The organism is Rathayibacter sp. AY2B7 (genome assembly GCF_002931635.1).
Taxonomy (GTDB): Bacteria; Actinomycetota; Actinomycetes; order Actinomycetales; family Microbacteriaceae; genus Rathayibacter.
On the sequence record NZ_PSUC01000012.1, the window covers coordinates 1 to 51,052 of the forward strand.

Genomic DNA, 51,052 nt, shown 5'->3' on the forward strand with positions numbered 1-51,052 from the left:
ATCACCACGGCGACCACGTTCACCTGGTTCGCCACGGCGAGCACGACCGCCAGGGCGATGGAGACCCCGCGCGACCAGCGCGTCTCGCTGTCGAGCCGGATGAAGCTCCTGATGATCGCCGAGGCGTTCACCGGATTCGTCCTGCTGGCCCTCGTGATCTCGCGGGCCGTCAACATCCTCAGCTGACGACCGGGGCGATCCGCCTCCGGAGGGTCAGACGTGCGCGGGGGCGAGCGCGTCGATCGCGGCGCGGTAGGCGTCGATCGAGCGAGGCTCGCCCGGGGCGGTCATGAACGTGTCCCGGATGACGCCGGCCTTGTCGATGAGGAAGGTCGCGCGGGTCGCGTAGCCCTTCGCCTCGGTGAACACGCCGTACTGCTTGGCGACGTCGCCGTGCGGCCAGAAGTCGGAGAGGAGCGTGAAGTCGTAGCCCTGCTTCTCGCCCCAGGCGCGCAGCGTGTGCTTGGAGTCGACCGAGATTCCGATCAGCTCCACGTCGGCGTGCTCGAAGAGGGAGAGGTTCTCGCGCAGCGCGCAGAACTCGCCCGTGCAGGTGCCGGAGAAGGCGAGGGGGAAGAACACCAGGGCGACGTTGCGCCGCCCGTGGAAGTCGCCCAGCTGGATGCGCTCGCCGTACTGGTTCGCGAGTTCGAAGTCGGGAGCCAGGGTCAGCTTCTCGAGAGCCATCGGTCCGATGTCCTTCCGTGCGCACGAGAGTCGCGCGAGCACGAGGGGCAATGCTAGACCCGCTCCGCGCAGACTCCAAGGAACATCCCGTCTCCCCCGATCACGGGCCGGTCGACGCGTCCCGTCTGGCGCTCTCCTACAGTCGTCGGCGCTCATTCCTCGTGGATCACCACAGTGCGATTCCAGGTTCGGGGCACGGGAATCGCTAGGCTGACGGAGGTGCCCGCGCGCGGCTCGTCATCCGAGCCCCGGATCCGCGGATCCGCACCGCTTCATGAGAGTGATGTCTCGGGCACGATCTGCCCCCAGAGAGAGGTCGAGGGTGACTGTTAACGATCAGGACCCGTATTCCGTCGGTCACGTGGACTCGGACCCCGAGGAAACGTCGGAGTGGAACGAGTCGCTCGATGCGCTCGTCGAGGAGCGGGGCCGGGGTCGCGGGCGCGACGTCATGCTCAGCCTCCTCAAGCGCTCCAAGGAGCTCCACCTCGGCGTGCCGATGGTGCCCACCACGGACTACATCAACACCATCGCGCCCGAGAACGAGCCCGACTTCCCGGGCGACGAGGACGTCGAGCGCCGCTACCGCGCGTGGATCCGCTGGAACGCGGCCATCCTCGTGCACCGCGCGCAGCGTCCCGGCATCGGGGTCGGCGGCCACATCTCGACGTACGCGTCGAGCGCCTCGCTGTACGAGGTCGGCTTCAACCACTTCTTCCGCGGCCAGGACCACCCGGGCGGCGGCGACCAGATCTTCATCCAGGGCCATGCCTCCCCCGGCCCGTACGCGCGCGCCTTCCTCGAGGGACGCCTGAGCGAGCACCAGCTCGACGGATTCCGCCAGGAGAAGTCGCACCGGGGCGGCGGGCTCTCCAGCTACCCGCACCCGCGGCTCATGCCGGAGTTCTGGCAGTTCCCGACCGTGTCGATGGGCCTCGGCCCGATCAACGCCATCTACCAGGCGCAGGCGAACAAGTACCTCACCAACCGCGGCATCAAGGACGCTTCCGACCAGCAGGTCTGGGCGTTCCTCGGCGACGGCGAGATGGACGAGGTCGAGTCGCGCGGTCAGCTCCAGGTCGCCGCGAACGACGGCCTCGACAACCTGAACTTCATCGTCAACTGCAACCTCCAGCGCCTCGACGGACCCGTCCGCGGCAACGGCAAGATCGTGCAGGAGCTCGAGTCGTACTTCCGCGGCGCGGGCTGGAACGTCATCAAGCTCATCTGGGGCCGCGAGTGGGACGACCTGCTCGCCCGCGACACCGAGGGCGCGCTGCTCGACCTGATGAACAAGACGCCCGACGGCGACTTCCAGACCTACAAGACGGAGGACGGCGCCTACGTCCGCGAGAACTTCTTCGGCCGCGACCCGCGCGCCAAGAAGCTCGTCGAGGGCTACTCCGACGAGCAGATCTGGGGCCTGCGCCGCGGCGGCCACGACTACCGCAAGATCTACGCGGCCATGAAGGCCGCGACGGAGCACAAGGGCCAGCCCACCGTCATCCTCGCCCACACCATCAAGGGCTACGGTCTCGGCCGCAGCTTCGAGGGCCGCAACGCGACCCACCAGATGAAGAAGATGACGCTGGACAACCTCAAGTCGTTCCGCGACACCATGCGCATCCCGATCACGGACGCGCAGCTCGAGGAGAACCCCTACCTCCCGCCGTACTACCACCCCGGTCAGAACGACGAGGCGATCGAGTACCTGCAGGAGCGCCGCCGCGCGCTCGGCGGTTATCTCCCCGAGCGCCGCTCGAAGTACACGCAGCTGAACCTCCCCGAGGACTCGGCCTACGCGGTCGGCAAGAAGGGCTCCGGGACGCAGGAGATCGCCACCACCATGGCGTTCGTCCGCATCCTGAAGGACATCCTCCGCTCGAAGGACTTCGGCAACCGCGTCGTCCCGATCATCCCGGACGAGGCGCGCACCTTCGGCATGGACGCGTTCTTCCCGAACGCGAAGATCTACAACCCGCGCGGCCAGCACTACACGTCGGTCGACCGCGAGCTCCTCCTGGCCTACAAGGAGAGCCCGCAGGGCCAGATCCTCCACGTCGGCATCAACGAGGCGGGCGCCCTCGCGGCGTTCACCGCGATCGGCACCTCGTACTCGACGCAGGGCGAGCCGCTCATCCCGGTCTACGTCTTCTACTCGATGTTCGGGTTCCAGCGCACGGGCGACGCGATCTGGGCGGCCGGCGACATGATGTCGCGCGGCTTCATGATCGGCGCCACCGCAGGACGCACCACGCTGACCGGCGAGGGCCTCCAGCACGCGGACGGGCACTCCCCGATCCTCGCGGCGACCAACCCCGCCGTCGTGAGCTACGACCCGGCCTACGGGTACGAGATCGCGCACATCGTGCAGTCCGGTCTCGAGCGCATGTACGGCGGGAAGCACACCGACCCGAACGTCATGTACTACATCACGGTCTACAACGAGCCGATCGTGCAGCCGAAGGAGCCGGAGGACGTCGACGTCGAGGGCATCGTCCGCGGCATCCACCGCATCTCCTGGGGTCAGTGGGACGGGCCGAAGGCCCAGCTCCTCGCCTCGGGCGTCGCGGTGCCGTGGGCGATCGAGGCGCAGAAGCTCCTCGCCGAGGACTGGGGCGTCTCGGCGGACGTCTGGTCGGTCACCTCGTGGAACGAGCTGCGCCGCGACGGCATCAAGGCCGAGCAGCACAACTTCCTCCACCCCGAGGACGCCGAGCAGGTGCCGTACGTGACGCAGAAGCTGGCCGACGCGAAGGGCCCCTTCGTCGCCGTCTCGGACTTCTCGCACCAGGTCCCCGACCAGCTGCGCCAGTTCATCCCGGGCGACTTCGCGACGCTCGGCGCGGACGACTTCGGCTTCTCGGACACCCGTGCGGCGGCGCGGCGCTACTTCCAGATCGACGGCCCCTCGGTCGTCGTGCGGACCCTGCAGCTGCTCGCCAAGCGCGGCGAGGTCGACCCCTCGCTCGCCGTCCAGGCGATCGAGAAGTACCGCCTCCTCGACGTCAACGCCGGCACCACCGGCAACGCGGGCGGCGAGAGCTGACGGACGAGTCCGTGCTCTCGCAGGAACCCGCACCGTCGAGTGCGCGGGGTCCTGCTCCTTCGTGCGGGGAGCGTCCGGCCACCCGGCCGGGCGCTCCCCGCACGAAGGAGCAGACCCTCGCCTGGCTGCGCACCCTCGCCGGTGAGCTCTCGACGCAGACGATCAAGCGCCTCGAGGACACGCTGCCCTGGTACGGCAGCATGCCCCCCGGTCGGCGCTCGGCGGTCGGCCTCGTCGCCCAGGCCGGCATCACCTCGTTCATCTCGTGGTTCGACGACCCGTCGGCCACGCCGTGGATCGCGGCGGACGTGTTCGGAGCCGCTCCCCGCGAGCTGCTGCGCTCCGTCTCGCTGACGCAGACGCTGCAGCTGATCAAGGTGACGGTCGAGGTCGTCGAGGACCGGATCAAGAACGGCGGGGAGGACCTCCGCGAGGCGATCCTCCTCTACTCGCGCGAGATCGCCTTCGCCGCGGCCGACGTCTACGCGCGCGCCGCCGAGGCCCGAGGCCTCTGGGACGCGCGCCTGGAGGCGCTGGTCGTCGACTCGATCCTCACGGGCGAGGCCGACGACGAGCTGCCCAGCCGGATCGCCGCCCTCGGCTGGCACGGCCACGGCGAGGTCGCCGTCCTGGTGGGCACCGCCCCCAAGATGCTCGACGTCGACCAGCTGCGCCGCACGGCGCGGCACATGGACGCCGACGTGCTGATCGGCGTGCAGGGTAGCCGGCTCGTCCTGGTCATCGGCCGCGCCGAGCCGAGCGAGAACGCCACGGAGGAGACCGGCCCGCCGGTCGCGTTCCTCGAGATCGCGGAGGCGCTCGAGCCCGGCTTCGGGACGGGCCACCTCGTCCTCGGCCACGAGGTGCCGACCCTGGTCGAGGCGTCCCGCAGCGCCCGCGCGGCCCTCGCCGGCTTCGCGGTCGCCCGCTCCTGGCGGAACGCGCCGCGACCGGTCAACGCCGACGACCTCCTTCCCGAGCGCGCCCTCGCGGGCGACCCGCTCGCCCGCCAGAGCCTCATCACGCAGATCTACCGGCCCCTGCAGAAGCACTCGACCGAGCTGCTGACCACGCTGTGGGCCTACCTCGACAACGGCCGCTCCCTCGAGGCGACCGCCCGCGAGCTGTTCGTGCACCCGAACACGGTGCGCTACCGCCTCAAGCGGGTCGCCGAGGTGATCGGCTGGGACGCGACGGGCGCCCGCGAGGCGCTCATCCTCCAGTCCGCCCTCATCCTCGGCTCCATGAGCGACCCGGACGGCGCCGTCCGCCGGAAGCCGTCCCGCCGCTGAGGTCCTCCGCTCGCCGACCCCCTCCCGCCCCTGAACACTTGTAGACCCGCGACAAGCTCTTTGTGCTTTGTCAGTGGCTCCACGCGCCGCACGTGCGAGCGCAGATCGGAAGACTGGATACCGTGATCGTCGTCGTCGCCCCGGGTCAGGGCTCCCAGACCCCCGGATTCCTCGCCCCCTGGCTCGAGATCCCCTCCGTGGCCGAGCAGGTCGCCGCGCACTCGGAGGCGGTCGGCATCGACCTCGCCGCGCACGGCACCGTCTCGGACGCGGACACCATCCGCGACACCGCGGTCGCCCAGCCCCTGATCGTCTCCGCGGGACTCGTGAGCCTCGCCGCCCTCCTCGAGGGCGGACGGCGCGAGCGCATCGCGGGCATCGCCGGCCACTCCGTCGGCGAGATCACCGCGGCTGCCGGAGCCGGGGTCCTCACCGAGGCCGACGCGCTGGTGTTCGTCCGCGAGCGCGCCCGTGCCATGGCCGCTGCGGCCGCCGCCGAGCCGACCGCGATGAGCGCGGTCCTCGGCGGCGACGAGCAGGCCCTGATCGCCCGTCTCGACGAGCTCGGCCTCGAGCCGGCCAACTACAACGGCGGCGGTCAGATCGTCGTCGCCGGCGCGGTCGACGCGCTCGAGGCCCTCAAGGCGGAGCCGCTCCGCGGGACACGCGTGATCCCCCTGCAGGTGGCCGGCGCCTTCCACACCCGCTACATGGCGCCCGCCCGCGACTCCCTCGCCGGCGTCGCCGCCGGGCTGACCCCCTCCGACCCGACGCTCCGGCTCTGGACGAACCGCGACGGGTCGGTCGTCGACTCCGGTGCCGCGTTCCTCGAGCTGCTCGTCGGCCAGGTCGCCTCCCCCGTCCGCTGGGACCTCTGCATGGCGGCCTTCGCCGACGCGGGCGTCACCGGGATCATCGAGCTGGCACCCGCCGGCGCGCTGGTCGGCCTCGCCAAGCGCGGCCTCAAGGGCGTGCCGAGCATCGCCATCACGACCCCCGACGACGTGGACGCCGCCCGCGCCTTCCTCGACGAGCACGCCGCCTAGCAGGAGAGACCCCATGACGACCCCTTCCCTCACCCAGTCCAGCGGCAGCGCGTACACCCGGATCCTCGGCATCGGCGCGGCACGCGGCGACCTCGTCGTTCCGAACGACGACCTGATCGAGCCGATCAACTCCTCCGACGAGTGGATCCGCCAGCGCACCGGCATCATCGAGCGCCGCCGGGCCTCCGCCGACATCCACGCGGTCGACCTCGCGACCACCGCCTCCCTCGAGGCGATCGAGAAGGCGGGCATCCGCCCGGACCAGATCGGCGTCGTACTCGTCTCCACGATCAGCAACACCGTGCAGACCCCGTCGCTGGCCGCGCTCCTCGCGGACCGCATCGGCGCGAACCCCGCCCCGGCGTACGACATCTCGGCCGCCTGCGCCGGCTACACCTACGGCATCGCCCAGGCCGATTCCTTCATCCGCTCCGGCCTGGCCGAGTACGTGCTCGTCGTCGGAGCCGAGAAGCTGTCCGAGCTGGTCAAGTCGACCGACCGCAGCATCTCCTTCCTCCTCGGCGACGGCGCGGGCGCCGCGGTCGTCGGCCCCAGCGACACCGCCGGCATCTCGAAGACCGTGTGGGGATCCGACGGCTCCAAGTGGGACACCGTCGGCATGGACAACCCGCTCGCGGCCTACCGCGACGGCACCGCCGAATGGCCCACCCTCCGCCAGGACGGCCCGTCGGTCTTCCGCTGGGCGGTCTGGGAGATGGCCAAGGTCGCCAAGCAGGCGCTCGCGGAGGCGGGCGTCCAGCCCGAGGACCTCGCCGCGTTCATCCCCCACCAGGCGAACATGCGCATCATCGACGAGCTCACGAAGCAGCTGAAGCTGCCCGAGACCGTCGCTATCGGCCGCGACATCGAGACCACCGGCAACACCTCCGCCGCGTCGATCCCGCTCGCCACCCACCGCCTGCTCGAGGAGCACCCGGAGCTGCACGGCGGACTCGCGCTGCAGATCGGCTTCGGCGCCGGACTGGTGTTCGGCGCGCAGGTCGTGGTGCTCCCGTGACCGGCGCGACCCCACCCCTAAACTGACCTACGGTCACTGACGAACACCCGAAGAACCCCCAAGGAGAGAACCATGGCACTGTCCAACGAAGAAGTCCTCGCCGGCCTGGCCGAGCTTGTCAACGACGAGACGGGCATCGCCACCGACTCCGTCGAGATGGACAAGTCGTTCACCGACGACCTCGACATCGACTCCATCTCGATGATGACCATCGTCGTCAACGCCGAGGAGAAGTTCGACGTGAAGATCCCCGACGACGAGGTCAAGAACCTCAAGACGGTCGGCGACGCGGTCCGCTTCATCGTCAAGGCGTCCGAGTAGTCGTCGCCCGCGCACCCCGTCCTCGTGGCGGACACCCCGGCCGGCGACCGTCGGCCGGGGTGAGCCCGGCACCCACCCACACGGAACAGAGAAGCTCGTCATGACCAAGAAGATCGTCGTCACCGGAATCGGTGCCAGCACTCCCCTCGGCGGGACCGCCCGGGAGTCCTGGAACGCACTCCTCGCCGGCGAATCAGGCGTCCGCTCCCTCGAGCAGGACTGGGTCGCTCAGTACGACATCCCGGTCACCTTCGCCGCCCAGGCCAAGGTCCGCCCGGAGGAGGTGCTCTCCCGCCCCGAGGCGAAGCGCCTCGACCCCTCCAGCCAGTTCGCGCTCATCTCGGCCCGCGAGGCCTGGGCCGACTCCGGCATCACCGACGTCGACCCGCTCCGCGTGGGCGTCGACTACTCGACCGGCATCGGCGGCCTCTGGACCCTCGTCGACGCGTGGGACACCCTCCGCGAGCGCGGACCCCGTCGGGTCCTCCCGATGACCATCCCGATGCTCATGCCCAACGCGGCCGCCGCCGCGATCAGCATGGCCATCCCCTCCCGCGCCTACGCCCGCACCGACGTGTCGGCCTGCGCCTCCAGCACCGAGGCCCTCGCGAACGCCTACGAGCACATGCAGCTCGGCCTCGCCGACGTGGTCGTCGCCGGCGGCACGGAGTCGGTCGTCCACCCGCTCCCGATCGCCGCCTTCGCGTCGATGCAGGCCCTCTCGCGCCGCAACGACGACCCGGCGACCGCCTCGCGCCCCTACGACGTCTCCCGCGACGGCTTCGTCCTCGGAGAAGGCGCCGCGACGCTCATCCTCGAGACCGAGGAGCACGCCCTCGCCCGAGGAGCACGCATCTACGCGGAGCTCGCCGGCGGCGCCGTCACCAGCGACTCCTACCACATCACGGCTCCGGACCCCGAGGGCTCCGCCGCCGCCCGCGCCATGATCGGCGCCCTCGAGCAGGCCGGAGCCGCGCTCACCGACGTCACCCACGTCAACGCCCACGCGACGAGCACCCCGGTCGGCGACATCGCCGAGTACCGCGCCCTGCTGCGCGTCTTCGGCGACCACCTCCCGAACATCGCCGTCTCCGCGACCAAGGCGTCCACCGGCCACCTCCTCGGCGGCACCGGCGCGCTCGAGGCCATCTTCACCGTGCTCGCCCTCCACGAGCGCACCGCACCCCCCACCATCAACCTCTTCGAGCAGGACCCCCAGATCCCCCTCGACGTCGTCACCAGCCCCCGCGCCCTCGGCGACGGACCGCTGGTCGCCATCTCGAACTCGTTCGGGTTCGGGGGGCACAATGCTGTTGCCGCTTTCCGGACGGTGTAGCGGGGCGTAGCCCCGCTCCACCGTGCGGAAAGCGGGCTGCGCCGCTCCTTGCGCGGCGCAGGCGCGTCCGCTGGGGAGGGGGGCGGGGTTTCCGAGGGCCGGTGCGGTGCGGCGACGGTGATCCGCTGGAACGCGGATCCCCGGATACGCCTCGTGCCGCGAGGGATCTGCGCCGCCGTCTGGTGCGGGCTGGTGAGCACGCCGTGCTGGTGGGGAGCGCGGGCTTCGCCGCGGCTCGGGTCGGATGATCGGATCAACGAAGCTGTCCGGGTAAGAGCGCGGGCTTCGCCGCGACTCGGGTCGGACGCTCGGATCAGGGCGGCTGCGCTCGTGGGGAGCGTGCGCCACGCCACGCCACGACTCGAGCCGTCGGCGTCGTGCGCGACAGAGGTGCGGGCGGGTCCACGAGTCTTCCGACGCCCTCCGCCGGAACGCGGTGCTCCGCCGACCGTCTGGTCGACGTGCGCAGCGAGCGGCAACCGCGAGGTGACGACGCGACTTCGAGACGGACCTCTGCCGGAGCGGGGGTCCGCTGGCCGCCTGGTTCAGGGTGCGGGAGCGAGCCGTTCCCGCGAGGCGTATCCGCCGATCCGCGTGCCAGCGGATGGGCGTCGCCGGCCGCCGGCCGCTCCACGGAACCCGACCACCTCCCCGAGCCGACTGCGCGACGCCGCGCGAGGAGCGGCGTCGAACGGGCTCAGCCGACCCCGTGCATCCAGACGACGGGGGCGAAGTCGCCGCCGTAGCGGAAGGGCTCGAGCTCGTCCTCCCAGGCCTGGCCGAGGGCGAGGCGCAGCTCGCGGTGCAGCTCGATGGGGTCGGCGCCGGCGAGCTCCATAGCGGAGCGGATGCGGTCCTCGGGCACGACGGTGTTGCCCGCGCTGTCGGTCTGGGCGTAGAAGATGCCGAGCTCGGGCGTGTGCATCCAGCGGCCGCCGTCGACGCCGGGCGAGGGCTCCTCGGTGACCTCGTAGCGGACATCGGCCCAGCCGCGGAGAGCGGAGGCGATGACGGCACCGGTTCCGACCGGGCCCTCCCAGGCGAACTCGGCGCGCAGTGTGCTGCGGAGCACGGGCTGCTCGATCCAGGCGAAGTTCACGGCACGACCAAGAGCGCGACCTGTCCCCCACTCGAGGTGGGGGCAGAGCGCGCGGGGGGCGGAGTGCACGAAGAGCACACCCCGAGTCTGCTGCGCCACCATGGTGTCCTCCGTTCGTCCCGGTGCGTCTTCCCCAACGACCCGGACCACGGAACACTCTGCGGTGCGCCTTCTTCGATTATGACGGTGGACGTGCCACCACGCCCGATCATGCAGGAGCGGCGGACCTCCGTCAAGGCGGCTCGCCGCGCCTGCTCGACCGGCCGTGGGCGGCTCCTGCCTATACTCGGGTCGTCCGCGCCGCCGGACGCCGCACACCGCCAGACGCCCGCCGGGAGGAGCACCGTGTCCGTCCGCGACGGCCTGCTCGCCCTGCTCACGCTCGGCCCCGCCTACGGCCTCCAGCTGCACGCCGAGCTCCTCGACCGTGCCGCGCACCGGCCCCGGGTCAACGTCGGCCAGATCTACTCGACGCTCGAGCGCCTGCGCGAGCGGGGCCTCGTCGTCTCGGCCGGGTCCACCGACGACGGCCTCCCCCTGCACGCGCTCACCGACGAGGGCCGCGCGGAGGCGGCCGCCTGGCTGACGGGTGATGGAGCGTCCCCGGAGGAGGACTGGGACGACGTCCTCGACCGGGTGCTGCTGGCCTCGAGCCTGTCCGGCTCCGACCTCGCCGCCGTCCTCGACGCGTACGAGAGCTCGCTGCCCACCACCGCCGACGAGCAGGCGGAGGAGGAGGACGCGCACCCGCAGCGCCGCCTCGCCGCGATCGCCGCCCGCGTGCGGGAGGAGGCCCTGCGGCGCCTCCTCGAGGCGGCCCGCGACGAGCTCACGGGCGACGGGCCGGGACGGGGCGTCCGCGGATACGCTCTCGAGCGTCCCCGCCGGGGCCGTCGAGCCTCGAGCTAGGACGAGACAGGCGCGGGTGCCGTCGCCTAGGGTGGTTCGCATGTCCCGCACCCCCCTCGGTCTCCGCGTCCCCTCCCGGGCGCGCCGGCGCCTCGTCGCCGCCGGAGCGGGCACGGTCCTCGTCCTGTGCGCCGCCCTCGCCGCTCCGCTCTCCGCGTCCGCCGCCTACGACCCGTCCGACTACCCCTCGTGGTCCGATGTCGAGGCCGCGAAGTCGAGCGAGAGCGCCACCGCCGCCGAGGTCGACCGCATCACCGCCTTCCTCGCCGACCTGCGCGACCAGGCCGCCGCCCTCACCGACGCCGCCATCAGCCGGGCCGCCGAGGCGGACGCCGCGCAGAGCGCTCTCGACGAGGCGACCCAGCGCGTGAGCGCCCTGGAGGAGCGCGCCTCCGCCGCCCGCTCGGACGCCGACGCAGCGAAGGAGCAGGCCGGCCGTCTCGCCGCGCAGCTCTACCGCAACGGCGGGACCGATGCGACGCTCAACCTCCTCATCGGCGGCGACGAGTCGAGCGAGCTGCTCTACCGCCTCGGCACCATGACGCAGCTCACCCAGCAGACCAGCCGACTCCAGACCGCGGCGCAGTCGACCGAGAACCAGGCCGTCTCCCTCGCCGCTCAGGCCGAGCAGGCCCGGGGCGAGCGCGTCTCCCTCGCCACCGCCGCGGCCGACGCGCTCTCGGCCGCCCGCTCCGCGCAGGCCGAGGCCGACGCCAAGGTCGCCGACCAGGAGAAGTACAGCCAGGAGCTCTACACCCAGCTCGCCTCGCTCAAGAACACCACCGCCGAGATCGAGCGGGAGTACGCCGACGGCCAGGACGCGAAGTCGGCGTTCGAGGAGCAGCAGCGCCTCTCCCGCCTCGCCGCCGAGGCCGAGGCCGCCCGCCAGCGCGCCGCGTCGGCTCCCGCCGCGGCCGCGGCTCCGGCAGCGCCCTCCAACGGTGGAGGCGGCGGAGGCGGCCCGGTCGAGCTCGGCGACGACGACCCGACCGGCGCGCGCAACAGCTCCGCCAAGACCATCGCCGCCCTCGGCACCTACGCCGGACGCACGGACGGCCTCTCCCCCGCGCAGGCCCAGGCCTACGCCCGGACCGCTGTCGGCCGCTTCGGCTGGGGCGCCGATCAGGTCGACCGGTGTCTCATCCCGCTGTGGAACGGCGAGTCGGGGTGGCGCTGGAACGCGCTGAACCGCTCCTCCGGCGCCTACGGCATCCCGCAGGCCCTCCCGGCGAGCAAGATGGCCAACTCGGGAGCCGACTACCAGACGAACGCGGCGACGCAGGTCGACTGGGGTCTCTCGTACATCAAGAGCGCCTACGGCTCGCCCTGCAGCGCGTGGTCGAGCTGGAACAACCGCTCGCCGCACTGGTACTGATCCCGCGTCTCACTTCGCCTGGTCGTAGGAGTCGACGACGGCGACGGTGACCGGGAAGTCGACCTCGCCCTCTCCGAAGAGCGAGCGTCCGGCACGCACTGCAGCCTCGCGGACGATCGCGGCGACCCGCTCGTCGACGTCGGCGGGGGCGTGCACGATCACCTCGTCGTGCAGGAAGTAGACGAGGTGCGCCCGGCCGACCGCGCCGCCCTCGGCGCGCAGTCGCGCCCGCAGCTCGCCCATCCAGCAGAGCGCCCACTCGGCCGCGGTCCCCTGCACCACGAAGTTGCGGGTGAAGCGTCCCCACTCGCGCGCTCGCGCCGCATCCGCCGAGAGCCCCTCGGGGCCGGGAGGCGAGCTGCGCCCGAGCCATGTCGAGACGCTCTCGCCGCGCTCGCCCGCCCGAGCCGCCGCCTCGACGTGCGCGACCGAGCGCGGGTAGGCACGGGCGAGCCTCGGGAGCAGCCGCCCGGCCTCCCCGCTCGTCGCCCCGTACATCGCCCCCAGCATCGCGACCTTGGCCCGCGGCCGGTCGGGGACCACGCCGGCGTCGACGATGCCCTGGTAGAGGTCGCGGCCCCGCCCGGCGGCGGCCATGGCCGAGTCGCCCGAGAGCGCGGCGAGGATGCGCGGCTCGAGCTGCGCGGCATCCGCGACCACGAGGCTCCAGCCCGGATCCGCGGTGACCGCGGCGCGGATCTGCCGCGGCAGCTGCAGCGCCCCTCCGCCCGAGGTCGCCCAGCGGCCGGTGACGACGCCGCCCACCACGTACTCCGGCCGGAACCGGCCGTCGCGCACCCACGTGTCGAGCCAGGCCCAGCCGTTGGCGGTGAGCAGCCGGAAGAGCTTCTTGTACTCCAGGAGGGGCGGCACCGCGGGATGCTCGAGGGACTGCAGCTCCCAGGAGCGCGTCGACTCGACCGGCAGCCCCGCGCGCCGCAGCGCCTTGAGGAGCTCGGCCGGCGAGTCGGGATTGAGCTCGGGCGCGCCGAGCTCGTCGCGCAGACGGACGGCCAGCGCCTCCAGCAGGGCCGGGCGGCCGCCGAAGAGCGGGCGGGGGCCGAGCATCCCGGTGAGCACCCGGTCGTGCACATCGGCGCGCCACGGCAGCCCCGCGTGGGCGATCTCGCGAGCGATCAGGGCGCCGACGGACTCGGCGGCGAGCAGCAGGCGGAGCCGTCCGGCCTCGGCGGCGCCGGAGAGCGCCTCCTCCTGCCGGGCCAGCTCGAGGACGGGGTCGAGCTCGTCGGAGCCGCCCGCCGCCTCCTCGAACCCGATCAGCGTGTCCTGCGCGGCGGGGGCCGCGGCTCCCGCGTCCCACGGGTCGAGGGGGGAGCGCGCGAGAGCCGATGCGGCGGCGGAGACCGAGCGGCGGAGGATCGCGCGGGCCAGCCGGAGGTCGTGGCACCGGGCGACGACCACGCCGGCCGACAGCAGTGCGGGGTACCAGCGCGCGGTGTCGTCCCAGACCCAGCGCGGGCGCTCCGGCTCCCGCTCCCGGACGAACGCCGCCAGCTCGGCCGGGCCCCGGCCGCTCCCGGCCTCGGCGCCGCCGACGGGGTCGACCGCCCGCCACGCCCCCGTGGGGCCGCCGACGAGTGCGAGGAGCATCGGGCCATTCTCCCCCGCGGCGGACACGGAGGCCGCCGTCGCGGGGACGGCCGGGCCCCCTCTCGCTGAAGGAGTCACGGCGACGGCCGCGAGGGCGGGTAGCCGGGGAAGGGCTTCTCCTGCGCCGTCGGCGGCTGATGGGCCCACAGGGCGGCCGCGATGGTGTCCATCGAGCGGGAGTAGCCCACGAGCGTCCGCCTCTCCGGCTCGGCCGCCCAGGTCACCGCGCGGAACCAGGTCTCGCGGTACGGGCCGGTCTCGATGCGGCGCACCAGGCCGACCCGGCCGGTGCGCAGGGCGTCGACCATCACCCACTCGTCCTGCCCGCTGCTGCGCAGCATCTGGAGCGGACTCCACTCGATCATCGCGCCTCCCACCGGTCGATCCGCGGCCGTGGCGAGCACGAGCGCCGCGGCGTACACTCGCAGACTATCGAACACATGTTCGAACGGCCAACCGGGTCCGGCGAGTGAACGGGAGCACGACGATGGCGGTGATCGACGAGACGGCGCTGGTCTCGACCGACGGCGAGGGAGTGCCGATCGCGCTCGAGTGGCGGGGCGGGAGCTACCGGGTGACCGACCGGCCGACGGTGTGGACCTGCACGAGCGAGTGGTGGGCGCCCCTCGAGGGGTTCCCGCCGACGTTCGGGCGCACACCCGTGAGCATCGGCGGCTGGCGCTTCCAGGCGACGGACCTCGCGACCGGCGGAGCGTTCGTGCTCGACGTGGTCGCGTCGACGGAGCCGCAGTGGAGCGTGGTGCGGATCTACGAGTAGTGCCGGCGCGAGGCCGGCCGGGCGGCTACTTGTCGGCCGACCAGGGCGCCCGCGTCATGGCGATGAGAGCCGCGACTCCGGAGACGAGGCCGACACCGGCGATGGCGGACACGACGAGCCAGAGAACGAGTTCCATGCCGCCAGTCTACCGAGCCCCGGAGCGGATCCTCTCCGCCCCGCTTCCATCCCCCGGCTATGGAATAGCCTGGGCAGAGTGACCGACGCCCCCACCCGCGCGAGTGTCGGACTGCGCTCGGAGCGCGGCCCGATCCTGCTGTCCCTGATGATCTCGACCGCTCTGGTCGCCCTCGACGCCACGATCCTCTCGACGGCCGTGCCGTCCATCGTCGCCGACCTGGGGGGCTTCGAGCAGTTCCCCTGGCTGTTCTCGATCTACCTGCTGGCCCAGGCGGTCTCGGTCCCCCTCTACGGCAAGCTCGCCGACGTGATCGGGCGCAAGCCCATCATGCTGATCGGCATCGCCCTGTTCCTGGTCGGCTCGCTCCTGTGCGGCCTCGCCTGGAGCATGCCCGCGCTGATCGCGTTCCGAGCCCTGCAGGGTCTGGGGGCCGGAGCGATCCAGCCGATGGGCATCACCATCGCCGGCGACATCTACACGGTCGCCGAGCGTGCGAAGACCCAGGGCTACCTCGCGAGCGTCTGGGGCATCTCCTCGGTCGTCGGGCCGACGCTCGGCGGCGTGCTCTCGGACCTGGGCGCCTGGCGCGGCATCTTCCTCGTCAACATCCCGCTGTGCCTCCTGGCGGCGTTCCTCCTGATCCGCAGCTTCCGCGAGACCACCCGGGGCGAGAAGCAGCGGATCGACGTGGCGGGCGCCTCCGTGCTCGCCGTGGGCACCGCGCTGCTCATCCTCGGACTGCTCGAGGGCGGCAGCGCCTGGCCGTGGCTCTCCCCCGCCGGAGTCGGCGTGTTCGTCGTCTCGGCCCTCGCGTTCGCCGGCTTCGTCGCGATCGAGCGGCGCGCGGCCGCCCCGGTGCTCCCCCTCTGGGTCCTCACGCGGCGCGTGCTGATCTCGACCAGCCTGGTCTCGGTGACCGTCGGCGCGATCACGCTCGGCGTCACCTCGTACTTCCCGACCTTCGCGCAGGGCGTGCTCGGCAGCTCCGCCCTCGGCGCGGGCTTCGCCGTCGCGGCGATGACGCTCGGCTGGCCGGTCGCGGCGTCCCTGTCGGGCCGGCTCTACCTGCGCATCGGCTTCCGCAACACGGGCTTCCTCGGGGCGGGGCTCGTCGTGATCGGCACGGCGCTGACCATCCTGCTCGGCGCCTCCTCGACGCTGTGGGAGATCGCCGGCTTCTGCGTGCTGATCGGCGCCGGTATGGGGCTCGTGGCGACTCCGACGCTGATCCGGGCGCAGTCGAGCGTCGACTGGAACGAGCGCGGAGTGGTCTCCTCGACAAACTTCTTCGCCCGGAACATCGGCAGCGCCGTCGCCGTGGCCGTGTTCGGCGCGATCGTGAACGCGAAGGCGGGCGGCGGCGTCCCCGCACCGGCGGACCTCGCCGAGGGCACCCGCTTCGTCTGCATCGCGCTCACGGTCCTCGCCGTGGGAATGCTCGCCGCGGTCTGGGCGATGCCGAAGGAGGGGCGCCCCGCGCCGGACGAGGATCGGGTGGCGAAGGCCGAGCCCGACGCGGCCCGGCCGGACGCGGCCCAGCCGGACGCGGCCCGGCCGGACGCGGCCCAGCCCTAGCCGACAGGCGGCGCCGTCGGTTCTCGTCGTCAGCCGGAGCGGCGCGCCGCGGCCGTCGCTCGCAGGCGGTCGCGATGGGTGCGGCGCACCCGGTGCGTCCAGCGCTGCAGGGACGACCCCATCCCGGGGTGCCGCGCAAGCGTGTGCAGAGCGCGGTCGAACCGGCGGAGCATGTCGGCGAAGGCGCCGAAGGGGCGGGCCGAGATACCGACCTCGAGGTGGCGGTCGAGCACGATCCGGTGCCGGAGTCCGAGATGCACGCTGATCTCGACGTCGTCGTGCACGTAGGCGTCGTGCCGGTGCATCTCCTCCGCGATCTCCTCCCACGCCGACCGGCGGACGGCGCAGTTGGAGCCGAAGAGCGGCCAGTTGGCCAGCGCCGACCCCATCAGCACGAAGTAGGCGTCCATGTAGGCGACCCGCGCGATCACCCGGGCGATCGGGCCGAGCTCGTCGAAGCGTCCGGGACCGGTCACCGCTCCGACCTCGGGGTCGGCGAAGTGGCCGGCCAGGCGCGCCAGCCAGTCGGGTCCCGGGCGGGAGTCGGCGTCGAGCCGTGCGAGGACGTCGCCGTGCGCCTCGTCGAAGCCGTGCGCCGTGCTCGCCGGGATCCCGGCTCCGTCGTGCCGCACCACCCGCGCGCCCGCCGCCCGCGCGACGGCGGCGCTGTCGTCGGTGCTCCCGTCGTCGACGACGACGATCTCGAACGGAGCGAGCGTCTGCTCGCGGAGGAGCTCGAGCAGCTGCTCGAGGTGGCGGGCGTCGTCCTTCACGGGGACGACGACCGAGATGCGCCGGTGATCCATCCGCCCAGTCAACGCGATCGGGGCGCTCACCGGGGACACCGCCACACGTCTCGCGCGAGCCCGGACCTGTCAACCGGCTCCCGAGCGCGCCGGATCCGCTGATGGGATCGACCCGTGTCCGCCGGATCGGCGGCCCGATCGAGACAGGAGACGACATGACCCAGGGACCTCGAGACCTCCGGCCCACCCGTGCACTGGTGACCGCCTCGGACTCCGGCATCGGCCGGGCGACCGCGGTGGCACTGGCCGAGGCGGGCATGGACGTCGGCATCACCTGGCACAGCGACGAGGAGGGCGCGCAGGGCACGGCGGAGGAGGTGCGCTCCCTCGGCCGGCGCGCCGAGATCGCGCGCCTCGACACGACGGATCTGGAGGGCGCGGGCGACGTGATCGACGACCTCGTGGATCGACTGGGCGGGCTCGACGTCGCCGTCAGCAATGCGAGCGGAGGCGGGGGCGAGCCCTTCCTCGAGCAGAGCCTCGACAGCTGGCGCTCGACCGTCGCCCTGAACCTCGACGGAGCGTTCGTCTGCCTCCAGCGCGCCGCGCGGCGCATGGCGGCTCAGGGCACGGGCGGCAGGATCATCGCGGTCACCAGTGTCCACGAGCACCAGCCGCGGGTCGGCTCTGTCGCCTACACCGCTGCCAAGCACGGGCTGGGCGGCCTGCTGAAGGTCGCCGCACTCGAGCTCGGCTCCCTCGGCATCACCGTCAACGCCGTCGCCCCCGGGGAGATCGCGACGCCGATGGACGACGCCGAGGACGTGGACCCCGTCACGATCGACCGCCCCGGCATCCCCCTCGGCCGCCCCGGCGACGCCCGCGAGATCGCGGCGGTGGTCGCCTTCCTGGCCTCTCCCGCCGCCTCCTACATCACCGGATCCTCATACGTCGTGGACGGCGGGATGCTGCAGATGGGGCCGCAGGCCGGCTCCCACCTCCGGCAGGACGACTGGCGCGAGGCCTGAGCCGCCGACCACGGCGCCCGCCCGCCGGGTACTCTCGAAGAGGTGCTCCGGCGGGCGGGGCGCCTGCTCCGGGATGTAGGTGACGCACGTGTGGTTCCGGCGTCGACGCAGGTTCAAGATGGAGCCGTACGACCCCGATGAGAACCCGTCGCGCGAGCCCGCCTCCGTCGAGGAGGCCGCCGAGGAGGGCCTGATGCTCGCGCAGTACGCGAGCCGGATGGCCGTGAAGAACCGTGTGCTGATGGACGGCCTCGGTGCTGACGTCCCCTTCGACTCGGGCCGCTACTCCGTCGTCGCCGCGGAGGAGCTCGAGAAGCTGGCGCGCGAGTCCGAGGCGGCCGCCGAGCGCCTGCGCGGCATCGCCGCCGACGTGACCTCCGTAGGCGGCCGCTCCGACCACGTGCACGACTACCGCTCGGCCGACGTCGACAACCTCGACCACCGCGAGCGGCTCTCGCTCCTGGTCGCCGACTCCCTCCACAGGCGGGCGCAGGACGAGGAGTACCTCGCGACGCTCGTCGACGACGCCCGTCAGGACGCGTGGCGCGAGCTCGCGCAGTCGATCGAGGAGACCCTCGACCGCACCTCGCGGATCGACCCGGACGACGAGGAGTACCGCCGCGACCGCTCGGTGCGGATGGCGCTCGTGGTCGTCGACGACCTGGTCAAGCTGGCGGAGGAGCGCGGCGTCAGCCTCGAGGACTGACGGGCTCGTCGTGAGACGGGACGAGGCTCAGGCCCAGCCGGCGCGGAACGACTCGGTCGCCTCGGCGGAGCGCTCCCGGACCGACTCCAGCAGCTCCTCCATGGTGGAGCTGCGGAGGAACGCGAGGCGGTCGAGCTCGGTGACCGGTGCGACGCCGGCGAGCTGCCAGGCGTGCGCGGCCGGATCCTCGGCGAGCTCGACGACCGCGCCGTAGCGCTGCTCGACGAACTCGCTCGCGACCGCCAGTGCCGTGCGGACCGCCGACTCCGCCGCAGCCAGCGCGGGGGCGTGCTTCTCGTCCCACTCCAGATCGGGCAGCAGGCGGACCTCGGCGCGCGGGTACGGGTCGTCCTCGTACCAGCGGACGACCTCGAAGCGCTCCTCGCCCACGGAGTCGAGCGTGACGAACGACTCCGCCCCGTCGATGTTCAGGATGCGCGCGCGGGCGCCGACCGCGAACCGCTGGTCGCCGCCGCCCACCTCCTGGCCGCGCTCGATGAGCACGACGCCGAACGCGAGGGTCTCGTCCTCGAGGACGTCGCCGAGCATCCGCAGGTACCGCGGCTCGAACAGCCGGAGCGGGAGCGGCATGTGCGGCAGGAGCACGGAGCCGAGCGGGAACATCGGAAGATCAGGCACGGGATCAGGCAATCACGTCGAGCGGAGAGCGGCCAGTACGGGCGCGGCGCGTCGGGACGTGCTAGCGCATCGCGCCACCGTGTCGTCCGCTCGCGGATGCTCGCCACGCCCCGGACGATCTCCGACGGCCCGGCCTCACCCTCGAGGCTCCCACTCAGACTGGGAGCATGGATCTCGCTGACCTCCGAGCCGTCGTCCGAGCGGACCTGGCCGCCAAGGGCCACGCCTCCGACCGGCTCACCGTCCTCGTCCTCCGGCTCGGGCAGTACTCGAGCTCTCGGAGGTCCCGGCTCCCCCTCCACCTCGTCTACCGCCTCGTCGATCTCGTCTGGACCCGCATGATCGTCGGAGCCGAGCTGCCGCCGACCGCTCAGGTCGGGCCCGGCCTGCGTCTCCCCCACTGGGGCCGCGGCGTGATCCTGCACCCGCGCACGGTCATCGGGAGGAACGCGTTCATCTACCACGGCGTCACCATCGGCGAGTCGAAGGGTCGGACGCCCGTGATCGGCGACGACGTCTACATCGGCGCCCGCGCGACGATCGTCGGGGACGTGACCGTCGGCGACCGTGTGCGGATCGGAGCCGGCGCCGTCGTCGTCCGCGACGTCGCCTCCGACTCGTCTGCGGTCGGCGTGCCGGCGAGGACCGCGTCGGCGGCGTCCTGAGGCACGGCCCGTCGGCCTGACGGGGCCGGACCGTCCGCTCCGACGAGAACGACATCAGGTGGAGGCCCGACCCGGCGCTGGAGAGAAGGAACCACCGCGGGTGGAGCGGAGTAGTCCAGATGTACAAGCTGCACGTGTTCCCGGCGCTGGGCGCCCGCCGCATCAGCACCATCACCAGCGAGGACATCGAGAAGTGGGTGTCGAAGCTCGCCCAGACCCCGACCACCCGCGGCGACGCAACGCTCCATCCCAGCACCATCAAGCACGCCGTCGTCTCCGCCAACAAGGTGTTCCGCTACGCCATCAAGCACCGGCTCATCGTGCACAACCCTGTGACCGGCGTGGACCTGCCGAAGGTCCAGCACGCCCAGACGTTCGAGGCGTTGTTCCTGTCGCCCGCGGAGGTGACCGCGCTCGGGGCCGCGCTGGACGACCACGCGCCGGACGGGCTGTTCGTGCGGCTGGCCGCATACACGGGCCTCCGCAGCGGCGAGATTCAGGCGTTGCAGGTCCGCGACGTGAACCTCATGCGCCGGCAGTTGGAGGTTCGGCGGACGCTGGTCCGCACCAGCGAGGGCTTCCGCGAGGACTCCCCCAAGTCCGTCATGTCCATCCGGTCTGTGCCGCTACGGCGTGAGCTGGCGGACGAGCTGGCCGAGTACCTGGCCGCCCACCCGCGCGCCACCGAGCCGACCGCGTCGCTGTGGCCGGGGCGCAACTACGGCGGGTACGGGGACTCCCGCGGCGGGCTCGACTGGTCCAAGCGCATGGACTACAACTCGTTCTACCGGCGCCGGTTCCGCGACGCCGCGAAGGCCATCGGCCAGCCGGACCTGCGCTTCCACGACCTCCGCCACACCGCAGCGTCGCTGTTCGCGGCGTCCGGGATGCCGCTCGCCCGGGTCGCCCGCATCCTGGGCCACGCCGACACTGCGACCACCTACAAGGTGTACCTGCACTTCTTCCCCGACGACCACGCCGCCGACATGGACCGCCTCGACGCGTATCTCGCGCCCGACCGCGGCCGAAGTGGCGCCGCTCGCACCATCGCTTGAACTCCTATCCAGATGCAACTATGTGACACTGGTCTTATGGCTTCCACGACTTGCAGCTTCTGTAAACGTTACACACACATGACAATCCAATGGGCGACTATGTACCATCTCGAGTACCCCAGTCCGGACGGATTGGTTCACGGACGCATAGTCGAGGGGATTGCGACTTGCGATTCATGTGGACGCACGAGCATGGGATCAAGCTTTGACCCGGCGGAAGTATCCAGCGACGCAAGGTTCAATCTCGCTGAAACTCGGGAGGACTCCGTAAGGTGGCTGCCACGTGTCGGAGAATCACCAATTTTCGAGGATGTTCCTTCACACATCGCACAGGCCGCTCAGGAAGCTCACAGCGCGGCAAGCATTAGTGCATTCATGGCAGCGATCCTGATGGCGCGTACCGTCGTAGAAGCGACCGCCAAAGAGAAAGACGTAACCAAGGGGAACTTGCTCTCGAAGATCGACCGGATGGCAGAACTCAACATCATCCGACAGGATACTAAAGATGCCGCGCATGAGATACGGCTTCAAGGAAACGAGATGGCGCACGGAGATATCACCACTCAGCCCACCGAGGAAGATGCTGGGGAGATACTCGACCTCATGGATGAGATTTTGAACGAGGTATTCCAGGGCCCGGCTCGGACGGCGCGGATCAAGGCTCGACGTATGGGGACGCTCTAGTTACCTTCGCCGATAACCTGGCGCCCCACGGCGTCAGGGTGCACCTCGAAGCCGAACGCCTTGTTGTGGTCACCAAGCACGCCGTGGCGACCGAGAACCGCGATCGCCTCCCACCAACGATGCAAGCTGTCTGCGATGGCGTTGTTGATGTCGCGAGTGAGCTGGTCAAAGGCCATGTTGTCGCCAGCGAAGCCAGCGTCTCGCAACGCTTGTAGCTCCGGCGACGCGTCAATCGCACAGTTCTCGACAAGGGTCCACTTCTCGGAGGGGCTGTCCCAAGACTGGGGTTCGTCCGCGAGCAAGTCCAAGTTGTAGAACCGGCCCGACCGTCCGTAAGCATCGAGCGCATCGAGCAGTACCGGCCACACGGGATCGGCCTCAACCGCGTTGAACAGACCCTGGATGTAGTCCTCGTAAGACTTCCCGACGATCCCCGCCTGGAGCTTGCCGCGGAGCATCCGGTCGAGGTTCGCCGTGCCGTGGCCGAACTCTCGCTTCATGACGGTCTTGGTGGGCCACGCGCCATGCTCATCCAGGGCGACGAGTCCCACGGCGACCTTGAGCAGCTTCTCGACGCCGATGGAGAGCATCGTCATGATCGGGTCGCGCATCGTGTCAACGAACGCCGCGCCGCGAACGGCTCGCTCGCCGTAGGCCAGCAGGTGCTTCGCGGAGTCGATTTCTTCAATCAGGGCCATCTTCTGCCGCTGACTCAAACCTTCAAAGTGTGCCATCGCCAGAGTGTGGCAGCCACCGCATCGAGCCCGCTACCAACCGAGGAGATCAGACCCGCGGAGGGGTTTCGGAGGGGTTCTGCTCTTGCAGCTTCCGACCCGAGGGCCCTACTCCCCAGTGTTTACTTGGTAGGGCGTACGGGACTTGAACCCGTGACCGACGGATTATGAGTCCGCTGCTCTGACCGGCTGAGCTAACGCCCCGCGGCGGCCGTCCGAGCGGCCGTCAGGTGGCGGCGGGTGCGGACGCTGCGTCGGAGGCCGGATCGGCCACCGGCTCCCCACGATACAGGCTCTCGAAGGTGCTGATCGTGCGGTTGATGTCGTGCGCGGCGACGATTTGGAGGGAGGCGCGCTTCATCGCCTCGAGGTCCTCCTGGTCGGCCGTGAGCACGGCGGTGAGGCGGTCGGCGAGGGCCTCGGCGCTGCCCGGCGCGAAGAGGTAGCCGTTCTCGCCGTCGTGGACGAGGTGCGGGAGGGCCATCGCGTCGGCGGCGACGACGGGGAGGGCCGAGGCCATCGCCTCCATCGTCGCGATGCTCTGCAGCTCGGCGATGGACGGCATGGCGAACACGGTGGCGCGGGTGTACGCCTCCTTGAGCTCGGCGTCCGAGACGTAGCCGGTGAAGCGGACGCGGTCGGCGATGCCGAGGGTCGCGGCGAGCTGCTGCAGGTTGCGCATCTGGTCGCCGCCGCCGACGATCTCGAGCTTCGCGTCGAGTGCCGGATCGAGCAGGGCGACGGCGCGGAGCAGGACGTCGATGTGCTTCTCGCCGGTCACGCGGCCGACGAAGAGGATCGAGTCGCCGGCGCGGGCCGCGAAGTCGGGCGTGTAGTTGTCGGCGTCGATGCCGCAGGAGATGGCGTGGACGCCCCGGAGGCCCGTGTACTTCTCGAGGAACTGCGCGGCCTTGCGGGTCGGTGTGGTGACCGCCTCCGCCCGGCCGAAGGTGCGGCGCGCGGCCCGCCAGGCCATCGCCACGGCCTTGGCCTGCACGGCCTTCGGCAGGAGGGTGAACTCGAGCATGTTCTCGGGCATGAAGTGGTTCGTGCCGACGATGCGGATGCCGCGCTTGGCCGCCTCGATCCCGAGACCGCGGCCGACGATGATGTGCGACTGGAAGTGCACGACGTCGGGCTTCACCTCGTCGAGGATGCGCGCGCTGTTCTGCCGGATCCGCCACGGCATCGCGAAGCGCAGCCAGTCGTGCGGGTACCAGCGCCAGCTGTAGAGCCGGTGCACGATGATCCGCTGGCCCTCGTGCGTCTCGACCCGGGTGCCGCTCCAGCCGTCGGCCGAGGGGGCGACGACGTGGACCTCGTGGCCGCGCTGCGCGAGACCGGCGGCGAGGCGCTCGGCGAACTTCGCGGCTCCGTTCACGTCGGGAGCGAAGGTGTCGCAGCCGATCACGACCGTCAGCGGTCGGGAGTCGGGCGATCCCGGTCGGGACGCGTCGCGGGGATCTGACACGGGAGGTCCTATCGGTGTCGTGCCGCTCGGGGAGAGAAGGGAGCGATCGGCGGAGGTCGGTCGGTTTCGTGGCTCTCGGCGCGGACCCATTGTAGGCAGAGGAGTCCTCACCACTCGGGATCCCGCGCCGTCAGCGCGCCTGCGGGTGGTGCTTGGCGAGGAGGAAGACGCCGTAGATGGCGACGGCACCGGCTGCGATGAAGAGCGGGATCGCCCACGGGGCCGCGTACTGCGCCTCCCCGAGCACGACGATGCCGATCGCGACGGCCACCAGCGGGTCGATGACGGTCAGGCCCGCGACGACGAGGTCCGGCGGGCCGGAGGAGTAGGCGTTCTGCACGAAGTACCCGCCGAGCGCGGTCGCGGCCAGGAGCGCCACGATGCAGACCACCGTCAGCGGGTCGAACTCGCCGTACTTGATGCGGTTGAGCACGACCTTCGCGAGAGTCGCCACGAAGCCGTAGACCACTCCGGCGCCCACGATGTAGAAGATCGCCTTCGCTCCGCGGCGGAAGACGCGGAAGGCGATGACGAAGACCGTGAGCACCACGGCGAGGATCACGAGGATCGTGATGAGCTCGGGCGTCTGGATCGACTTGTCGACCGCGTTGAACGCCGCCACGAGGACGAACGTGCCGACGCCTCCGACGCAGAGCACGATCGCCCGGATCGACGCCGCGTTCAGGCGCACCCGGCTGACCCGCGCGTTCACGACCGCGGTGATCACGAGCGCCACCGCTCCGAGCGGCTGCACCACGATGAGCGGGGAGAAGCCGAGGCTCGTCAGCTGGAAGACGATCGCGAGGCCGAGGAGCAGGGTGCCGATCACCCACGAGGGGCGCGAGAGCAGCGCGACCAGCTGGCCGCCGCTGAGCCCGGAGGAGCCGGAGCGCTTCGAGAACCGCTCCACCTTCGCCACTCCCCGGTGCTGGAACTGCGCGCCGAGGGAGAGGAACACCGCGCCCACGAGAGCGATCGGGATGCCGATGAACTTCGCCGGGTCGTTGAGGAGTTCGGCGAGATCGGCGGGCATGGGGTCGACCCTACCCAGAACGCCTCCGGGAGTCCTCCGACGCACGGGTGAGGGGCTGAGCCCAGCGGATGATCCTCGCGGACCCGGTCGGCGGCCCCGCGGTACCCTGTCCCCCATGGCCGTCCTCCCCATCCGCATCGCCGGCGACCCCGTCCTGCACTCCCCCGCCGCCCCCGTCACCGAGTTCGACGATGCGCTGCGCACCCTCGTCGCCGACATGTTCGAGACGATGGACACCGCCCCCGGAGTCGGCCTCGCCGGCCCGCAGGTCGGCGTCCCGCTTCGCCTGTTCGTCTACGACTACGCCGACGACGACGGCACCCCCCGCCGCGGCGTCGCGATCAACCCCGAGCTGTTCGTCACGCCGACCCCGCTCGGCGAGGCGGACGAGGACACGGAGTCGGAGGGGTGCCTCTCCTTCCCCGGCGAGCGCTTCCCGCTCCGCCGATCCGAGCGCGCGATCCTCCGCGCGGTCGACCTCGAGCAGGAGCCGTTCGAGATCGTCGCGGACGGCTGGTTCGCCCGCGTGTTCCAGCACGAGTTCGACCACCTCGACGGCGTGCTCTACATCGACCGCCTCGAGCACGACTACCACAAGCCGGTCGCGAAGATCACCCGGAAGCGCGGCTGGGGCGGCCCCGGCGTCTCGTGGCTGCCCGGCGTAGAGCACCTCGAGGACTGACTCAGGCCAGGTCGACCCCGTGCACGCCGTTGTGGTGGCGGATCGCGGGGAACGAGGCGGTGACGCTCCGGCCGACGCCGGGCGTCCGCTTCTCGGTCACGTCGCCGCCGAAGAGGGCGGCCCGCTCGCGCAGCTCGGCGAGCGCGGGGCTGTCGATGCGCTCGGTGAGCGAGCGCAGATCCGCCTCGAGAGCGCTGGCGTCCTGCTCCGCAGCGCCGTGCTGCTCGCGGTCGTCGTCGACCTCCACCCGGAGGCCGGTGGTCGTCCATCGGGAGCTGATGCGGACCTCGGTCCCCGCGCCGCCGGTCTCCAGCGCCGAGTCGAAGGCGTACTCGAGCACCCGGAGCACAGCCACCTCGGCGCCGTCCTGCAGCGGGAACGGCTCGCCGAACGACTCCTCGCGGACGCTCAGGCCTCGCTCGCGGGCGCCCTCGATCAGGGGGACGGAGCCGCCGGTGCGCGGCAGCTCCCCCGGATCGACGGAGGCGACGGTCGCGATGCGGCGCAGCTGCGCCAGCGAGGCCTCGGCCGCCCGCACGGCACGCTGCGCCGACCGCGCGGCTGCGGCGGGGTCGCGGTCGATCGTGAGACGGACGCTCTCGGCCTCCTCGACGACGTGCGCGGCGCTGCGGACCGCGAGCTGCTCGAGCTCGCCGACGATGCGGAGCCTCGCCTCCTGCTCGCCGACCGCCAGCTCGAGGCGGACGACGCGTGCCGCCTCCTCCGCACGGCTCTCGGCGGCACGGCGCTCGGCGCCGACGGCGCGGCGCCACAGCACGACGACCGCGACCAGGGCGATCAGGGCGAGGACGAGGACGACTTCGAGCACGACGGCCTCCGGGGGGACGGGACGGGTTCGGCACAGGAGCGCCGGAGAGAGATCGTACCCGCGCCGCGGACAGCGGACCTGAGGCCGCGGAGGGGGTTGCGGAGCCTGACTCAGCCGTCGGAGCGCACGGAACGGGTGACGGTGAAGCGGCGGTCGCGCGCCACCACCGAGGTCGGCCCGACCGCACGGCGCAGCTCGGCCGGATGCGCGAGGTGGGAGTTGAAGACCGTCCACAGCACGCCTCCGGGGCGCAGCACGCGGCCGGCCGCGCGCAGCATGCGCCGGGCGACGAGGTCGGTGACGGCTCCGTCGGAGTGGAACGGCGGATTGCAGAGCACGACGTCGACGGAGGACGCCTCCAGCGTCGAGGCGTTGTCGTCGCGAAGGACGCTGACGGCCAGCCCGTTGGCCGCCGCGGTCGCCCGGGCGGACTCGACCGCGGCACGCGAGGTGTCCGTCGCGGTCACGGCGAGGTCGGGGCGGGCCCGGGCCACCACGGCGGCGAGGACGCCGGTTCCGCAGCCGAGGTCGAGTGCGGTGCCCGCGGGAAGGGAGTCGACATCGAGGGCGGCGAGGAGGGCGCGGGTGCCGAGGTCCAGTCGCGCCCCGGCGAAGGCTCCCGGCAGCGCGACGACCTCGAGGTCGAGCTCGTCCAGACGGCGCCGCTCGGGCCCGGGCGCGGGCGGCTGGTCGGGGAGCGCGCCGCTTGCGAGCAGGGCGCGCGACTTCTGACGCGCGAGGGAGACGTCGATCCGCTCGTAGCGCGCGGCGAGCACGTCGTTCATCGTGCGCGTCATGTGCTTGATGCGGCCGGCGCCGATCAGGGTCGCCGCCGGGTTCGCGAGTGCGGTCCCGGCTGCGACGGCGGCCAGGGCGTCGAGCGAGCGCGGCAGGCGCAGGAGCACCGCGTCGGCGTCGCGGACGGCCTCCGCGACGGAGTCGACGATCTCGATCGGCGCGAGGTCGACGCCCGACCCGCGCACCGTCTCGAGGTTCTGCGCCAGAGCGCGCTCGGCGGTGATCGAGTCCTGCACGACGCGCACGGCACGTCCGTCGGCGGCGAGGCCGAGGCTCAGCGCCCCGTAGGCGTCCCCGATCACGGCGAGGCGGCCGCGATCGGCGGCGAGGTCGAGCAGCAGGCGGTCACTGGCGTCGACGGCGACGAGATCCGGCGCCTCGACGTCGGGGCGGCGGCGCAGGAGGGCGAGCACGTCCTCGCGCATCGCGCCTCCGATCGTCGGTCCGAGCTGGTGGGCCCTCGAGAGCGACCGCTCGCGGGCACGAAAAAAGGGCCCGAGAGTGGAGTCCCGGACCCTTCGCTCCCCGACTTGGACTCGAACCAAGAACCTACCGGTTAACAGCCGATTGCTCTGCCAATTGAGCTATCGAGGATCATCCGACCACCCGGAGGCGATCAGCGCGGTACTACTTTAGCAAACTCTCCGCAAACGCAAAATCGGGCGCGCTCTCAGTAGCCGGAGCCCGGGTCGACGCGGCCGACGAACGGCGCGCCGGCGGCACAGGCGGCCACGTTGGCGCGCACGCGCTCGGCCAGGAGCGGCGCGGTGATCTCGGGGGTGTCCGCGCTGTGGGGCGTGATCAGGCATCGGGGCTCGCTCCAGAGCGGATGCCCGTCCGGCAGCGGCTCGGGGTCCGTCACGTCGAGCGCGGCGCCCGCGAGACGGCCCTCGGCGAGGGCCGCGACGAGCGCGTCCGTGTCGACGAGGCTCCCCCGGGCGACGTTGACGAGCACGGCGTGGGCGGGGAGCCGCGCGAGCAGACCCGCGTCGACCATCCGCTCCGTGCCCGCGGTGGCGGCGGCGGCCAGGACCAGCACGTCGGCGTCCGCCGCGGCCTCGGCGAGCCGCGACGCCGGCAGGGTGCGGGCGGCGCCCTCCACCGGCTCGTCTCCGCGGCGGACGATCGTCACCCGGCAGTCGAAGACGGCGAGCAGCCGCAGGAGCTCGCGAGCGATCCCTCCTGCTCCGACGATCACCACGGAGGCGCGATGCAGCGTGACCGCCTTCTTCGGCCCCCACGACTCGGCGCGCGCCCGCTCGGGCAGCGAGCGCAGGAGGGCGAGCACCAGCGCGAGCGCGTGCTCGGCCACCGGCTCCGCGTAGGCGCCCTTGGCGCTGGTCCAGACGATGTCCGCGCGGGACGCGGCGAGCACGGGCGCGAAGACGTCGACGCCGGCCCAGGGCAGCTGCACCCAGCGGATCGACGGGTGCTCCTCCAGCACCGCGGCCAGCTCGTCCGTGCGGCCGTAGGACAGCCAGAGCAGCGCGTCCGGACTCCCGTCGAGTCCGACGACCACTCCACCGCCCGACTCCACCGCCTCGGCGAACACCGGCTTCGGCCGCGGGAGCACCGCGACGCGCGGGACGGTCACTGGTCGGCCGCCTCGACGCGCTGCGCTCGGGAGGCGTCGAAGCGCTCGTACTCGGCGAAGGCCGCTCCGAGTTCGCGCACGTAGGGGTGCCGGGCCTCGATCAGCACCTCCAGCAGCGGCCCGTACGCGACGACCTCGCCGCCCACGAGCACTGCGATCCGGTCGGTCGCCCGGCTCAGCACGTCGATGTCGTGGCTGACCACGACGGCCGCGAAGCCCTCCCGGCGCCGCAGATCGGCGAGGAGGTCGACGATCGACTCGCGCACCGTCGCGTCGATGCCCGAGGTCGGCTCGTCGGCGATCAGCACCTTCGGCCCGAGCACGAGCGAGCGGGCCACGGCCACGCGCTGGCGCTGGCCGCTGGAGAGCTCGTAGGGGTAGCGGTCCAGCAGGAACAGCGGCAGGTGCACGGAGTCGAGCAGCGTCGCCACCCGCACCGCCGCGGCCTTCGGGTCGTAGTGGCGGTCGCGGAGGAAGATCGGCTCGGCGATCAGCTCCGAGACGGTCAGCTCGGGGCGGAGGGCCGCTCCGGCGTCCTGCGCGAGATGCGCGACGTCGACGGTGAAGCGCTTGAGCTCGCGGGCGGGGAGCGAGCGGAGGCGGTGCCCCGCGACCGTCGCGTCCCCTCCGATGATCACCGGGCGCGTGCGGCCGCCGTCGTGCCCCAGGCCGTCGCCGCCGAGCACGCGCGCGAGCGTGGACTTGCCCGAGCCGCTGCCGCCGAGGATCCCGAGCACCTCCCCCGGCTCCACGCGGAGGCTCACTCCCCGCAGCGCCGTCCACCGGCGGCTGATGCCGCGCGGCGGGTACTCGACGCTGAGGTCGTCGACGACGATGGGGGCCTGATCCTCGGCGGTCCTGCTCACGCCCGGCGCTCCGCCTCGACGATGCTGCGCAGGAGCTCGCGCCTCGAGGCCTGCTCGACCGGGTCGGGCACGGGCAGGGAGGCGAGCAGGCGCTGCGTGTAGGGGTGCTTCGGCGCGGCGAGCACCTCGGCCCCCGTCCCCTCCTCGACCAGCTCGCCGCGGTAGAGCACCGCGATGCGGTCGGCGAGCAGGTCGACCACGGCGAGGTCGTGGCTGATGAACAGGGAGGCGAAGCCGAACTCGCGCTGCAGCTCCGCGAAGAGCTCGAGCACGCGGGCCTGCACCGACACGTCGAGCGCCGAGGTCGGCTCGTCGGCGATCAGCAGCTTCGGCTCGAGGGCGAGGGCCCGGGCGAGGCTGGCGCGCTGGCGCTGGCCGCCGGAGAGCTCGTGCGGGTAGCGGTCGCCGTAGGAGCGGGGCAGCTGCACCGCCTCCAGGAGCTCGTCGACGCGCGAGCGCGCCCCGGCGGCGTCGCCGGCCCGTCCGTGCACGATCAACGGCTCGGCCACGCACTCCGCGATGGTGAGCAGCGGGTTGAAGCTCGACGCCGGGTCCTGGAACACGAAGCCGATGTCGCCGCGGACCGGCCGGAAGGCGCGCTCGCGGATGCCGCGCATCTCCTTGCCGAGGACCTTCAGCGACCCGCCGGTCACCGGCGTCAGGCCTGCGATGGCGCGCCCGATGGTGGTCTTGCCCGAGCCGCTCTCGCCGACGAGGCCCAGCACCTCGCCCGCGCGGATGCGCAGCGAGACGCCGTCGACCGCGACGAAGCCGGGACGGCCGAGCCGGCCGGGGTACTGGATCCGCAGGCCCTCGGCGGCGACGAGCGTCTCGGCCTCGGGGGCCTCGGCGCGCTCGACGGCGCGGACGCGGGCGCGCTCGACACCCTGGCCCACGTGCGGGACGGCGGCGAGGAGCTTCCTCGTGTACTCGGCCTTCGGCGCCGAGAACAGCTCGGAGACCGTCGCCTCCTCGACCAGCTCGCCCTGGTACATCACGGCGACGCGGTCGGCCAGGTCGGCGACGACGCCCATGTTGTGGGTGATCAGCACGATCGAGGTGCCGAACTCGTCGCGGCACCGGCGGAGCAGGTCGAGGATCTCGGCTTGCACGGTCACGTCGAGCGCGGTGGTCGGCTCGTCCGCGACGATCAGACCGGGATCCAGGACCAGTGCCATCGCGATGACGACACGCTGCTTCTGGCCGCCCGAGAACTGGTGCGGGTAGTAGTCGACCCGCTTCTCCGGCTCCGGGATGCCGACGGTGCGGAGGACGTCGATCGCGCGCTTGCGCGCCTCCTTCTTCGAGACGGAGCCGTGGGCGCGCAGTCCCTCCGCGATCTGCCAGCCCACCGTGAAGACCGGGTTGAGGGCGGTTCCCGGCTCCTGGAAGACCATGGCGACGTCGGTGCCGCGCAGCTCCCGGAGGCGGGCCTTCGGCACGGAGACGACGTCGGTCGCCGCGCTGCCGTCCTTCTTCGAGAGCAGGACCACTCCGGAGGCGGTGGCCGTCTCGGGCAGGAGGCCGAGGATGGTCTTCGCGGTCACGGTCTTGCCGCTGCCGGACTCGCCGACGATCGCCAGGACCTCGCCGCGCTCGACGCGCAGGCTCACCCCGGCGACGGCGCGGACGGCGCCGCGGTCGCTCGCGAAGGCGACCTCGAGGTCGGTGATGTCCACGATCGGACGCGCTGAGGCGTCCCGGACGATGCGCTGGTCGCTCATCGTGTCTCCTCCACTCCGGCGACGGGGTCGTGCCCCGGCGTCTCCAGGCCGTCGGCGGCGAGGACGCCGCCCGGCACGACGGACGTCGCGGCGACGTCGCCGGCACCGGCGGCCACCGCGCGCCGACCGCGCAGGCGCGGGTCGGCGAGGTCGTTCAGGCTCTCGCCCACGAGGGTGATGCCCAGCACCACGAGCACGATCGCCAGGCCCGGGAAGACCGAGGTCCACCAGATGCCGCTCGTGACGTCCGACAGCGCCTTGTTGAGGTCGTAGCCCCACTCCGCGGCCGACGTCGGCTCGATGCCGAAGCCGAGGAAGCCCAGGCCCGCGAGGGTCAGGATCGCCTCGGAGGAGTTCAGCGTGAAGATCAGCGGCAGCGTGCGCGTCGCGTTCCGCAGGACGTGGCGGAACATGATCCGCGGCGTCGACGCCCCGATGACCTTCGCCGACTCGACGAAGGCGTCGCCCTTGATCCGCACGGTCTCGGCCCGGATCACGCGGAAGTACTGCGGGATGTAGACCACGGTGATCGAGACCGCCGCGGCGAAGATGCCGGCCCAGAGGTTCGACTGCCCGCCGGAGATGACGATCGACATCACGATCGCCAGCAGCAGGGTCGGGAACGCGTAGATCGCGTCGCAGATCACGACGAGCACGCGGTCGAGCCAGCCGCCGAGGTAGCCGGAGACGAGGCCGAGGAAGACGCCGAGGAAGATCGACAGGACCACGGCGACGACGATCACGAGGAACGCGGTCTGCGCCCCCCAGATCACTCGCGAGAGGACGTCGTAGCCGCCGACGGTGGTGCCGAGCAGGTGCTCCGCGCTCGGCGGCTCCTGCGCGCCGAACGACTCGCCGCCCGAGCGCAGCTGCGAGTAGCCGTAGGGCGCGATGAGGGGCGCGAACAGGGCCACCAGCAGGAACGCGCCGGTGATGATCAGGCCGGTGACGAGCATTCCCCGCTGGAGGCCGACGCTCTGCCGGAGCTGGTGGACGACCGGCAGGCGGTCGACGAGGCGGCGGCGCGGACGCGCCGGGGAGGTGGTGCTCATGCTCAGTACCTCACTCGCGGGTCGATGAGCGCCGCGATGACGTCGACGATGAAGTTGGTCAGCGCCACGATGACGGCGAGCAGGGCGACGATGCCCTGCACGGCCACGAAGTCGCGGGCCTGGAGGTACTCGGCGAGCTGGAAGCCGAGGCCCTTCCACTCGAAGGTGGTCTCGGTGAGGACGGCGCCGCCGAGCAGCAGGGCGATCTGCAGGCCGATCACGGTGATGATCGGGATGAGCGCCGGCCGGTAGGCGTGGGTGCGGACGAGCCGGAACTCGCTGACGCCGCGCGAGCGCGCCGCGTCCACGTAATCGGTGCCGAGCGTGCCGATCACATTGGTGCGCACCAGGCGCAGGAAGATGCCCGCGGTGAGCAGTCCCAGTGCGACGGCGGGGAGCACCGCGTGCGAGAGCACGTCCGAGATCGCGGCCGGGTCGCCGGTCTGGATCGCGTCGATCAGGTAGATGCCGGTCTTGTTCTCGAGGAACTGGAGCGAGAGCTCGGTGCTCGTCGAGGCACGCCCGGCGACGGGGAACCACTTCAGCCAGACGGAGAACACCAGCTTCAGCAGCAGGCCCGCGAAGAACACCGGGGTCGCGTAGCAGAGGATCGCGAAGATGCGCAGCACCGCGTCGGGGGTGCGGTCGCGGTGGTAGGCGGCGAGCATCCCGAGCGGGATGCCGACCAGGAACGCCACGATCAGGGCGTAGAAGGCGAGCTCGACCGTCGCAGCGCCGTAGGTGAGGAGCACCTCGGTGACGGGGCGGTTGTCGCTCAGGGTGGTGCCGAAGTCGCCGGTCAGCAGCTTGCCGAGGTACTCGAGGTACTGCACGATCAGCGGCCGGTCGTAGCCGGCGGCGGCCACGCGCTCGGCGAGCTGGTCCGCGGTCAGGCGGCCGCCGAGGGCCGCCGTGATCGGGTCGCCCGTGGAGCGCATGAGGAGGAACACCAGCGTCACGAGGATGAAGACGGTGGGGATGATGAGCAGGAAGCGGACGAGCAGGTAGCGCCCGAGTCCGCCCCCGGAGCCGCGCGGTCGCCGGGTGGGCGCCGTCGCCGCAGCCGTCGTGGCTGTCGTCACGTGATGCCTTTCGTGGAGAACGGCCGGCGCCTCCTGTCGGGGAGGCGCCGGCCGCGAGGGGGGGTGGATCAGCCCTTGCTGAGTGCCGCGTAGCGGAACTTGAACGAGGCGTCGAGGGTGTCCTCGGCTCCGCTCACGGTGCTGCCGACGACCGCGACCTGCGAGCCCTGCAGGTAGGGGACGGTCGAGAGCTGCGCCGCGACCTTCTCCTGGATCTGCTCGATCAGCGCGGTGCGCGCGTCGGCGTCGGTGGTCGAGACCTGCTGCGCGATCAGGCTCTGCACCTCGGCGTCGTCGAAGTGGTTGGCGAGGAAGTTCTCCTTGATGAAGAACGGCGAGAGGTAGTTGTCGGCGTCGGAGTAGTCGGGGAACCAGCCGAGCTGGTACGCCGGGTAGACGTCGCTCGAGCGGTCCTTCGAGTACTGCACCCACTCCGTGGTCTGCAGGTTCACGGTGAAGAGGCCGGTCGACTCCAGCTGGTCCTTGATCAGCGCGTACTCGTCGCCCGAGGACGGACCGTAGTGGTCGTTCGAGTACTGCAGGTTCAGGGTGACCGGAGCGGTGACGCCGGCGGCCTCGAGGGTCGCCTTCGCCTTGTCCGCGTCGGGCGCGCCGTTGCCGTCGCCGTAGAGCGACTTGAGCGGCTCGACCGCGCCGGTCAGGCCGGCGGGGACGTAGGAGTAGAGGGGAGTGTAGGTGCCCTTGTAGACCTGGTCGGCGATCTCGTCGCGGTCGATCAGGTCGGCGACGGCCTGGCGCACGGCGAGGGCCTTGGCGCTGTCGGCCTCACCGGTCGTCGCGCCGAAGGGCTGGGTGTCGAAGTTGAAGACGATGTAGCGGATCTCGCCGCCGGGGCCGTCCACGACCTTGACCGTGTCGTTGCCGCGGAGGTCGTCGATGTCCGTCGCCGAGAGGCTGCGGAACGCGACGTCGATGTTCCCCTCCTGGATGTCCAGCTTGAGGTTGGACGAGTCCGCGTAGTACTTGACGTTGACGGTGTCCGTCTTCGCCTCGCCGAGAACGCCCTGGTAGTCCGGGTACGCCTTGTACTGGATGAGGTTGTTCACGTCGTAGTTCGCGATCGTGTACTGGCCGGCGAAGGCGTCGCCCGAGACGATGTCGGCGTCCGCGGTCAGCTCGTCGGCCGAGAAGACCTCCTCGTCCACGATCGGGCCGGCGGGGCTCGAGAGGATCTGCGGGAAGGTCTGGTCGTTCTCGGACTTCAGCGTGAAGACCACGGTCGTGTCGTCCGGAGCCGCGACGCTGTCGAGGTTCGCCAGGAGCGAGGACGGGCCGTTCTCGGCCGCGATGCCGACCTGGCGGTCGAAGGAGAACTTCACGTCGGAGGAGGTGAGGTCGTGGCCGTTGGCCCACTTCAGTCCCTCCTTCAGCTTCACGGTGTACTCCGTGGGAGCGGTGAACTCCGCCGACTCGGCGATGTCGGGCTCGACGTCCGGGCTGCCGTAGGGGGTGTTCATCAGGAACGGGAACACCTGGTTCATCACGGCGAACGAGCCGTTGTCGTAGGAGCCCGCGGGGTCGAGCGTCGTGATCTTGTCGGTGGTGCCGATGGTCAGGGCCCCTCCGGCGCTGCCGCCGGACGAGTCGTTCCCGCCGGCGGCGCAACCCGTCAGCACGAGCGCGACCGCGGCGAAGCCTGCGGCGGCGGCCAGTGCACGGGTGCCGCGAGTGGATGCGGAATTCATCTCCGTCTGCCTCTTCCTGTCAAGGATGGGATGCGGGCGCGCTCCGGGCGCGCGGACTCTCGGCACACAGATCTCCTGTGGGCTGTGGCGTCACGACACTGGACGCCCGCATTGCTGTTCCTCATAGGTAACACAGTTGGAAGCGCTCTCCGAACCGGCACGGGCGTGCGGCCGATTTCTTCACACGACCGCAACACGCTCACTCCGTGCGCAGCGCCCGCTTCTCGCGCTCGAGCTCGACCAGGCGCACCTGCACCGCGCGCGCCATCACCGGATCGGCGGACGCGCGCTGGAGCGCCCCGCGCAGCTCGGCGATCTCGCGGAGCAGATCGCGCTCGATGAGCGAGATCGCCACGTCCCGGGAGTAGCGGGCGAGCCCCTCCTCGTCGGCGGCCGGGATCGGCGCCACCGCGAGCTGGCGCACCAGCGAGGCGAAGGGGCCGGGGACGTCGTCGGCGACGTGCTCGACCCAGTCGCGGTCCTCCGCCCGCTCGAGGTTCGCGACCACGGCGTCACGGACCACGCGGAGGGTCTCGTTGGTGACCGCCGCGTGCGCCGCCCGGGCCAGGAGCTCCGGACCCATCGCCTGGGGCAGCTGGAGCATCGCCATCAGCGCCTCCCGCTCGATGCGCGTGACGACGTCGACGGGGAGGTCGGCGATGCGCGCGCCGAGGGGCGCCTCGGCCGCGGGTGATCCGCCGCCGCCCCGGCCGCCCTGCTGGTCGCGGCCCTCGGGTCCGGAGGAGCGGGGCCGGGATCCGGCGGAGCGCACGGCGGAGTTGACCTCGGCCATGTCCAGGCCGAGCATCCGGGCGAGCTCGCGGGAGTAGCCGGGCCGCAGCGCCGGGTCGCGGATCTCGGCGACGACCGGGGCGGCCGCGCGCAGGGCCGCGATCCGGCCCTCGACCGTCTCGAGGTCGTAGCGGTCCAGCAGCTGCCGGATCACGAACTCGAACATCGGCTTCTTGTCGTCGATGAGGCGGCGGACGGCGTCGTCTCCGCGGTTCAGGCGGAGGTCGCAGGGGTCCAGGCCCTCGGGCGCGACGGCGACGAAGGTCTGCGCGGCGAAGCGGTGCTCCTCCTGGAACGCGCGCATCGCGGCCTTCTGGCCCGCCGCGTCGGGGTCGAAGGTGAAGACGACCTCGCCGACGCCGCTGTCGTCGCCCAGCACCCGGCGCAGCACCTTGATGTGGTCGACGCCGAAGGAGGTGCCGCAGGTGGCGACCGCGGTGGTGACGCCGGCGAGGTGGCAGGCCATGACGTCCGTGTAGCCCTCGACGACGACCACCCGGTGCCCGCGGGAGATGTCCCGCTTGGCGAGGTCGAGCCCGTAGAGCACCTGGGACTTGTGGTAGACGGGCGTCTCGGGGGTGTTGAGGTACTTGGGGCCCTTGTCCTCCTCGAGGAGGCGGCGGGCGCCGAAACCGACGGTCTGGCCGGTCACGTCGCGGATCGGCCAGACGAGGCGGCCGCGGAAGCGGTCGTAGACGCCGCCGCGGTTGTTGCTGCTGACCAGCCCGGCCGTGGTCAGCTCCTCCTCCGAGAAGCCGCGGCGCTTGAGCGCGGTGGTGAGACCGTCCCAGCCGTCGGGCGCGAAGCCGACGCCGAAGCGGTCGGCGGCGGCGCGGTCGAAGCCCCGCTCGCCGAGGAAGCGCCGGCCGACGTCGGCGCCCGGGGTCGCGAGCTGCTCGCGGAAGTACTCCTCCGCGGCGTCGTTCGCGGCGAGGAGGCGCGCTCGCCCGCCGGTCTCGGGCGCGCGGCCGTCGCCGTCCTCGTACTGCAGCGGGAAGCCGATGCGCCCGGCGAGTCGCTCGACGGTCTCGCTGAACGAGCTGTGGTCCATCTTCATGACGAAGCTGTAGACGTCGCCTGACTCCTGGCAGCCGAAGCAGTGGTAGAAGCCGGCCTGCGGGCGGACGTGGAAGCTGGGGCTGCGCTCGTCGTGGAAGGGGCAGAGGCCCTTCAGCGAGCCGACGCCGGCCGACTTCAACGTGACGTACTCGCCGATCACGTCGCCGATGTTCACCCGCGCCTTGACCTCCTCGACATCTGACTGTCGGATCCGAGGCATGGGGTCCATCGTATCGGCCGCCGGAGCCGCCGAGCCGGGGTGGGGAGAACTGCACCAGGGCGGCGCGGATCACCCCCGAGACCTGTGATCGCCCCGCACCCCGAGATCAGGGTCATCCCTGATCCGCACCCGCCCGCCGTCTCCGAGAATCGACCCATGCCCCCTGCCGCCTCCCGCCCGCCTCTCCTGCGTGCTCTGCTCGTCACCCTGCTCGGCGGTCTCGCCCTGGGCGGGCTCACCAGCCTGCTGCAGGGCTCCCTCCCGCCGTCGGTGAGCTCGTTCGCCAACTCCTCCGGGGGCTGGTCCATGCTCGTGTTCGCGCTCGTGCGCCTCGGCGGCGCCCGACCGGCGGCGGCGACCGCTCTCGGCCTGCTGAGCTTCTGGGCGCTGCTCGAGGGCTACGACCTGGTGACCGCGGCGCGCGGCTTCGGCTACTCGCCTCCCTTCACGGACGTCTTCTGGCTGCTCGCCGTCCCCGCCGGGCCGATCCTGGGCGCCGCCGCCGCGCTCACCCTCCACGGCTCGAGGACGTGGCGCGTCCTGGCCGTCGCGCCGCTCTCGGGCGTGCTGATCGGCGAGGGCGTCTGGGCGCTGGGCGCGGTCGCCGACACCACGAGTCCGGTGTACTGGTGGCTCCAGATCGTCCTGGGCGCGGGCTTCCTCGTCCTGGCCGTCGTGCGGAGGAGGCCGCGGGCACTCGTCTCGCTCGCGGCGCTCGGCGTCACCGCGGCGGCCGCCGTCGCCTTCTCCGTCGTCTACTCCGCGCTGTGAACCGTTCGAGAGGGTCGTCGCGGACCTTCCGCGCACTCGCGGGTTCCGCCCTCCTCCTGGCCGTCGCCGGGTGCACCACCACCGCGGACGCCCCGGTCGCGCCGCCGTCGTCCGCCTCCGTGCCGTCGTCGGCGTCCTCCGCCACCCCTCCTCCGATCGACGTCTCCGCCGAGCTGGCCGCGCTCGAGAACGAGTTCGACGCCCGGATCGGCGTCAGCGCCGTCGACACCGGCTCGGGTCGCCGGGTCGATCACCGGGCCGACGAGCGCTTCGGCTTCGCCTCGAGCCTCAAAGCCCTCGCCGCGGCGGAGTTCCTGCGCACCGTCCCCGCCGCCGAGCGGGACGAGGTGGTCACCTGGACCGTCGCCGACGTCGAGGCGGCGGGCTACTCCCCCGTCACGGAGGAGAGCACCGCCACCGGCCTGCCGCTGTCGCAGCTCGCCGAGGCGGCCGTCCGCCGGAGCGACAGCACAGCGCTGAATCTCGTGCTCCGGCGCCTCGGCGGACCCTCCGCCCTCGACCGTGGACTCGAGGCTCTCGGCGACACCACCACTGAGGTGGTGAACGAGGAGCCCGCGCTGAACACGATCGAGCCCGACAGCACCGAGGACACCACCACCCCGGCCGCGTTCACGGCGGACCTCGCCGCGGTCGCCACCGGTGACGTGCTGTCCGCGGAGGACCGGGCGCTCCTGCTCGACTGGATGAGCGGCAACGCGACCGGCGACACTCTCGTCCGGGCGGGCGCTCCGGCCGGCTGGAGCGTTGCGGACAAGTCCGGGGGCGCCGGCGGGATCCGCAACGACGTCGCCGTGGTGACGTCTCCCGGGCGGGACGCGGTCGTGCTGTCGATCCTCTCGGCGCGCAACGACCCCGAGGCGGAGTACGACGACGCGCTGGTCGCCCGCGCCGCGGCCGTCGTGCTGGGAGCCCTGCGGTAGCGTCCGCCCGGCGTCAGCAGTGCCGGTTCACGTAGCCCGCTGCGCCACGGGGGACGACGTCGCGGTCGCGGAGGGTGACCGAGATGCTCCGGCCCTGCGCGGCGCAGGCCTCGGCGTAGGCGGACCGGCCGTTGTCGGTGTACTCGATCTCGTAGACCTGGCGCCCGTAGACGTCCGTGTACGCCGCGCACTCGTCGTAGACCTGGCACTCCTCGACGACGGCGAAGTCGAAGCCGACCGTCCTCTTCCCGGCAGCGGCGAGGTCGGCTCCGTTCTTCTGGCCGATCGCCAGGCCGGAGCGGTGAGCGCGCGCCGTTAGGAGGGTGGCGAACGCCAGCGCCTGCGACTCGGTCAGCCTCCCGCCCGAGCGGGTGTAGCTGTCCGGATTGTCGGCCTCGACGGCCGACCGGCCGACCCGCACGCCAGCACATCGCCTCAGACGGACGGACCCTGCTCCCTGGAACCCACCACCCCGACAAGCCGACCGCGGTGACGCCTGGCGGTGACCGGCGTGCCCACCGGCACCGCCGAACGGCCGATCCGCGTGCCAGCGGATCGCCCTAGGCGGACGCACCCCGCTCTACGAAACGCACCACGTCGCCAAGCCGACCGCGCCACGCCGGGCAAGGACCGGCGTGCCACCGGCACAGCCGAACGGCCGATCCGCGTCCCAGCGGATCGCCCTAGGCGGACGCACCCCGCTCCCTGGAACGCACCACCTCGACAAGCCGACCGCGGCGACGCCGGGCAGGGACCGGCGGCACAGCTGAGCCGGGCGCCGCCCGGCTCAGCTCATCAGCACAGCCTCTCGAACCAGGCGAGGGCGCTCTGGTCGGTGAGGTTGGCGACCTGGTCGACGACGACGCGGCGGCGGGCGTCGTCGTCGGGGGCGGCGTGCCAGTCCTCGGCGAAGCCGGGCTCGAGGGATCCCGGGCCGCGGTCGAGGAGCGTGTCGGCGAGGCGGGTGAGGACTTCGCGCTGCTGGGCGTAGATGGGCTGGCGGGTGTTCCGCGACATCACGAACGTCGCGACGATCCCCTTGAGCACGGCGATCTCGGCCTGCTGCTCGCGGGGGACGACGACGTGGCCGCCGAAGCGGACGAGGTCGGGGTGCTGGTACGCCTCGCGGGTGGCCTCGGTGGCGGCGGCGGCGAAGCGGCCGATGAGCTGGCTGGTCAGGTTCTTGAGCCGGGCCTGGTCGCGGCGGGAGCCGTCCCAGGAGGAGACCCACACGTCGAGCGAGTCGAGACGGTCGAAGGCGGCGACGAGCTCGTCGTGGCCGACCTCCCCGCCGACCCAGGAGTGCATCGACTGCACGAGGTCCTCGTGGTCGGCGCGGGAGCCGAGTGCTTCGACGTCGATGTAGCCGGAGACCACCGCGTCCTCGAAGTCGTGCACGGAGTAGGCGATGTCGTCCGAGAGGTCCATCACCTCGGCCTCGATGCAGCGCACCCCCTCGGGGGCGCCCTCGCGCATCCAGGCGAACGCGGGGGCGTCGTCGGCGTAGAAGCCGAACTTGGCGCGCCCCGACGGGTCCGCGACCGAGCGCGTGTCGGGCCAGGGGTACTTGCAGCTCGCGTCGATGCTGGCGCGGGTGAGGTTCAGCCCGTAGGGGCGGGCGTCGTCGCCGAACACCTTCGGCTCGAGCCGCGTGAGCAGCCGGAAGGTCTGCGCGTTGCCCTCGAAGCCGCCGATCCCCTCGGCCCAGGTGTTGAGCGCGCGCTCGCCGTTGTGCCCGAACGGCGGATGCCCGATGTCGTGCGCGAGGCAGGCCGTGTCGACGACGTCGGGGTCCAGGTCGAGGCTCGTGGCGAGCTCCCGGCCGATCTGCGCCACCTCGAGCGAGTGGGTCAGGCGGTTGCGCGCGAAGTCGACGCCCGCCGTGGGGCTGAGCACCTGGGTCTTCGCGGCCAGGCGGCGGAGCGCGCTGGAGTGGAAGAGCCGGGCGCGGTCGCGGGCGAAGTCGGAGCGGCGGGTCGAGTGGTCCTCCGGCAGGAATCGCTCGGTGTCGACGAGCGAGTACCCCCAGAGCGCGCGGTCATCCACCGCTGTTGTGGATCTCGGCGGCCGAGACCGCGTCGCGCTGCCCGGCGTCGAGCTCGCGGGACTCGAGCCAGCGGTCCGGGAGGGAGGGGACCTTGGGCGAGCCGGCACGGCCCCGCTGACCCTCGGCCGCCTCGCCCGGGTAGGGCTGCGTCCAGTCGAGCGTCGCCAGGAGCTCGTCGAGCTGCGCGAGCGACTCGACCGTGGCCAGGCGGGCCCGGAGGTCGCCGCCGACGGCGTAGCCCTTGAAGTACCAGGCGACGTGCTTGCGGATGTCGCGGCAGCCGCGCTCCTCGCTCTCGAAGAAGTCGACGAGCAGCTCCGCGTGGCGGCGGAACGCCTCGGCGACCTGTCCGAGCGAAGGGCGGAACCGCTCGTCGGAGCCGGCGAACGCGGCGGCGAGGTCGCCGAAGAGCCAGGGGCGCCCGAGGCAGCCGCGACCGACGACGACTCCGTCGCAGCCCGTCTCGGCCATCATCCGCAGCGCGTCCTCGGCCGACCAGATGTCGCCGTTGCCCAGCACGGGCACGCTCGTGACCGTCTCCTTGAGCATGGCGATCGCCGACCAGTCGGCGTGCCCGCTGTAGAACTCGGAGGCGGTGCGCGCGTGCAGCGCGATCGACGCGACCCCGGCGCCCTCGGCGGCACGGGCGGCCTCGAGGTAGGTGAGGTGGTCCGGGTCGATGCCCTTGCGCATCTTGACGGTGAGCGGGACGTCGCCGGCCGCCTTCACGGCGCCCTCGACGATCTGCCGGAACAGCGGGAGCTTCCACGGCAGGGCCGCTCCCCCGCCCTTCCGGGTGACCTTGGGCACGGGGCAGCCGAAGTTGAGGTCGATGTGGTCGGCCCGGTCCTCGGCGACGAGCATGGTGACCGCCTCGGCGACGGTGACCGGGTCCACTCCGTAGAGCTGGATCGAGCGCACCGACTCGCTGGGGTGGTGGCGGATGAGGCGCATCGACTCCGGCGTGCGCTCGACGAGCGCGCGGGAGGTGATCATCTCGCTCACGTAGAGGCCGTTGCCGAACTCGCGGCAGAGGCGGCGGAACGCCGTGTTGGTGATACCCGCCATGGGGGCGAGCACCACCGGCGCGTCGAGTTCGAGGGGGCCGATCCGGAGCGCCGGCGCGGTGCGCGCGGGCGGGGCGGCCGTGAGAGTGGAGGACATCGGTATCGATTCTCCCAGATCCTGTGTTGGGGAAGGCGGAGTGACGAGCGGAGAGGTGGAGAGATGAACGGGAGCACACCTGTGGAGGACGGTTCGCAGCGGCTGGAGGCGGACGCGTCCGCCCGCGGCCTGGCGGTCGAGATCGTGGAGAGGCCCGCTGCCGGCAGCCTGCACGAGGCGGCCGCGCTGCTCGGCATCGAGCCCGGCGACATCGTGAAGTCGCTCGTGGTGAAGCGCCACGACGGCGGCTATCTGTTCGCCCTGGTCCCCGGCGGGCGGCAGATCGCGTGGCCGAAGCTGCGCGCGGTGGTCGGAGTGAACAAGCTCCGCCTCCCGGACGAGACGGCCGCCCTCGAGGCGACCGGCTACCGGCGCGGCACCATCACCCCGATCGGCTCCACGACGGCCTGGCCGGTCTACGCCGACGAGCGGATCCTCGGCCGCCGCGTCGCGATGGGTGCGGGCGCCGACGGGCGCAGCGCCTTCGTCGACGCGGACGCCCTCGTGGCCGCCTACGGCGCGACCGTGGCCGACATCACCGTGGAGGAGCCTCCGCGCTGATCGGCGGCACCTCGGCCTGCGGTTCCGCTTCCGTGGCCGGCGGCACGGCGCAGACGCCGTCCTCGCACTGCGGCCCCTCGGAGCCGCCGAGCATCTCGAACGGCCCGCTCACGCGACGGCCGCCCGCTGCTCCAGCACGTGCTCGAGGACCTCGGTGAACGCCGCCGGCTCCTGGGCGCCGGAGACTCCGAAGCGCCCGTCGAGGACGAAGAACGGCACCCCGGAGATCCCGTAGTCGCGGGCCTGCGCGAGGTCGGACTGCACCCGCCCGAGGTAGCGCCGGTCCTCGAGAGCGCGGCGCGTCTCCGCCGGGTCGAGCCCGACCTCGCCCGCGAGCGAGGCGAGCACCTCCGGATCGGCCAGGTCGCGGCCCTCGACGAAGTACGCGCTCAGGAGACGCTCGACGAGCTCGAGCTGCAGTCCGTTCTCCTTGGCGTGGTGGAGCGCCTGGTGGGCGGTGACCGTCTTGACGTGGCGCACCGACTCGAAGTGGTAGTCGAGGCCGACGCTCGCCGCGATCGCCGTGACGGAGTCGAGCATCTGCTGCGCCTGCGCCTCCGGGATGCCCTTGTGCTCGGCGAGGAACGCCGCCTCTCCCCCGCGGTAGTCCTCCGGCGTGTCCGGCGAGAGCTCGAAGCTGCGGTACTCCACGACGACCTCCGGAGCCTCGGGGTGGGCGGCGCGGAACGCCTCGAGCCCGCGCTCGAACCGGCGCTTCCCGATGTAGCACCAGGGGCAGGCGATGTCGGACCAGACGTCGACGGACAGGGGGCTCGGCTCAGCACTCACCCTCAGGACAACGGAGGAGGCGCCCCGCTATTCCCGCAGCACGCGGACGAGCTCGTCCACGTCGGACTCGTCGTTCCAGAGGTGGAAGGCGATGCGAAGCCGGCCGCCGCGGCCCGAGGCGCGCAGACCCGCGGCCTGCAGCAGCTCCAGGTCCGCTCCCCCCTCGTCCGGCCAGGACACGAGCGCCCGGTGCTGAGGCTCCCGGTCCAGCCGCTCGCACAGCAGGTCGCCGAGGCCGGAGGCGTGAGCCCAGACCGCGTCGAGGTCGAGCGAGCGGAACAGAGCGAGCGACGCCTCGGCGCCGGCGAACGCCTGCCAGGCCGGCGAGACGTCGAAGCGGCGGGCGTTCTCGGCCAGGTGCATGGCCGGTCCGTAGCAGGACGACCACACGTCCTCCCCCGAGTACCAGCCCGCCTGCACGGGGACGAGCTCGGCCGCGTAGTCGGGCGAGACGGTGAGGAACGCCACTCCGCGCGGCGAGCACAGCCACTTGTAGGCGTGGGTGAGGGTCGCGTCGAAGCGGGAGGCGTCGACCGGCAGGACGCCGGCCGCCTGCGTGAGGTCGCACGCGGTCCGCACTCCGTGGCGCGCAGCCGCCTCGAGGACGGCGTCGAGATCGGCGAGCGCTCCGCTGCTGGACTGCACGGCGGAGAAGACGACGAGGTCGTCCCCGTCCTCGACGGAGTCGGCCAGCGCCTCGAGCGCGACGGAGCGCACGGTCACTCCGCGGTGCGCCTGGGCGAGGAAGGGGAACACGATGGAGGAGAAGTCGCCGTCCACGCAGAGCACGCGGGCCCCGTCGGGCAGCGAGGCGGCGAGCACGGCGGCCATGGCGGAGGTCTGCGAGCCGATCGCGACCCGGTCGACCGGGACGCCGGCGATCGCGGCGAACGAGGCCCGCGCGCGCTCGGCGACAGCGCCGTAGGCGGCGGCCGTGCTCTCCCCGGACGACCAGCCGTCGAGGTCCGCCCGCAGCGCCTCGACGGTCTCCCGCGGCGGCAGACCGAGGGTGCAGGCGTTGTGGTAGCCGCGGGCACCGGCGAAGCGCGCGCGCAGGTCGGCGGAGTTCGGCAGTGCGGTGCTCACCTCTCGAGGATGACGCTCCGGAGCCGGATCGCCAAGACCGGGGAGCGACCGGGCGCGTCGGCGGCGGGCCCGGTCAGCGGGCGGCGAGGGCGTGCGCCTGCTCGAGCACGGCGACGACCTCGCGGGCCTCGCGCACGTCGACCGGCGAGGGAGCGCCGTCCTGGAGCGACCGCGCGACCTGCTCGAGGAACGCGGCGTAGCGTCCCCGCTCACTCGGCACGGGATGCGCGCCGGAGTCGTCGACGAGGACGCCCCATCCCTCCGGCGCGACCTCGCCGAAGCCCTCGTCGTCGGGCCGAGCGCCGCCGGTACGGAGCGCGGTCTCCTGCGGATCGAGACCGTCGACGCTGAAGGCGGCGCGGGTGCCGAGCACGCGGAAGCGGGGGCCGGTCGCCCGGGCGACGCGGCTCATGGTGAGGTGGGAGCGGACGCCGCTGTGATGCAGGAGCGAGACGAACGCGTCGTCCTCGCTCGCCGAGCCCTCGTGGACGGTCCGGGTCTCGGCCGCCGTGACGACCGCCGGGCCGAACAGCAGCAGCGCCTGGTCGACCAGGTGGCTGCCGAGATCGAAGAGGATCCCGCCGCCCTCGGCCGAGCCCGTGTCGTTCTGCCACCGTCCCGGCTTCGGCGCGCTCCAGCGCTCGAAGGTCGACTCGAAGCGGAGGACCTCGCCGAGGACCCCTTCGCCCAGGAGGCGGCGGAGCGTGAGCAGATCGGCGTCCCAGCGCCGGTTCTGGAAGACGAAGACGGGCGCACCGCTCCGCTCGGAGGCGGCGATGATCGCGTCCGCGTCGGCCGTGCTCGGTGCGAAGGGCTTGTCGATCACGACGGCGACGCCGGCCTCGAGCACCCGGACGGCCTGCTCCCGGTGCACCGACGGCGGCGAGGCGAGCACGACCAGCTCCGGCCGCTCGGCGAGCACCGCGTCGAGGTCGGGCACGATCCGGGCCTCCGGATGCGCGGCGGAGGCCGCGGCCCTCCGACCGGCGTCGCGGGTGGAGACGGCGACGACCTCGAAAGCCGGGTCGGCCGCGAGGAACGGACCGTGGAAGACGCTGCCGGCGAGCCCGAAGCCCACGATCCCAGCCCGGATCACGAGGAGGCCCCCGGCACGTCGACCGCGCCGCCGAAACGGCGGGAGCGGCCGGAGTAGTGCTCGATCGCGTCCCAGAGATCGGTCCGCGTGAAGTCCGGCCAGAGCCGGTCGAGGAACACCATCTCGGCGTAGGCGCTCTGCCAGAGCAGGAAGTTGCTGGTGCGCTGCTCGCCGGAGGAGCGCACGAAGAGGTCGACGTCCGGCATCTCGGGCACGTAGAGCGCCCGGGCGATCGTCTTCTCGGAGATGCCGGAGGGCTTGAGCCGCCCCGCCTGGACCTCGGCGGCGAGCCGCTGCACCGCGTCGGCGATCTCGGTGCGCCCGCCGTAGTTGACGCACATGGTGAGGGTGAGCACGTCGTTGTCCGCGGTCATCCGCTCGGCGAACTGCAGCTCGTTGATCACCGACGCCCACAGGCGCGGCTTCCGCCCGGCCCAGCGGATGCGCACGCCCCACTCGTTGAGCTGATCGCGGCGGCGGTGCAGCACGTCGCGGTTGAAGCCCATCAGGAAGCGCACCTCCTCGGGCGAGCGCTTCCAGTTCTCGGTCGAGAACGCGTAGACGCTGAGGTGCTTCACGCCGATCTGGATCGCTCCGGCCACGACGTCCAGCAGCGCCGTCTCGCCGCGCTTGTGCCCCTCGATCCGCGTCAGGCCGCGGGAGTTCGCCCAGCGGCCGTTGCCGTCCATCACGATGGCGACGTGCCCCGGAACGGCCTTCCGCGGGATCGCGGGCGGGTGGATCCCGGTCCAGTCGAGGGGGCGGTACGGCTCGGCGTCCTTGTGGGTGAAGGGCTTCATCGGGTGACGTGCTCCAGGGATCTCAGACCGCGTTCGAGGTGGAACTGCGTGTAGGCGGCGACCACTCCGCTCGCCCGCGACCGCGTGGTCGGCTCGGTGGTCTCGGCGTGGGCCCAGTCTCCCGTGAGCAGTGCGCCCAGCAGGACCACGACCTCCGGCGCGACCCGCGGTGCGCCGGGCGGCGTGCAGTCGGCGCAGACGACGCCTCCGAGCTGCACCACGACCGCGCCGTGCGGCCCGGGGGCGCCGCAACGCGCGCAGTCCTCGAAGCTGGGCGCCCAGCCCGCGATCGAGAGCGCCCGCAGGAGGTAGGAGTCGAGCGTCAGCACCGGCTCGTGCTCGTGCTTCGAGAGCGAGCGCAGGGCCCCGACGAGCAGCAGGTACTGCTGCAGGGAGGCGTCCGCGTCAGTGAGGCGGTCCGCCGTCTCGACCATCGCGCTCGCCGCCGTGTAGCTGTCGTAGTCGGCCGCGATCAGCGCACCGTAGGCGCCGAGCGACTCGGCCTGCGTGACGATGTCGAGGCTCCGGCCCTCGTAGAGCTGGAGGTCGGCGACCATGAACGGCTCGAGCCGCGAGCCGAACTTGGAGCCGGTCTTGCGCACGCCCTTCGCCACCGCGCGGATCTTGCCGTGGCTGCGCGAGAGCAGCGTCACGATGCGGTCGGCCTCGCCCAGCTTGTGCGTGCGGAGCACCACGGCTTCGTCGCGATAGGTGGGCATCCTCCGATTATCCCCCCGACCCCCGACACCCGGCTGGCAGCCCGGCCGGGGCAGGGCCCGCGGCGTGGAACGATGTCCGGGTGGCAGCCTCCCTCTTCGAGATCCCGGCCTGGGCCGACCTGCTCGCGATCGCCATCGGCTGCCTCCAGGGCGCGATGTTCGCGGGCGAGTTCCGCGACCGCCGGATCGACCTGCTCGGCGTCACGATCATCGGCACGGCCACCGGCCTCGGCGGCGGCGTGCTCCGCGATCTGCTGCTCCAGACGCCCCTGGTGGCCCTGCACACCGACGCGTACCTGATCGTCGCGGTGACCGCCTCCCTGCTCGGGATGCTGCTCCAGCACCTGCTGAACCGGGTCGACGGGACGATCACCGCTCTCGACGCGCTGACCCTCGGGCTCTTCGGCGCGATCGGCACCACGAAGGCCCTGTCGCTCGGCGTGCCGGAGGTGCCGGCCGTGTTCGTCGGCACCGTCTCGGCCGTCGGCGGATCCGTCGTCCGCGACATCCTGCTGAACCGGCCGATCGCGCTGATGCACGTCGGCTCGCTCTACGCGGTCGCCGCCTCGGTGGGCACGGGCGTGCTGGTCCTCGCGCTGCGCTTCGGAGTGACGATCGACTTCGCCGCGCCGCTCGCGGTGGGCGTGACCACGGTCATCCGCCTGCTCGCGGTCCGCTACGGCTGGAGCCTGCCCGAGCAGCGCGCGCTCAGCGGGGTGCCGCGCCTGCGCTGGCGCCGCCGGACCTAGCGGCGGCCGACCCGGACGCAGGGAGCGGAGCCCCGCGCGGTCCGCGCACGGGAACGCCGGGGGAGCCGCGACGCATCACGGCTCCCCCGGCGGGGATCGGGCCTGATCAGGCGGAGGCGCCGGCCAGCTCGCGGACCGGGACCTCCTCGCGCAGGGCGCGATTGACGGCCGAGACGATGGCCTTGAGGGAGGCGGTCGAGATGTCGGCGTCCACGCCCACGCCCCACAGGGTGCGGCCGTTCACCGTGCACTCGACGTACGAGGCGGCCAGCGCGTCGCCGCCGGCGCTGAGCGCGTGCTCGACGTAGTCGAGGACCCGGACCTCGACGCCCTGCTGCTCCAGCACGGCCTCGAAGGCGTTGATCGGGCCGTTGCCCCGCGAGCTGGCCGAGACGCGCTCGTCGCCCACCCGGAGGACCGCGTCCAGCGCGATGCTGCCGCCCAGATCGCTCGACGTGTTCGTGCGCAGCAGCTCGAAGCGGCCCCACTTCTCGTCGGCGCGCTCGGCGGGCGCCGGCAGGTACTCGTCCTGGAACACCGTCCAGATCTGCTCGCTCGTGACCTCGCCTCCCTCGGCGTCGGTCTTGGCCTGCACGACGCCCGAGAACTCGATCTGCAGTCGGCGCGGCAGGTCGAGCGCGTGGTCCGTCTTCAGCAGGTACGCGACTCCGCCCTTGCCGGACTGCGAGTTGACGCGGATGACCGCCTCGTAGGAGCGGCCCAGGTCCTTCGGGTCCACCGGCAGGTAGGGCACGGCCCAGGTGAGCTCGTCGACGCCGCGGCCGGTCTGCTCGGCCTCGGCCTGCATCGCCTCGAAGCCCTTCTTGATGGCGTCCTGGTGCGAGCCGCTGAAGGCGGTGAAGACCAGGTCGCCCGCCCAGGGGCTGCGCTCGGGCACGGGCAGCTGGTTGCAGTACTCGGCGGTGCGCTTGATGCCGTCCATGTCGCTGAAGTCGATCTGCGGGTCGATCCCCTGGGTGAAGAGGTTCACGCCCAGCGCGACCAGGTCGACGTTGCCGGTGCGCTCGCCGTTGCCGAAGAGGCAGCCCTCGATCCGGTCGGCGCCGGCCAGGTAGCCCAGCTCGGCGGCCGCCACGGCCGTGCCGCGGTCGTTGTGGGGGTGCAGCGACAGCACGATGTTCTCGCGCTGCGCGAGGTTGCGGCTCATCCACTCGATCGAGTCGGCGTAGACGTTCGGGGTGGCCATCTCGACGGTGGCGGGCAGGTTCAGGATGACCTTGCGCTCGGGAGTCGGCTCGAAGACCTCGACGACGCGATCGCAGATCTCGCGGGCGAAGTCGAGCTCGGTGCCGGTGTAGCTCTCGGGCGAGTACTCGTAGTAGACGGCCGTGCCGGGGACGGTCGACTCCATCTCGCGGCACTTGCGGGCGCCGGCAAGCGCGATGTCGATGATGCCCTGACGGTCCTTGCGGAACACGACCTCGCGCTGCAGCACGCTCGTGGAGTTGTAGAGGTGCACGATCGCCTGGCGCGCGCCGCGGATCGACTCGTAGGTGCGCTCGATCAGGTGGTCGCGGGCCTGGGTCAGCACCTGGATGGTGACGTCCTCGGGGATCGCGCCCTCCTCGATGAGGCTGCGCACGAAGTCGAAGTCGGTCTGGCTCGCGCTCGGGAATCCGACCTCGATCTCCTTGTAGCCCATCCGGACCAGCAGATCGAACATGATGCGCTTGCGCTCGGGGCTCATCGGGTCGATGAGCGCCTGGTTGCCGTCGCGGAGGTCCACGGCGCACCAGCGGGGCGCGGTCGTGATGCGCTTCGACGGCCAGGTGCGGTCGGGCAGGTCCACGGCGATCAGCTCGTGGAAGGGACGGTACTTGCCGATCGGCATGGGCGACGGCTTCTGGTTGTTCAGCATGAGGTGCTCTCCCGGCGCAGTGGTGCGCACGTGTCTGTTCTCGCTCGTGACCGATCACGCTCGCGTGCGGCTCCGCTGGTGGGCGGTGCCGGTCGGGCGGTCTCGCGGGGATCCGGATGCGGATCGACCTCGCGGGCGAGGGATGGTTCAGCCGACGACGGACTCCGCGACGAGGATGGCCTGAGGATCAGATCTCGTCGCGGCGGAGAAGGAGGAGCTGTCCGAAGCGCACCCGGTCAGGGTAGCACCGCCCCCGCGGCGCGTCACCCCGGCGTCCCGCTCTAGGAGACCAGGCCGTTCTCGTAGGCGTAGACCACCAGCTGCACGCGGTCGCGCAGGCCGAGCTTGCCGAGGGTGCGGCTGATGTGCGTCTTCACCGTCGCCTCGCTCAGGAACTCGGCGCGCGCGATCTCGGTGTTGCTCATCCCCCGCGCGGCCAGGTGGAAGATCTCGCGCTCGCGGTCGGTGAGGGTCGCGAAGGCGGGCGGGGTCTCGCGTCCGCTGCCCGCCGCTCCGAAGTGCTCGAAGAGCTCGCGGGTCGCGGAGGCGGCGACCACGGCGGTCCCCGCGTGCACGGTGCGGACGGAGGCGAGGAGGAAGCCGGGCTCCGTGTCCTTCAGGAGGAAGCCGCTCGCGCCCGCCCGGATGGCGCGCGCGGCGGCCTCGTCGAGGTCGAAGGTGGTCAGCACGAGGATGCGCGGAGGCTCGACCCGCCGCTCCTGCGCGTCCGCGAGGATCCGCCGAGTCGACTCGATCCCGTCGACGCCCGGCATCCGGATGTCCATCAGCACGACGTCGGGGGCCAGCCGCGCGACCAGCTCCGCGCCCTCCGCCCCGTCCGAGGCCTCCCCGACCACCTCGAGGTCGGGCTGCGAGCCGAGCAGCATGCGGATGCCGGCGCGGAAGAGGGCCTGGTCGTCGACGAGGACGAGGCGGATGGTGTCGGTCATGCGGGGCTGCCTCCGGAGGCGAGGGGTGGTCGGGGAGGCCTCGGACGGGGCGGAGGGCGCGGAGCTGGTCGCGCGGCTGGCCCCCGACGTCGTGCTGATG

General features: G+C 72.1%; 48 protein-coding genes, 2 tRNA genes and 1 pseudogene. 21 read left to right on the forward strand and 30 right to left on the reverse strand.

The genetic code is table 11. From position 1 onward, the window contains the following. Positions 1 to 186: pseudogene (locus tag C5C27_RS17890) on the forward strand (hypothetical protein); the annotation flags it as partial. A 27-nt stretch (positions 187 to 213) separates the two neighbouring features. Here the strand turns inward: C5C27_RS17890 and C5C27_RS03995 are convergent. Beyond that, the gene (locus C5C27_RS03995) at positions 214 to 687 is read right to left on the reverse strand and encodes a peroxiredoxin (RefSeq protein WP_104238203.1); all 474 of its coding nucleotides are present in this window, start codon (positions 685 to 687) and stop codon (positions 214 to 216) included. A 322-nt stretch (positions 688 to 1,009) separates the two neighbouring features. On the opposite strand from C5C27_RS03995, the gene aceE reads away from it, so the two are divergent. From aceE to C5C27_RS04025, 6 genes are all read left to right on the forward strand, one after another. Further along, entirely contained in the window at positions 1,010 to 3,736 is a 2,727-nt protein-coding gene (gene aceE, locus C5C27_RS04000; protein ID WP_104223467.1) for a pyruvate dehydrogenase (acetyl-transferring), homodimeric type, read from the forward strand. Positions 3,737 to 3,861: 125 nt separating this feature from the next. Continuing rightward, positions 3,862 to 5,028, forward strand: a complete 1,167-nt coding sequence (locus C5C27_RS04005; protein WP_181027189.1) for a CdaR family transcriptional regulator — start codon at positions 3,862 to 3,864, stop codon at positions 5,026 to 5,028. Between the two features lie 122 nt (positions 5,029 to 5,150). Next, complete coding sequence (locus C5C27_RS04010; RefSeq protein ID WP_104226672.1) at positions 5,151 to 6,074, forward strand: ACP S-malonyltransferase; 924 nt, start codon at positions 5,151 to 5,153, stop codon at positions 6,072 to 6,074. A gap of 13 nt (positions 6,075 to 6,087) precedes the next feature. After that, entirely contained in the window at positions 6,088 to 7,092 is a 1,005-nt protein-coding gene (locus C5C27_RS04015; protein ID WP_104313684.1) for a beta-ketoacyl-ACP synthase III, read from the forward strand. A gap of 72 nt (positions 7,093 to 7,164) precedes the next feature. Further along, positions 7,165 to 7,413, forward strand: a complete 249-nt coding sequence (locus tag C5C27_RS04020; RefSeq protein ID WP_104223463.1) for an acyl carrier protein — start codon at positions 7,165 to 7,167, stop codon at positions 7,411 to 7,413. 100 nt (positions 7,414 to 7,513) lie between these two features. Then, positions 7,514 to 8,749 (forward strand): beta-ketoacyl synthase, encoded by a 1,236-nt coding sequence (locus C5C27_RS04025; protein WP_104226673.1) that lies wholly within the window; start codon positions 7,514 to 7,516, stop codon positions 8,747 to 8,749. A 697-nt stretch (positions 8,750 to 9,446) separates the two neighbouring features. On the opposite strand, the gene C5C27_RS04030 is transcribed toward C5C27_RS04025, so the two are convergent. Continuing rightward, positions 9,447 to 9,950, reverse strand: a complete 504-nt coding sequence (locus C5C27_RS04030; protein ID WP_104226674.1) for a DUF3145 domain-containing protein — start codon at positions 9,948 to 9,950, stop codon at positions 9,447 to 9,449. Positions 9,951 to 10,193: 243 nt separating this feature from the next. On the opposite strand from C5C27_RS04030, the gene C5C27_RS04035 reads away from it, so the two are divergent. Together C5C27_RS04035 and C5C27_RS04040 are read left to right on the forward strand one after the other, a co-directional pair. Then, positions 10,194 to 10,757 carry a PadR family transcriptional regulator gene (locus C5C27_RS04035; RefSeq protein WP_181133439.1) on the forward strand — a complete coding sequence of 188 codons (564 nt, stop codon included), beginning with the start codon at positions 10,194 to 10,196 and terminating at the stop codon, positions 10,755 to 10,757. A 40-nt stretch (positions 10,758 to 10,797) separates the two neighbouring features. Then, positions 10,798 to 12,132 (forward strand): hypothetical protein, encoded by a 1,335-nt coding sequence (locus tag C5C27_RS04040; RefSeq protein ID WP_104238207.1) that lies wholly within the window; start codon positions 10,798 to 10,800, stop codon positions 12,130 to 12,132. A gap of 9 nt (positions 12,133 to 12,141) precedes the next feature. On the opposite strand, the gene C5C27_RS04045 is transcribed toward C5C27_RS04040, so the two are convergent. Both C5C27_RS04045 and C5C27_RS04050 read right to left on the reverse strand, forming a co-directional pair. Beyond that, a complete protein-coding gene (locus tag C5C27_RS04045) occupies positions 12,142 to 13,743 on the reverse strand; it encodes a bifunctional 3'-5' exonuclease/DNA polymerase (protein ID WP_104313686.1) in 1,602 nt (533 codons plus the stop codon). Positions 13,744 to 13,817: 74 nt separating this feature from the next. Continuing rightward, positions 13,818 to 14,165, reverse strand: coding sequence for a hypothetical protein (locus C5C27_RS04050; protein WP_104313687.1), 348 nt, complete (start codon positions 14,163 to 14,165; stop codon positions 13,818 to 13,820). A gap of 47 nt (positions 14,166 to 14,212) precedes the next feature. Between C5C27_RS04050 and C5C27_RS04055 the strand changes: the two genes are divergently transcribed. Together C5C27_RS04055 and C5C27_RS04060 are read left to right on the forward strand one after the other, a co-directional pair. Next, positions 14,213 to 14,521 carry a hypothetical protein gene (locus C5C27_RS04055; protein WP_104226677.1) on the forward strand — a complete coding sequence of 103 codons (309 nt, stop codon included), beginning with the start codon at positions 14,213 to 14,215 and terminating at the stop codon, positions 14,519 to 14,521. A gap of 283 nt (positions 14,522 to 14,804) precedes the next feature. Beyond that, a complete protein-coding gene (locus C5C27_RS04060) occupies positions 14,805 to 16,235 on the forward strand; it encodes an MDR family MFS transporter (RefSeq protein WP_104313700.1) in 1,431 nt (476 codons plus the stop codon). A 29-nt stretch (positions 16,236 to 16,264) separates the two neighbouring features. Here the strand turns inward: C5C27_RS04060 and C5C27_RS04065 are convergent, their stop codons facing one another. After that, on the reverse strand, positions 16,265 to 17,041 hold the full coding sequence (locus tag C5C27_RS04065; RefSeq protein WP_104223456.1) for a glycosyltransferase family 2 protein: 777 nt from the start codon (positions 17,039 to 17,041) through the stop codon (positions 16,265 to 16,267). Between the two features lie 155 nt (positions 17,042 to 17,196). On the opposite strand from C5C27_RS04065, the gene C5C27_RS04070 reads away from it, so the two are divergent. Together C5C27_RS04070 and C5C27_RS04075 are read left to right on the forward strand one after the other, a co-directional pair. Further along, positions 17,197 to 18,009: an SDR family oxidoreductase gene (locus C5C27_RS04070; RefSeq protein WP_104313701.1), complete on the forward strand. Its 813-nt coding sequence runs from the start codon at positions 17,197 to 17,199 to the stop codon at positions 18,007 to 18,009. A 118-nt stretch (positions 18,010 to 18,127) separates the two neighbouring features. Beyond that, positions 18,128 to 18,715, forward strand: coding sequence for a hypothetical protein (locus tag C5C27_RS04075; protein ID WP_104223455.1), 588 nt, complete (start codon positions 18,128 to 18,130; stop codon positions 18,713 to 18,715). Positions 18,716 to 18,742: 27 nt separating this feature from the next. On the opposite strand, the gene C5C27_RS04080 is transcribed toward C5C27_RS04075, so the two are convergent. After that, on the reverse strand, positions 18,743 to 19,354 hold the full coding sequence (locus tag C5C27_RS04080; protein ID WP_244229436.1) for an LON peptidase substrate-binding domain-containing protein: 612 nt from the start codon (positions 19,352 to 19,354) through the stop codon (positions 18,743 to 18,745). Between the two features lie 167 nt (positions 19,355 to 19,521). On the opposite strand from C5C27_RS04080, the gene C5C27_RS04085 reads away from it, so the two are divergent. From C5C27_RS04085 to C5C27_RS18485, 3 genes are all read left to right on the forward strand, one after another. After that, a complete protein-coding gene (locus C5C27_RS04085) occupies positions 19,522 to 20,019 on the forward strand; it encodes a serine acetyltransferase (RefSeq protein ID WP_104313688.1) in 498 nt (165 codons plus the stop codon). Positions 20,020 to 20,138: 119 nt separating this feature from the next. Continuing rightward, positions 20,139 to 21,074 (forward strand): site-specific integrase, encoded by a 936-nt coding sequence (locus C5C27_RS04090; protein ID WP_104313689.1) that lies wholly within the window; start codon positions 20,139 to 20,141, stop codon positions 21,072 to 21,074. 192 nt (positions 21,075 to 21,266) lie between these two features. Beyond that, a complete protein-coding gene (locus tag C5C27_RS18485; protein WP_258066494.1) occupies positions 21,267 to 21,758 on the forward strand; it encodes a DUF4145 domain-containing protein in 492 nt (163 codons plus the stop codon). On the opposite strand, the gene C5C27_RS04100 is transcribed toward C5C27_RS18485, so the two are convergent. The 4 genes from C5C27_RS04100 to C5C27_RS04115 all read right to left on the reverse strand — a co-directional run bounded on the left by C5C27_RS04100 (position 21,755) and on the right by C5C27_RS04115 (position 24,996). Further along, a complete protein-coding gene (locus C5C27_RS04100; RefSeq protein WP_104313690.1) occupies positions 21,755 to 22,492 on the reverse strand; it encodes a hypothetical protein in 738 nt (245 codons plus the stop codon). The genes C5C27_RS18485 and C5C27_RS04100 overlap by 4 nt on opposite strands. Positions 22,493 to 22,619: 127 nt before the next feature. Then, a tRNA-Ile gene (locus C5C27_RS04105) sits at positions 22,620 to 22,696 on the reverse strand. 22 nt (positions 22,697 to 22,718) lie between these two features. Further along, on the reverse strand, positions 22,719 to 23,963 hold the full coding sequence (locus tag C5C27_RS04110; RefSeq protein ID WP_258065199.1) for a glycosyltransferase: 1,245 nt from the start codon (positions 23,961 to 23,963) through the stop codon (positions 22,719 to 22,721). Between the two features lie 130 nt (positions 23,964 to 24,093). Then, entirely contained in the window at positions 24,094 to 24,996 is a 903-nt protein-coding gene (locus C5C27_RS04115) for a DMT family transporter (RefSeq protein ID WP_104223451.1), read from the reverse strand. Between the two features lie 115 nt (positions 24,997 to 25,111). Between C5C27_RS04115 and def the strand changes: the two genes are divergently transcribed. Then, positions 25,112 to 25,678, forward strand: coding sequence for a peptide deformylase (gene def / locus C5C27_RS04120; RefSeq protein WP_104223450.1), 567 nt, complete (start codon positions 25,112 to 25,114; stop codon positions 25,676 to 25,678). 1 nt (position 25,679) lies between these two features. Here the strand turns inward: def and C5C27_RS04125 are convergent, their stop codons facing one another. From C5C27_RS04125 to dnaG, 10 genes are all read right to left on the reverse strand, one after another. Next, positions 25,680 to 26,507 carry a hypothetical protein gene (locus C5C27_RS04125; RefSeq protein ID WP_104223449.1) on the reverse strand — a complete coding sequence of 276 codons (828 nt, stop codon included), beginning with the start codon at positions 26,505 to 26,507 and terminating at the stop codon, positions 25,680 to 25,682. Positions 26,508 to 26,617: 110 nt separating this feature from the next. Further along, the gene (locus C5C27_RS04130; protein ID WP_104313691.1) at positions 26,618 to 27,730 is read right to left on the reverse strand and encodes a class I SAM-dependent methyltransferase; all 1,113 of its coding nucleotides are present in this window, start codon (positions 27,728 to 27,730) and stop codon (positions 26,618 to 26,620) included. A 96-nt stretch (positions 27,731 to 27,826) separates the two neighbouring features. Further along, positions 27,827 to 27,899 (reverse strand) — tRNA-Asn (locus C5C27_RS04135). 76 nt (positions 27,900 to 27,975) lie between these two features. Next, complete coding sequence (locus C5C27_RS04140) at positions 27,976 to 28,899, reverse strand: NAD(P)-dependent oxidoreductase (RefSeq protein ID WP_258066493.1); 924 nt, start codon at positions 28,897 to 28,899, stop codon at positions 27,976 to 27,978. After that, a complete protein-coding gene (locus C5C27_RS04145; protein ID WP_258060485.1) occupies positions 28,896 to 29,765 on the reverse strand; it encodes an ATP-binding cassette domain-containing protein in 870 nt (289 codons plus the stop codon). The genes C5C27_RS04140 and C5C27_RS04145 overlap by 4 nt, the downstream gene beginning before the upstream one ends. After that, positions 29,762 to 31,489 (reverse strand): ABC transporter ATP-binding protein, encoded by a 1,728-nt coding sequence (locus C5C27_RS04150; protein ID WP_104226684.1) that lies wholly within the window; start codon positions 31,487 to 31,489, stop codon positions 29,762 to 29,764. Before C5C27_RS04150 ends, C5C27_RS04145 begins: the two co-directional genes overlap by 4 nt. Further along, positions 31,486 to 32,541, reverse strand: coding sequence for an ABC transporter permease (locus tag C5C27_RS04155; protein ID WP_104226685.1), 1,056 nt, complete (start codon positions 32,539 to 32,541; stop codon positions 31,486 to 31,488). The genes C5C27_RS04150 and C5C27_RS04155 overlap by 4 nt, the downstream gene beginning before the upstream one ends. A 2-nt stretch (positions 32,542 to 32,543) precedes the next feature. Beyond that, positions 32,544 to 33,623, reverse strand: a complete 1,080-nt coding sequence (locus C5C27_RS04160; RefSeq protein WP_104223444.1) for an ABC transporter permease — start codon at positions 33,621 to 33,623, stop codon at positions 32,544 to 32,546. 68 nt (positions 33,624 to 33,691) lie between these two features. Next, positions 33,692 to 35,329 (reverse strand): ABC transporter substrate-binding protein, encoded by a 1,638-nt coding sequence (locus C5C27_RS04165; RefSeq protein WP_104223443.1) that lies wholly within the window; start codon positions 35,327 to 35,329, stop codon positions 33,692 to 33,694. 199 nt (positions 35,330 to 35,528) lie between these two features. Continuing rightward, complete coding sequence (gene dnaG, locus C5C27_RS04170; RefSeq protein WP_104313692.1) at positions 35,529 to 37,400, reverse strand: DNA primase; 1,872 nt, start codon at positions 37,398 to 37,400, stop codon at positions 35,529 to 35,531. 156 nt (positions 37,401 to 37,556) lie between these two features. On the opposite strand from dnaG, the gene C5C27_RS04175 reads away from it, so the two are divergent. Both C5C27_RS04175 and bla read left to right on the forward strand, forming a co-directional pair. Continuing rightward, a complete protein-coding gene (locus C5C27_RS04175; RefSeq protein WP_104313693.1) occupies positions 37,557 to 38,171 on the forward strand; it encodes a DUF6518 family protein in 615 nt (204 codons plus the stop codon). Continuing rightward, positions 38,168 to 39,112: a class A beta-lactamase gene (bla, locus tag C5C27_RS04180; RefSeq protein ID WP_104313694.1), complete on the forward strand. Its 945-nt coding sequence runs from the start codon at positions 38,168 to 38,170 to the stop codon at positions 39,110 to 39,112. Before C5C27_RS04175 ends, bla begins: the two co-directional genes overlap by 4 nt. Before the next feature lie 13 nt (positions 39,113 to 39,125). Here the strand turns inward: bla and C5C27_RS04185 are convergent, their stop codons facing one another. From C5C27_RS04185 to dusB, 3 genes are all read right to left on the reverse strand, one after another. Beyond that, entirely contained in the window at positions 39,126 to 39,533 is a 408-nt protein-coding gene (locus C5C27_RS04185) for an endo alpha-1,4 polygalactosaminidase (protein ID WP_219813131.1), read from the reverse strand. Positions 39,534 to 39,907: 374 nt separating this feature from the next. Next, positions 39,908 to 41,158, reverse strand: coding sequence for a deoxyguanosinetriphosphate triphosphohydrolase (locus C5C27_RS04190; protein WP_104260976.1), 1,251 nt, complete (start codon positions 41,156 to 41,158; stop codon positions 39,908 to 39,910). Continuing rightward, positions 41,151 to 42,323: a tRNA dihydrouridine synthase DusB gene (gene dusB / locus C5C27_RS04195; RefSeq protein ID WP_104247508.1), complete on the reverse strand. Its 1,173-nt coding sequence runs from the start codon at positions 42,321 to 42,323 to the stop codon at positions 41,151 to 41,153. The genes C5C27_RS04190 and dusB overlap by 8 nt, the downstream gene beginning before the upstream one ends. A gap of 63 nt (positions 42,324 to 42,386) precedes the next feature. Here dusB and C5C27_RS04200 point away from each other — a divergent pair, with 63 nt between their 5' ends. Beyond that, positions 42,387 to 42,884 (forward strand): aminoacyl-tRNA deacylase, encoded by a 498-nt coding sequence (locus C5C27_RS04200; protein WP_104223436.1) that lies wholly within the window; start codon positions 42,387 to 42,389, stop codon positions 42,882 to 42,884. Between the two features lie 108 nt (positions 42,885 to 42,992). On the opposite strand, the gene C5C27_RS04205 is transcribed toward C5C27_RS04200, so the two are convergent. From C5C27_RS04205 to recO, 5 genes are all read right to left on the reverse strand, one after another. Further along, complete coding sequence (locus C5C27_RS04205; protein WP_104313696.1) at positions 42,993 to 43,673, reverse strand: DsbA family protein; 681 nt, start codon at positions 43,671 to 43,673, stop codon at positions 42,993 to 42,995. A 27-nt stretch (positions 43,674 to 43,700) separates the two neighbouring features. Next, entirely contained in the window at positions 43,701 to 44,759 is a 1,059-nt protein-coding gene (locus tag C5C27_RS04210; RefSeq protein ID WP_104313697.1) for an aminotransferase class V-fold PLP-dependent enzyme, read from the reverse strand. Between the two features lie 73 nt (positions 44,760 to 44,832). Next, the gene (locus C5C27_RS04215; protein WP_104313698.1) at positions 44,833 to 45,855 is read right to left on the reverse strand and encodes a Gfo/Idh/MocA family oxidoreductase; all 1,023 of its coding nucleotides are present in this window, start codon (positions 45,853 to 45,855) and stop codon (positions 44,833 to 44,835) included. Continuing rightward, on the reverse strand, positions 45,852 to 46,655 hold the full coding sequence (locus C5C27_RS04220) for an isoprenyl transferase (RefSeq protein WP_104238220.1): 804 nt from the start codon (positions 46,653 to 46,655) through the stop codon (positions 45,852 to 45,854). The genes C5C27_RS04215 and C5C27_RS04220 overlap by 4 nt, the downstream gene beginning before the upstream one ends. After that, on the reverse strand, positions 46,652 to 47,374 hold the full coding sequence (gene recO / locus C5C27_RS04225) for a DNA repair protein RecO (protein ID WP_104223431.1): 723 nt from the start codon (positions 47,372 to 47,374) through the stop codon (positions 46,652 to 46,654). Before recO ends, C5C27_RS04220 begins: the two co-directional genes overlap by 4 nt. An 80-nt stretch (positions 47,375 to 47,454) precedes the next feature. Here recO and C5C27_RS04230 point away from each other — a divergent pair, with 80 nt between their 5' ends. After that, on the forward strand, positions 47,455 to 48,123 hold the full coding sequence (locus tag C5C27_RS04230; RefSeq protein WP_104223430.1) for a trimeric intracellular cation channel family protein: 669 nt from the start codon (positions 47,455 to 47,457) through the stop codon (positions 48,121 to 48,123). Between the two features lie 106 nt (positions 48,124 to 48,229). Here C5C27_RS04230 and leuA read toward each other — a convergent pair whose 3' ends face one another. Both leuA and C5C27_RS04240 read right to left on the reverse strand, forming a co-directional pair. Continuing rightward, positions 48,230 to 50,002: a 2-isopropylmalate synthase gene (gene leuA / locus C5C27_RS04235; protein WP_104313699.1), complete on the reverse strand. Its 1,773-nt coding sequence runs from the start codon at positions 50,000 to 50,002 to the stop codon at positions 48,230 to 48,232. Positions 50,003 to 50,283: 281 nt separating this feature from the next. Beyond that, a complete protein-coding gene (locus C5C27_RS04240; protein WP_104234459.1) occupies positions 50,284 to 50,952 on the reverse strand; it encodes a response regulator transcription factor in 669 nt (222 codons plus the stop codon). Positions 50,953 to 51,052: the final 100 nt, after the last annotated feature.

Coding starts and splice junctions, on each gene's coding strand:
- C5C27_RS03995 (WP_104238203.1), bottom strand. CDS start 687: ATGGCTCTCGAGAAGCTGACCCTGGCTCCCGACTTCGAACTCGCGAAC.
- C5C27_RS04015 (WP_104313684.1), top strand. CDS start 6,088: ATGACGACCCCTTCCCTCACCCAGTCCAGCGGCAGCGCGTACACCCGG.
- C5C27_RS04020 (WP_104223463.1), top strand. CDS start 7,165: ATGGCACTGTCCAACGAAGAAGTCCTCGCCGGCCTGGCCGAGCTTGTC.
- C5C27_RS04025 (WP_104226673.1), top strand. CDS start 7,514: ATGACCAAGAAGATCGTCGTCACCGGAATCGGTGCCAGCACTCCCCTC.
- C5C27_RS04030 (WP_104226674.1), bottom strand. CDS start 9,950: ATGGTGGCGCAGCAGACTCGGGGTGTGCTCTTCGTGCACTCCGCCCCC.
- C5C27_RS04040 (WP_104238207.1), top strand. CDS start 10,798: ATGTCCCGCACCCCCCTCGGTCTCCGCGTCCCCTCCCGGGCGCGCCGG.
- C5C27_RS04045 (WP_104313686.1), bottom strand. CDS start 13,743: ATGCTCCTCGCACTCGTCGGCGGCCCCACGGGGGCGTGGCGGGCGGTC.
- C5C27_RS04060 (WP_104313700.1), top strand. CDS start 14,805: ATGATCTCGACCGCTCTGGTCGCCCTCGACGCCACGATCCTCTCGACG.
- C5C27_RS04065 (WP_104223456.1), bottom strand. CDS start 17,041: ATGGATCACCGGCGCATCTCGGTCGTCGTCCCCGTGAAGGACGACGCC.
- C5C27_RS04070 (WP_104313701.1), top strand. CDS start 17,197: ATGACCCAGGGACCTCGAGACCTCCGGCCCACCCGTGCACTGGTGACC.
- C5C27_RS04075 (WP_104223455.1), top strand. CDS start 18,128: ATGGAGCCGTACGACCCCGATGAGAACCCGTCGCGCGAGCCCGCCTCC.
- C5C27_RS04085 (WP_104313688.1), top strand. CDS start 19,522: ATGGATCTCGCTGACCTCCGAGCCGTCGTCCGAGCGGACCTGGCCGCC.
- C5C27_RS04090 (WP_104313689.1), top strand. CDS start 20,139: ATGTACAAGCTGCACGTGTTCCCGGCGCTGGGCGCCCGCCGCATCAGC.
- C5C27_RS18485 (WP_258066494.1), top strand. CDS start 21,267: ATGGGATCAAGCTTTGACCCGGCGGAAGTATCCAGCGACGCAAGGTTC.
- C5C27_RS04100 (WP_104313690.1), bottom strand. CDS start 22,492: ATGGCACACTTTGAAGGTTTGAGTCAGCGGCAGAAGATGGCCCTGATT.
- C5C27_RS04115 (WP_104223451.1), bottom strand. CDS start 24,996: ATGCCCGCCGATCTCGCCGAACTCCTCAACGACCCGGCGAAGTTCATC.
- def (WP_104223450.1), top strand. CDS start 25,112: ATGGCCGTCCTCCCCATCCGCATCGCCGGCGACCCCGTCCTGCACTCC.
- C5C27_RS04130 (WP_104313691.1), bottom strand. CDS start 27,730: ATGCGCGAGGACGTGCTCGCCCTCCTGCGCCGCCGCCCCGACGTCGAG.
- C5C27_RS04150 (WP_104226684.1), bottom strand. CDS start 31,489: ATGAGCGACCAGCGCATCGTCCGGGACGCCTCAGCGCGTCCGATCGTG.
- C5C27_RS04155 (WP_104226685.1), bottom strand. CDS start 32,541: ATGAGCACCACCTCCCCGGCGCGTCCGCGCCGCCGCCTCGTCGACCGC.
- C5C27_RS04165 (WP_104223443.1), bottom strand. CDS start 35,329: ATGAATTCCGCATCCACTCGCGGCACCCGTGCACTGGCCGCCGCCGCA.
- dnaG (WP_104313692.1), bottom strand. CDS start 37,400: ATGCCTCGGATCCGACAGTCAGATGTCGAGGAGGTCAAGGCGCGGGTG.
- C5C27_RS04175 (WP_104313693.1), top strand. CDS start 37,557: ATGCCCCCTGCCGCCTCCCGCCCGCCTCTCCTGCGTGCTCTGCTCGTC.
- dusB (WP_104247508.1), bottom strand. CDS start 42,323: ATGTCCTCCACTCTCACGGCCGCCCCGCCCGCGCGCACCGCGCCGGCG.
- C5C27_RS04200 (WP_104223436.1), top strand. CDS start 42,387: ATGAACGGGAGCACACCTGTGGAGGACGGTTCGCAGCGGCTGGAGGCG.
- C5C27_RS04220 (WP_104238220.1), bottom strand. CDS start 46,655: ATGAAGCCCTTCACCCACAAGGACGCCGAGCCGTACCGCCCCCTCGAC.
- recO (WP_104223431.1), bottom strand. CDS start 47,374: ATGCCCACCTATCGCGACGAAGCCGTGGTGCTCCGCACGCACAAGCTG.
- leuA (WP_104313699.1), bottom strand. CDS start 50,002: ATGCTGAACAACCAGAAGCCGTCGCCCATGCCGATCGGCAAGTACCGT.
- C5C27_RS04240 (WP_104234459.1), bottom strand. CDS start 50,952: ATGACCGACACCATCCGCCTCGTCCTCGTCGACGACCAGGCCCTCTTC.